The sequence below is a fragment of the Paenibacillus sp. GD4 genome (assembly GCF_030846225.1).
Lineage (GTDB): Bacteria > Bacillota > Bacilli > Paenibacillales > NBRC-103111 > Paenibacillus_G > Paenibacillus_G silviterrae.
Genome location: NZ_JAVCYK010000001.1, coordinates 4739976 through 4797439, shown reverse-complemented (window position 1 = coordinate 4797439; position 57464 = coordinate 4739976). Strand labels below are relative to the sequence as shown.

52 protein-coding genes are annotated in these 57464 nt (G+C 54.9%); 9 read left to right on the top strand and 43 right to left on the bottom strand.

All coding sequences use genetic code 11. The annotated features are described in order from the left end of the window. Positions 1 to 164 precede the first annotated feature (164 nt). The 4 genes from RAC89_RS22660 to RAC89_RS22645 all read right to left on the bottom strand — a co-directional run bounded on the left by RAC89_RS22660 (position 165) and on the right by RAC89_RS22645 (position 3434). Positions 165 to 1115 carry a hypothetical protein gene (locus RAC89_RS22660; RefSeq protein WP_306615882.1) on the bottom strand — a complete coding sequence of 317 codons (951 nt, stop codon included), beginning with the start codon at positions 1113 to 1115 and terminating at the stop codon, positions 165 to 167. Positions 1116 to 1303: 188 nt separating this feature from the next. Beyond that, positions 1304 to 1801: a YhjD family protein gene (locus RAC89_RS22655; protein ID WP_306615881.1), complete on the bottom strand. Its 498-nt coding sequence runs from the start codon at positions 1799 to 1801 to the stop codon at positions 1304 to 1306. Further along, the gene (locus RAC89_RS22650; protein ID WP_306615880.1) at positions 1798 to 3066 is read right to left on the bottom strand and encodes a DNA polymerase IV; all 1269 of its coding nucleotides are present in this window, start codon (positions 3064 to 3066) and stop codon (positions 1798 to 1800) included. Before RAC89_RS22650 ends, RAC89_RS22655 begins: the two co-directional genes overlap by 4 nt. After that, entirely contained in the window at positions 3063 to 3434 is a 372-nt protein-coding gene (locus RAC89_RS22645; protein WP_306615879.1) for a YhjD family protein, read from the bottom strand. Before RAC89_RS22645 ends, RAC89_RS22650 begins: the two co-directional genes overlap by 4 nt. Positions 3435 to 3733: 299 nt before the next feature. Here RAC89_RS22645 and RAC89_RS22640 point away from each other — a divergent pair, with 299 nt between their 5' ends. Next, on the top strand, positions 3734 to 5536 hold the full coding sequence (locus RAC89_RS22640; RefSeq protein ID WP_306615878.1) for an LTA synthase family protein: 1803 nt from the start codon (positions 3734 to 3736) through the stop codon (positions 5534 to 5536). 58 nt (positions 5537 to 5594) lie between these two features. Here the strand turns inward: RAC89_RS22640 and RAC89_RS22635 are convergent, their stop codons facing one another. Further along, on the bottom strand, positions 5595 to 6197 hold the full coding sequence (locus RAC89_RS22635; RefSeq protein WP_284638943.1) for a DedA family protein: 603 nt from the start codon (positions 6195 to 6197) through the stop codon (positions 5595 to 5597). Continuing rightward, positions 6194 to 6787 carry a class I SAM-dependent methyltransferase gene (locus RAC89_RS22630; protein ID WP_306615877.1) on the bottom strand — a complete coding sequence of 198 codons (594 nt, stop codon included), beginning with the start codon at positions 6785 to 6787 and terminating at the stop codon, positions 6194 to 6196. The genes RAC89_RS22635 and RAC89_RS22630 overlap by 4 nt, the downstream gene beginning before the upstream one ends. Before the next feature lie 207 nt (positions 6788 to 6994). On the opposite strand from RAC89_RS22630, the gene RAC89_RS22625 reads away from it, so the two are divergent. Further along, the gene (locus tag RAC89_RS22625) at positions 6995 to 7498 is read left to right on the top strand and encodes a Crp/Fnr family transcriptional regulator (protein WP_284638941.1); all 504 of its coding nucleotides are present in this window, start codon (positions 6995 to 6997) and stop codon (positions 7496 to 7498) included. Positions 7499 to 7553: 55 nt separating this feature from the next. Here the strand turns inward: RAC89_RS22625 and RAC89_RS22620 are convergent, their stop codons facing one another. The 5 genes from RAC89_RS22620 to RAC89_RS22600 all read right to left on the bottom strand — a co-directional run bounded on the left by RAC89_RS22620 (position 7554) and on the right by RAC89_RS22600 (position 13136). Further along, positions 7554 to 7841 carry a stage VI sporulation protein F gene (locus tag RAC89_RS22620; RefSeq protein WP_306615876.1) on the bottom strand — a complete coding sequence of 96 codons (288 nt, stop codon included), beginning with the start codon at positions 7839 to 7841 and terminating at the stop codon, positions 7554 to 7556. Between the two features lie 108 nt (positions 7842 to 7949). Continuing rightward, a complete protein-coding gene (gene recG / locus RAC89_RS22615) occupies positions 7950 to 9998 on the bottom strand; it encodes an ATP-dependent DNA helicase RecG (protein ID WP_373430036.1) in 2049 nt (682 codons plus the stop codon). An 8-nt stretch (positions 9999 to 10006) separates the two neighbouring features. Next, the gene (locus RAC89_RS22610) at positions 10007 to 10858 is read right to left on the bottom strand and encodes a DegV family protein (protein ID WP_306615874.1); all 852 of its coding nucleotides are present in this window, start codon (positions 10856 to 10858) and stop codon (positions 10007 to 10009) included. A gap of 34 nt (positions 10859 to 10892) precedes the next feature. Beyond that, positions 10893 to 12674 (bottom strand): DAK2 domain-containing protein, encoded by a 1782-nt coding sequence (locus tag RAC89_RS22605; RefSeq protein ID WP_306615873.1) that lies wholly within the window; start codon positions 12672 to 12674, stop codon positions 10893 to 10895. 99 nt (positions 12675 to 12773) lie between these two features. Then, on the bottom strand, positions 12774 to 13136 hold the full coding sequence (locus tag RAC89_RS22600; protein ID WP_306615872.1) for an Asp23/Gls24 family envelope stress response protein: 363 nt from the start codon (positions 13134 to 13136) through the stop codon (positions 12774 to 12776). A 231-nt stretch (positions 13137 to 13367) separates the two neighbouring features. Between RAC89_RS22600 and rpmB the strand changes: the two genes are divergently transcribed. Next, the gene (rpmB, locus tag RAC89_RS22595) at positions 13368 to 13556 is read left to right on the top strand and encodes a 50S ribosomal protein L28 (RefSeq protein ID WP_284638935.1); all 189 of its coding nucleotides are present in this window, start codon (positions 13368 to 13370) and stop codon (positions 13554 to 13556) included. Positions 13557 to 13660: 104 nt separating this feature from the next. On the opposite strand, the gene spoVM is transcribed toward rpmB, so the two are convergent. The 19 genes from spoVM to RAC89_RS22500 all read right to left on the bottom strand — a co-directional run bounded on the left by spoVM (position 13661) and on the right by RAC89_RS22500 (position 35392). Beyond that, positions 13661 to 13741, bottom strand: coding sequence for a stage V sporulation protein SpoVM (gene spoVM, locus RAC89_RS22590; protein ID WP_014652194.1), 81 nt, complete (start codon positions 13739 to 13741; stop codon positions 13661 to 13663). Positions 13742 to 14595: 854 nt separating this feature from the next. Next, entirely contained in the window at positions 14596 to 14847 is a 252-nt protein-coding gene (locus RAC89_RS22585) for a hypothetical protein (protein ID WP_306615871.1), read from the bottom strand. A 6-nt stretch (positions 14848 to 14853) separates the two neighbouring features. After that, the gene (rpe, locus tag RAC89_RS22580; protein WP_306615870.1) at positions 14854 to 15513 is read right to left on the bottom strand and encodes a ribulose-phosphate 3-epimerase; all 660 of its coding nucleotides are present in this window, start codon (positions 15511 to 15513) and stop codon (positions 14854 to 14856) included. 2 nt (positions 15514 to 15515) lie between these two features. Then, positions 15516 to 16460, bottom strand: coding sequence for a ribosome small subunit-dependent GTPase A (gene rsgA, locus RAC89_RS22575; RefSeq protein ID WP_306615869.1), 945 nt, complete (start codon positions 16458 to 16460; stop codon positions 15516 to 15518). After that, complete coding sequence (gene pknB, locus RAC89_RS22570) at positions 16460 to 18640, bottom strand: Stk1 family PASTA domain-containing Ser/Thr kinase (protein ID WP_306615868.1); 2181 nt, start codon at positions 18638 to 18640, stop codon at positions 16460 to 16462. Before pknB ends, rsgA begins: the two co-directional genes overlap by 1 nt. 6 nt (positions 18641 to 18646) lie before the next feature. Continuing rightward, on the bottom strand, positions 18647 to 19417 hold the full coding sequence (locus RAC89_RS22565; protein ID WP_306615867.1) for a Stp1/IreP family PP2C-type Ser/Thr phosphatase: 771 nt from the start codon (positions 19415 to 19417) through the stop codon (positions 18647 to 18649). Between the two features lie 9 nt (positions 19418 to 19426). After that, positions 19427 to 20533 (bottom strand): dual-specificity RNA methyltransferase RlmN, encoded by a 1107-nt coding sequence (gene rlmN, locus RAC89_RS22560; protein ID WP_483874685.1) that lies wholly within the window; start codon positions 20531 to 20533, stop codon positions 19427 to 19429. Between the two features lie 87 nt (positions 20534 to 20620). Then, positions 20621 to 21994: a 16S rRNA (cytosine(967)-C(5))-methyltransferase RsmB gene (rsmB, locus tag RAC89_RS22555; protein WP_306615866.1), complete on the bottom strand. Its 1374-nt coding sequence runs from the start codon at positions 21992 to 21994 to the stop codon at positions 20621 to 20623. A gap of 69 nt (positions 21995 to 22063) precedes the next feature. Beyond that, positions 22064 to 23005, bottom strand: a complete 942-nt coding sequence (gene fmt / locus RAC89_RS22550) for a methionyl-tRNA formyltransferase (RefSeq protein WP_306615865.1) — start codon at positions 23003 to 23005, stop codon at positions 22064 to 22066. Then, on the bottom strand, positions 23002 to 23487 hold the full coding sequence (def, locus tag RAC89_RS22545) for a peptide deformylase (protein WP_284638927.1): 486 nt from the start codon (positions 23485 to 23487) through the stop codon (positions 23002 to 23004). Before def ends, fmt begins: the two co-directional genes overlap by 4 nt. A 28-nt stretch (positions 23488 to 23515) precedes the next feature. Then, the gene (gene priA, locus RAC89_RS22540) at positions 23516 to 26056 is read right to left on the bottom strand and encodes a primosomal protein N' (protein WP_306616166.1); all 2541 of its coding nucleotides are present in this window, start codon (positions 26054 to 26056) and stop codon (positions 23516 to 23518) included. Between the two features lie 8 nt (positions 26057 to 26064). After that, positions 26065 to 27270, bottom strand: coding sequence for a bifunctional phosphopantothenoylcysteine decarboxylase/phosphopantothenate--cysteine ligase CoaBC (gene coaBC, locus RAC89_RS22535; RefSeq protein ID WP_306615864.1), 1206 nt, complete (start codon positions 27268 to 27270; stop codon positions 26065 to 26067). A gap of 113 nt (positions 27271 to 27383) precedes the next feature. Further along, positions 27384 to 27599 (bottom strand): DNA-directed RNA polymerase subunit omega, encoded by a 216-nt coding sequence (rpoZ, locus tag RAC89_RS22530; protein WP_306615863.1) that lies wholly within the window; start codon positions 27597 to 27599, stop codon positions 27384 to 27386. Positions 27600 to 27601: 2 nt separating this feature from the next. Then, positions 27602 to 28240 (bottom strand): guanylate kinase, encoded by a 639-nt coding sequence (gene gmk / locus RAC89_RS22525; RefSeq protein WP_284638924.1) that lies wholly within the window; start codon positions 28238 to 28240, stop codon positions 27602 to 27604. After that, positions 28230 to 28490, bottom strand: coding sequence for an extracellular matrix/biofilm regulator RemA (gene remA, locus RAC89_RS22520; protein ID WP_009672664.1), 261 nt, complete (start codon positions 28488 to 28490; stop codon positions 28230 to 28232). Before remA ends, gmk begins: the two co-directional genes overlap by 11 nt. A 277-nt stretch (positions 28491 to 28767) precedes the next feature. After that, positions 28768 to 29652: a YicC/YloC family endoribonuclease gene (locus tag RAC89_RS22515; protein ID WP_306615862.1), complete on the bottom strand. Its 885-nt coding sequence runs from the start codon at positions 29650 to 29652 to the stop codon at positions 28768 to 28770. 30 nt (positions 29653 to 29682) lie between these two features. Further along, a complete protein-coding gene (locus RAC89_RS22510) occupies positions 29683 to 31536 on the bottom strand; it encodes a bifunctional homocysteine S-methyltransferase/methylenetetrahydrofolate reductase (RefSeq protein WP_373430035.1) in 1854 nt (617 codons plus the stop codon). Positions 31537 to 31624: 88 nt separating this feature from the next. Further along, on the bottom strand, positions 31625 to 32461 hold the full coding sequence (dapF, locus tag RAC89_RS22505) for a diaminopimelate epimerase (protein WP_306615860.1): 837 nt from the start codon (positions 32459 to 32461) through the stop codon (positions 31625 to 31627). A gap of 144 nt (positions 32462 to 32605) precedes the next feature. Beyond that, complete coding sequence (locus tag RAC89_RS22500; RefSeq protein ID WP_306615859.1) at positions 32606 to 35392, bottom strand: calcium-translocating P-type ATPase, SERCA-type; 2787 nt, start codon at positions 35390 to 35392, stop codon at positions 32606 to 32608. A gap of 178 nt (positions 35393 to 35570) precedes the next feature. Here RAC89_RS22500 and RAC89_RS22495 point away from each other — a divergent pair, with 178 nt between their 5' ends. Both RAC89_RS22495 and RAC89_RS22490 read left to right on the top strand, forming a co-directional pair. Beyond that, a complete protein-coding gene (locus RAC89_RS22495) occupies positions 35571 to 36569 on the top strand; it encodes an MDR family oxidoreductase (RefSeq protein ID WP_306615858.1) in 999 nt (332 codons plus the stop codon). A gap of 66 nt (positions 36570 to 36635) precedes the next feature. Beyond that, positions 36636 to 38381, top strand: a complete 1746-nt coding sequence (locus RAC89_RS22490; RefSeq protein WP_306615857.1) for an Rqc2 family fibronectin-binding protein — start codon at positions 36636 to 36638, stop codon at positions 38379 to 38381. Between the two features lie 86 nt (positions 38382 to 38467). On the opposite strand, the gene RAC89_RS22485 is transcribed toward RAC89_RS22490, so the two are convergent. Continuing rightward, entirely contained in the window at positions 38468 to 39415 is a 948-nt protein-coding gene (locus RAC89_RS22485) for a MerR family transcriptional regulator (RefSeq protein WP_306615856.1), read from the bottom strand. 74 nt (positions 39416 to 39489) lie between these two features. Further along, a complete protein-coding gene (locus RAC89_RS22480) occupies positions 39490 to 43086 on the bottom strand; it encodes a CheR family methyltransferase (protein WP_306615855.1) in 3597 nt (1198 codons plus the stop codon). Between the two features lie 198 nt (positions 43087 to 43284). Here RAC89_RS22480 and RAC89_RS22475 point away from each other — a divergent pair, with 198 nt between their 5' ends. Next, on the top strand, positions 43285 to 43950 hold the full coding sequence (locus tag RAC89_RS22475) for a cobalamin B12-binding domain-containing protein (protein WP_306615854.1): 666 nt from the start codon (positions 43285 to 43287) through the stop codon (positions 43948 to 43950). Positions 43951 to 43958: 8 nt separating this feature from the next. Next, complete coding sequence (locus RAC89_RS22470; RefSeq protein WP_306615853.1) at positions 43959 to 44531, top strand: hypothetical protein; 573 nt, start codon at positions 43959 to 43961, stop codon at positions 44529 to 44531. 47 nt (positions 44532 to 44578) lie between these two features. Here RAC89_RS22470 and RAC89_RS22465 read toward each other — a convergent pair whose 3' ends face one another. The 6 genes from RAC89_RS22465 to RAC89_RS22440 form a co-directional block, all read right to left on the bottom strand. After that, entirely contained in the window at positions 44579 to 45889 is a 1311-nt protein-coding gene (locus RAC89_RS22465; RefSeq protein WP_306615852.1) for a UDP-glucose dehydrogenase family protein, read from the bottom strand. A 23-nt stretch (positions 45890 to 45912) separates the two neighbouring features. Continuing rightward, positions 45913 to 46791 carry a UTP--glucose-1-phosphate uridylyltransferase GalU gene (galU, locus tag RAC89_RS22460; protein WP_306615851.1) on the bottom strand — a complete coding sequence of 293 codons (879 nt, stop codon included), beginning with the start codon at positions 46789 to 46791 and terminating at the stop codon, positions 45913 to 45915. Further along, positions 46788 to 47636, bottom strand: a complete 849-nt coding sequence (locus RAC89_RS22455) for a PHP domain-containing protein (RefSeq protein ID WP_306615850.1) — start codon at positions 47634 to 47636, stop codon at positions 46788 to 46790. The genes galU and RAC89_RS22455 overlap by 4 nt, the downstream gene beginning before the upstream one ends. Before the next feature lie 79 nt (positions 47637 to 47715). Beyond that, entirely contained in the window at positions 47716 to 48627 is a 912-nt protein-coding gene (locus RAC89_RS22450; protein WP_306615849.1) for a selenium metabolism-associated LysR family transcriptional regulator, read from the bottom strand. Positions 48628 to 48731: 104 nt separating this feature from the next. Then, complete coding sequence (locus tag RAC89_RS22445) at positions 48732 to 49169, bottom strand: hypothetical protein (RefSeq protein WP_306615848.1); 438 nt, start codon at positions 49167 to 49169, stop codon at positions 48732 to 48734. 209 nt (positions 49170 to 49378) lie between these two features. Continuing rightward, positions 49379 to 49645, bottom strand: coding sequence for a YlbG family protein (locus RAC89_RS22440; protein WP_284638910.1), 267 nt, complete (start codon positions 49643 to 49645; stop codon positions 49379 to 49381). 49 nt (positions 49646 to 49694) lie between these two features. Between RAC89_RS22440 and RAC89_RS22435 the strand changes: the two genes are divergently transcribed. After that, a complete protein-coding gene (locus RAC89_RS22435) occupies positions 49695 to 50720 on the top strand; it encodes an asparaginase (protein ID WP_306615847.1) in 1026 nt (341 codons plus the stop codon). A gap of 4 nt (positions 50721 to 50724) precedes the next feature. Here the strand turns inward: RAC89_RS22435 and RAC89_RS22430 are convergent, their stop codons facing one another. The 3 genes from RAC89_RS22430 to RAC89_RS22420 all read right to left on the bottom strand — a co-directional run bounded on the left by RAC89_RS22430 (position 50725) and on the right by RAC89_RS22420 (position 54947). Next, on the bottom strand, positions 50725 to 51174 hold the full coding sequence (locus RAC89_RS22430) for a YlbF/YmcA family competence regulator (protein WP_306615846.1): 450 nt from the start codon (positions 51172 to 51174) through the stop codon (positions 50725 to 50727). Between the two features lie 78 nt (positions 51175 to 51252). Beyond that, a complete protein-coding gene (locus tag RAC89_RS22425; RefSeq protein WP_306615845.1) occupies positions 51253 to 53250 on the bottom strand; it encodes a helicase-associated domain-containing protein in 1998 nt (665 codons plus the stop codon). Next, positions 53247 to 54947 carry a DNA repair helicase XPB gene (locus RAC89_RS22420; protein ID WP_306615844.1) on the bottom strand — a complete coding sequence of 567 codons (1701 nt, stop codon included), beginning with the start codon at positions 54945 to 54947 and terminating at the stop codon, positions 53247 to 53249. Before RAC89_RS22420 ends, RAC89_RS22425 begins: the two co-directional genes overlap by 4 nt. Before the next feature lie 142 nt (positions 54948 to 55089). Here RAC89_RS22420 and RAC89_RS22415 point away from each other — a divergent pair, with 142 nt between their 5' ends. Then, positions 55090 to 55644 (top strand): thermonuclease family protein, encoded by a 555-nt coding sequence (locus RAC89_RS22415; RefSeq protein WP_306615843.1) that lies wholly within the window; start codon positions 55090 to 55092, stop codon positions 55642 to 55644. Positions 55645 to 55697: 53 nt separating this feature from the next. Here the strand turns inward: RAC89_RS22415 and RAC89_RS22410 are convergent, their stop codons facing one another. Further along, positions 55698 to 56864, bottom strand: coding sequence for a Gfo/Idh/MocA family protein (locus RAC89_RS22410; protein WP_306615842.1), 1167 nt, complete (start codon positions 56862 to 56864; stop codon positions 55698 to 55700). 146 nt (positions 56865 to 57010) lie between these two features. Then, positions 57011 to 57451 carry a CBS domain-containing protein gene (locus RAC89_RS22405; RefSeq protein ID WP_284638903.1) on the bottom strand — a complete coding sequence of 147 codons (441 nt, stop codon included), beginning with the start codon at positions 57449 to 57451 and terminating at the stop codon, positions 57011 to 57013. Between the last annotated feature and the right edge of the window lie 13 nt (positions 57452 to 57464).

Sequence of the window (57464 nt, the reverse complement as noted above, 5' to 3'; positions counted from 1 at the left end):
GCTCCTTCCTATGAATCTCATGATCAATGAACGTAAACATTAATACGCACTTTCTGGAAAAAGGATGCGCAGGACGAAGGTCCCATTTTCACGGGATACTTTAGCGCAAAAAAAAAAGGACAGTCCCGCGTACGGCGGAACCGTCTTCTTCAGCCAAGCCAAGCTCAAGCCCCTGCTTGATGCCCCATGGCAATGTAAATGGCCATCAGGCCGAACAGCAGCACACAGAAGTTCACAAGCACGAACAGCGAACGCAGCACCAGGGAACGGTGAAACCGGAACGGCGTAACGAACGTGCCTTCGCCTTCAATAAGAAACAAAATGAGCAGCGTATGCACGATGGTATGACCGACGATCTCCGTGAAGCCGAACACCGTCGTGGTAGTAATAAACACCAAGGTGACCAGGATCGAGATGAACCGGTTCAGGATGCCGACAATAAACGTCCACGCGAGACCCAGCTCGATGAAGGCGCTGATCAGTACGAAATCCTCCACGCTAAAGCCGAAGGTCGGAATGTGGAACTCGTGCATAATGTCATAGGCCAGCTGCGGCAGCGTCATCTTCTCCAGCCCGACCCAGGCGAGCGACAGCCCGGTAAACAGATACAGAACCGGTGTGGCTGTCGGTCTCCAGCGCGTCTCAGCCACCAGCAGGTAATAGACGATGCCGGCGAAGAACAAATAATCGAGCCCGTGGAATACGCCGTAACGGGCTAATGCATATACGTACAACACTCCGATAGCCAGCCCGCTGACCGCCAGCAAACGCCGATGGAGCAGCCCCATGAACGCAACAATTAAGACGACTTTGATCCAGGCCGCATCGGCCGCCAGCTCCGGCGCAAGGAAGGTGCCGGTGACGAGCTGCAGCAGCAAACCCGCTCCCAGGCCGATCCGCAGGATCAGCGTTTCATACGGCTTCAGCCGGTCTAGGAAATGATGCACCCGCTCGACCAGCTTGATGCGCTGCAGCGGCTCGTTAAAGATCGTGGAGACGAGCAGTCCGACCAGCGTCACGCCCAGCCAGAATAAGAAGCCCGGGGTAATGACCTCGGCCATGGGCAGCGGAATTTCCTTGCCCGCTCCGGTAAACCATTTGACATGGCTGTACATTCCTTGAAAAGTATTCAACATATGAATCCCTACCCTCTATTTCCCTATGGTTCGTTTAGCTTGCCTTTATTTTACTTTTTCCATCCCTCCCTGCCCTGTGATTTCCATCACAGCTACCAATAGAAATGTGTCAATTATGTGACAAAAAAACAAAACCCGCCCAATTGATCATTAGACGGGTTGTCGGATTAGGACGGCTTTCGATTGACCTCCTGCAGAGCGGATGCCAGATTTCTTACATAACGTTCGATCCTGACGCTGACCTCGCTGCGCATGTAGTCCTTGGTCATGACGAACCGGTTCTCGTAGCCTCGGCACACATAACGATAGACGATCTCCGAAGCGTCCTTTGAATCCTCGAAGACCCGAATCTGCTTCTCCACGAGCGCCTTCCTCGACTGCTGAACATCCTCTTGGATGCTCTTAACCAATACCTTCGCAGCGGCCGAGTACAAGATCTTCAGGGTGAGCGAGGACATCTCCGTCTCCCTTCGTTTCTTCTCCACAATACCGAGGGCGACCGGTAAGATGATGAAGTCCCGCATAAGCTCCAGCTCTTTTTGCGTCGGCGGCTCGGGAGCGGCTGCCGGCTGGGGATGGCTCAGCAGCATCGACTGCTCCTTATGCTGCGGCAGCATCATGCGGCTGGATTCCCACAGGCCGTTACCTTGGAGCTTCTTGCTCATTTATAATGACCTCCGATTTTTTGTGACCTCATCATGGCCTGACCTGCCGCTCGAAGCGAGGAGGCCCTGATGATCGCAGCGCTTCCGAAGCGTTCCTTGATGTGGTCCGTAGCCTTATCCAGGGCTCTCGTCTTGATCTGATCCTCGAACAGCGTCAATTGATAGCCGGAATCATCGATAAGACCGCTCAGCATAATCCCTACGCGGCGTACCGGCATACGATCCCAGTACCGGTAGAACAGCGCCTTCGCCGCTTCAAATACCGTATTGGTATGATTGGTGGGGTCCGGCATTTTCATCTGACGCGAGAACCCCGTGGGCTGCTCATACGGACTGCACATGCAGCTGACGGAGACAACCCATCCCATAAAGCCTTTGCTGCGGCAATCGCGGCAAACCTCCTCGGTCAGCTCCAGAAGCACCGTTTCCACCTCCGAGTTCTCCAGGTAGTCTCTCGGCAGCGTCATCATATGACCGACGGACTTGGGCGGCGTAAGGAAGGTGCCCGGCGTTACGGGAGAATCATCGAGCCCGTTCGCGGTTCGCCACATGACCTCGGCATGGATGTCGCTCTGCTTTCCGAAGCGCTTGCGGAACTTATCCTTGAGAAGCGGCAGCGGCGTGCGGGCAATATCCCCGATCGTATGCATGCCTAACCGGGTAAAGTGCCCTGTCATTCGTGAACCGACACCGAACATTTTATTCACCGGCTGCTTCCAGAGCTTCCCTTCCACATCCGACGGGTTGAGTGTAAAAATGCCCTCAGAGTTCTTCTTGGCCCAGATGTCCGTGGCCAGCTTCGCCAGCATCTTGTTCGTACCGATCCCTACCCTGACCTTCACTCCCGTCTGCTGCAGCACCTTCTGCTGAATCGATCGGGCGATCGTAACGGGATCCCCGAACAGCCGAAGGCTTCCGGTTACATCCAGAAACTGCTCGTCGATGGAGAAAATCTCCACAAGGTCCGTATATTCCTTATAAATTTGTGTAATCATCAGCGACACATCGATATAATGCTGCATGCGCGGACGCATGACCACCAGCTCGGGACACTTGTTCATCGCGGCTCCCAGGCGTTCGGCCGTCGTGACCCCGTATTCCTTGGCGATCGGGCAGGCAGCCAGAACAATGCCGGAGCGAAGAGCAGGGTCTCCCGCCACCACCACCGGCTTCTCCCTGCACCAGGGATGGTCGGCCTTCTCCACGCTGGCGTAGAAGCTTTGGCAGTCCGCCAAAAAAATCGTTCTTTCGCTTTTCCCGGTCATGTTAACCGCCTCCTTATGTCCATAAGCAAGGTCATGAGCTCCGCTTTCACCAGGCTCCTTAACATTTTAAAATGATGAATGTAGCCCCGGACCTTGTACTCCACCTCGATGCCCAGTGCATTCATTTCCGTCTTCAAAATTTGAATATTGTGCTTCCTCATCCTGCTCTTGATCGCCTGCAGCTCCGGAAAAATCGATCGTTCGACCTCTTGAAGGTAAGAGATCACATGGTGATAAACAACCTTGTCCTTATACAGCTTCAGCTCGTTCAGATCTCGTGCCAGCATATCCAGCAAAATAGGCAGCAGCGTGTATTCCTTGATGATTTGAATATCCTCTTCTGTCTCGACCCTTGGATTACCACTCATAATCACACCACCATATTGCGAACGTGTATTCGTATTCTTTATTATATACCGAACACAAGTTCGATATGCAAGCAAATTTTTTTGGAAACAAAAAGAAATGCCGCCCGGCAGCGTCGGAACGCAATCGAACGGCTCTCATTGAGCTTTCAGCAAACTTTCAGTCTATTTTCATGTTAATTTAATGTAAAGAAAATATAATGAAATTGTAAAAAAACGGTCAACGGAATAGCACCTGACGGAGGAGCCTGCCACCACAGAGGCTCTTTTGCTTTTTTCAACAAAGAAAGGAGAGGTTCTTTATGAAGCGGTTCAAAACCGGCTGGAGTCTGGGAATCTCCTTCGTGACGGCCAATCTTCTTGTCCTTGCGATGCAATATGCATCCTTTAAGCCGTTCGAGGACAGCTGGATTGACTGGATACGCGATAATATGCCCCTGTATGCTCTATCGACGGCGATTCTGTTCATCCTGATTCTCGGACTGGACGGCTTGTTCGATAATACGCTGTTCGCGGCAGGCATCGCAGCCGCGGCGGTCGGCGCCTTGACGTTCGGCAATTATCATAAACTGATGGTATTGGGGGAGCCGGTCTATCCCTGGGATTTAAACCAGCTAAGGCAGTTTTCGGAAATACTGAACATTGCCCGGGATATCGCCTCGCCGCGGATCGTGACCGCTGTGCTGGCCGGGAGCGTCGTGTTATTGACGGCAACGTTCTTTCTTCCGAGAGCCAGAAAGGGAATGGCTTACCGTTTCGGCTGTGTGTTCGCAGCGGCGCTCATGGTATTCTCCTGCTTTCACGTACAGAGCACGGTATTTGCCAAGCCGCTTTCCAAGCTGGGCGTTGTCGATCACAACTGGAACCAGCGGGAAAATTATTTGATGAATGGATTTGTGATCGCCTTTCTGCAAAATATAGGAGCGAAAATTCAAAGCCAGCGGGCAGGCTACAGCGAAGAAGAGATCAACCGGATCCTCCAAAAATATACGAACCCGGCCTCCGCTGCGGGGGCTTCCGAGGAGCAGCCGAATATCGTTCTGGTCATGAACGAATCCTTGTTCGATCCGACGCGGCTCTCCGGCGTCTCCTTCAGTGAAGATCCGCTCAGCAGACTGCACCGGAATGAACAGCGGTTTCCGTCGGGCAAGTCGCTGTCCCCTACGTACGGCGGCGGTACCTCCAATGTGGAATTCGAAGCACTCACAGGGCTTTCCATGTCGTTTATGAATCAAGGAGCAACGCCTTATCAGCAGCTTTTGGTCAAAACCGATCGCTTCCCGTCCATGGTCAGCCTGCTGAAGGACAAAGGCTACCAAACGACGGCGATTCATCCGTTCGACGGAACCTTCTACAACCGGAACCGCGTGTATCCGGTGCTCGGCTTCGATCAATTCATCACTCAGGATAACATCGCTTATACAGACACTCTAACGGATAACGGATTTATTTCCGATATGGCGGCCGCCCGGCAAGTGATGGATGTGCTGAACGCAGGAGAGGCGCCGCAATTCATCCATCTGGTCACGATGCAAAATCATTTGCCCATTCAAGGAGTGGCAGGCGCCGATCCTCTGACGGTCAAAGGACTGCAGGGCTCCGGTAAGAAGGAGCTCGAAAGCTATGCCCAGAGTATCCGGGAATCCGACCGGGCGATTCAATATTTGATCGATTCCATTCAGGAAGTGAAGCGGCCGACGATCGTGCTTGTCTTCGGGGACCATCTGCCTGCGCTGGAGGAGTCCACCTACATCCAAGGAACCGAAGGCCTGTCCGAAGTGGAACGGACGCAGTTCCAGCATGAAACTCCGCTTCTCCTTGCGGCCAATTACCCTATGAAGGCGCAAAGCCTAGGTACGGTATCGCCGTCCTTTTTCGGACCGATCCTATTCGAGCAGGCCGGCTTGCAGCAGCCTCCTTTTTATCAGCTGCTGCAAGCGGTGAAGCGGGAGCTGCCGGGATTGACGCGCAGCGTCTATGTAGATGCCGGCGGGCAGCCGCTGCTCGAACTTAGCGACGGACAGGAGGAGCTGCTCCGCGATTACGAGATGGTGCAATACGATTTGCTGTACGGCAACAAATATACACTGCCGATGATGAAGTAACCTGTCCAAGCCGATCCGTCCGGGAATCGCTTTTCCCCCGCAACGGATCGGCTTTTTCTTAGTTAGACACGTTTCGCTGCCGCAGGCTCCGAACCCCCCAAACCGCAAGAGCTACACACCCTGCTCCCGCCAGCACGAACCAGCCGTAGCGATAGACGGCTGCAGCGATCCTTTCGATATTTCCGCCGAAATAGTAGCCTACTGTAAAGAAGCCTGCCGTCCAGACCAGGCCGGTCGAATAAGAATAAAGCGCATACCATCCGAAGGGCATCCGATGAACCCCGACAAGATAAGGCACCACATGGCGAACCACCGGGAGAAAGTAACTGAAGATGAGCGTAGCGCGGCCATAGCGTTCCAGAAGACGCTGCGACCTCTCGAGGGGACGTCTCATATTTTTCCGTTTCATAAGCCGCTCCACAATCGGCGGGCCCATCATGCGGCCAAGCACATAGCCTAACGATAACCCCGAAACGACTCCAAGATAAGTAACTATAAAGGCCGGAAGGATCTGTAGAATATGAAGAGAGGCGACCATCCCGCCGGTCATGACGACCGCCTCATCCGGGATGGGCATGCCCACGATTCCAAGCCACAACGCGAAAAATAAAGCAAAATAACCGAACTGCTCTACATACTGCAGGAGTGCATCAACCGTCATCTGATCGCCTTCTTCTGACGGCATACGTAAACGAAGGCCGGGGGGATATTCCATGGAACGAAGCCGATGCTCACCTCGTCGAAGCACGAAGTCAGCAGCCGCTTCATCTGCAGCGAGTATTGAAAGGCGATGAAGACACCGTCTTCTGTCAGCGACTGCTTCACCTGTGATATGATCCGTTCCCTCATTTCGGCAGGAAAATTGGCGAAAGGCAGCCCCGAGACGACGCAATCGAGCCGATCCATCCCGTAGCGGGAAAGCCCTTGAAGCATCTTTTGCGCATCATGGTAAAAATATAGCCCGTCATACTTTTCCCGCAGCTGCGAGCGCATGCCTGCATCCTTTTCGCAGACCAGTACTTTGCACTCCGGATGCTTCCTTACGTGAATGGCGCGGGTGAATACGCCGGTTCCCGCCCCAAGCTCCGCCATCGCCCGTACATTCGCCCAGTCGACGGGCTCCAGCATTTTCTCCGTCAGCGCCGTAGAGCTTGGAATCAAGCTGCCGACGTCGCGGGGACTGCGCAGAAATTTTTGAAAAAACATCACCTTATCGGATAGCCTTGAGGTCAGCGTCGAATGTAATGACATAAATCGTTATCACTCCTTGTTTCCAATCCTAGCTCTTAGCTTATCCAAAAAATCATAAGATTGTAGCATGAAACTTCTGAAGATTTTCTTAACAATGGAAAAAGAGATCCGGATCCGCAAGGCCGTCGGATTGCAGCGTACCAAAAAAGACATGGGGTTTCCTGTCTTTGCCTTTCCATGATATGATGACCGGGAGGTGAGCTTACCATGCTTCTGCATAAGGGAGAAACATTATTCCGGCAGGGAGAAACCGGTCCTCTGTTTCGGATCCAAAGCGGCCTGCTCAAAATCGTCCGAGTGAACGAAGAGGGCCACCCGTTCTTATTTAATATTATTGTTCCCGGTGAGATGATTCCCCATCATTCGTTAATGACCCCCAAGGACTATCACGGAACGGCCATTGCTTTAATGACCACAGAGGTGGAGCGGGTTTCGCCGAAGGAGTGGTACGAGGAGCTGGAGCGGAATCCGGAAAAATACCGCGAGGTGGCGCTGCTGCTGCAAAGTAAGCTGCGCATGATGCAGCTGCGGATCGACCAGCTGACCCAGGTGACCCCTGCCGAGAAGCTGGGGCAGCTGCGCAGCTGGTTCGCCGAATACTTATCGCCGGACGTCTCTCTTACCGATGTGCTGACTCAAGAGGAGATCGGCCAGCTGATCGGCATTCGCCGCGAGACGGTAAACCGGCTGCTGCGGGCGGATCGGGCATAGCCCGGATACGCCAAAAAGGCCGGTACCCGGTACCGGCCTTTCCGCAGTTCACAGCTTAACGAAACATTCCCCACAGCTTGATGAGGTGAAACGTATTGTTCGGGTCGATCTTTTGGGAGATGACGAAGTTCACCAGATGATCCGTTTGCGCTTCGGTGAGCTTCTCCCCGAGCACCTTGGTCAGCATTCCTACGAAACGGCGCACCTTGACGCGATCCTGCAGATCGTATTTATTAACGCCCTTGAGGATCATCTTCACGCGTTCCTTGATCTCGGGATTCTTCATCTTCAGCTTGATCCGCTCTACCTGAGCAGGATCGAAGCCATGCTTTGCATAAGCCATGCCGCACACCTCCGTCTTCATCACTTTATGCCTGTTTCCCTCGTGCTAAAGTAATTCTATGACGGAGTGCTTGGACATGTGTCCCCATTTTCCATAAGAAGAATGAAATTAGTCCAATAAATCGTTAGAGAAAATTTGCTCCCGCTGCAAATATTGACGGAGCATGACGTAGGAAGCGGAGGTCCAGAAGTCGGACTGCCGCACCAGCCGGGCGGCATCGTCCCGCGCCTGCTCCATGACCTCGAAATCGGTCACCATATCCGCAATGCGGAACTCCGGCATCCCGCTCTGCTTCGTGCCGAAGAAGTCGCCCGGCCCGCGAAGCTCCAAATCGCGTCTTGCGATTTCGAAGCCGTCGTTCGTATCCGTCATCGCTTTCATGCGCTCCTTGCCTACCTCGTTCTTAGGGTCGGCAATCAGCACGCAATATGACTGATGCTCTCCTCGCCCTACCCTGCCCCGCAGCTGATGCAGCTGGGACAGCCCGAAACGGTCGGCGTCATACACGACCATGAGCGTCGAATTCGGCACATCGACACCCACCTCAATGACGGTGGTGGACACGAGCACCTGCACACGGCCTTCACTGAATTCCCGCATGACGGCATCCTTCTCGGCCGGAGCCATTCGCCCGTGCAGCAAGCCGACACGGAAGCCGGGGAATTCATGCTGCAGCTGAGCATGCACGTCGATGGCGTTCTGGACGTCGAGCTTCTCCGACTCTTCGATCAGAGGGCAAATGATGTACGCCTGCCGCCCTTGATCCACCTCGCGGCGGATAAAGCCAAGCACGCGCTCCAGCATGGCATGCGTGACCGCATACGTCTTGATCGGCTTGCGGCCCTTCGGCAGCTCCTTCAGCGTGGATACGTCCATATCCCCGAAAGCCGTGATGGCCAGCGTGCGGGGAATGGGTGTCGCCGTCATCGTCAGCACGTCGGGATTCATCCCCTTGCGGCGCAGTATGCTTCGCTGATTCACGCCGAAGCGATGCTGCTCGTCGGTGACGACCAACCCCAGCTTGCGGAAGAATACATCCTCCTGAATCAACGCATGGGTTCCGACCACAACGTCAATCATCCCCATCTGCAGCGCCCCCAGCACGTCACGGCGCTGCCGGTCCGTCAAGCTGCCGGTCAGCAGCGCCACCTGGATGCCGTAAGGCTCATAGAGCCGCTCCAGCGACCGCTTGTGCTGCTCCGCCAAAATTTCAGTCGGCACCATGAGCGCCCCTTGATAGCCCGCCTTAACGGCAGCGAACAAGGCCGCAGCGGCAACGACCGTTTTGCCCGCGCCGACGTCGCCTTGAAGCAGTCGATTCATACAGTAAGGCTGCTGAAGATCGTGCAAAATCTCAGCCAGCACCGTCTTCTGAGAATCGGTCAGCTTGAAGGGAAGTGCCCGGACGAAGGCCCGAACGGCCGGAAGATCCACCGGATGGGCTACCCCGTCGGAGCGGTCATGATTCAAGGCGCGGTAGGCCTGCATTTTCAGCTGAAACAGAAACAGCTCCTCATACACCATCCGCTTCCGCGCGCGCTGTCCCTCCTCCGTGCTTCCGGGCATGTGCAGCAGCGTTACCGCCTGTTTGCGCGGCAGCAAGCGGTAGCTCTGCAGCAGCTCCGCCGGCAGCACCTCCGGAATGAGGCCGGCGAACTGCGTCAGCGCCTGCTTCATCGTCTGCCGCATCCACTTCTGCGTAAGTGCAGCGGTCACGGAATAGACCGGCTGCAGGGTGCCGATCTGGGAAGCGCCTTGACCCGGGAACTCCGTTTCCGATACCGTAATATGCAGCCGCCTCTGGTCCCACTTGCCTGTGAGCACCACTTCACTGCCTGCCGCCAGCTTGTCCTTCAGAAAATGACGGTTAAACCAGACCGCCGTTACAAAGAGCGAATCGACCATGAGCTTGCAGGTCATTCTTGATTTGGTCCGGCCGTACATCTGCACCTGCGGCATGCCGGCGATCGTGCCCTGCACGGTAATCTTGTCTCCGTCCTTCACCTGGGTCAAGTCACGAAGCGTGTAATCCTCGTAGCGGAAAGGATAATAGTCAAGCAGCTGCCCAACACTGGAAATTCCCAGCATGAGCAGCTCCTCGGACTTCTTGCCTTTGACACCGGACACCTGCGTGACCGGAATTTCATATAGATCCATACTCATCATTACGCCTTCCAAACAAAAGCCGCCACGACTCCGGGACCCGTGTGGGTACCGATCACAGGGCCAATTTCGGTAAACCTCGAGCTGCGTACGTCAAAATGCTGATGCATCAGAGCGTTCAGCTCCTCCGCCGCCTCCGGCGCCTTTCCGTGAGCAACGGTCAGGTGCATCGGCACCCCCGCATAATCCTGTTGAAACAGCTCGATCATACGGGCCATAGCCTTCTTTTGCCCGCGTACCTTGTCTACCGAATACACCTGGCCGTCGCCGTTAATCGAGAGAATAGGTTTGATGTTGAGCAGCGATCCGACCAAAGCGGAGGCTTTGCCGATGCGGCCGCCCTTCTGCAAGTACTCCAGCGTATCGACAAGGAAGTAGAGGCGCCGGCTGCTCTTCAGCTCTTCAATGAGCTGAACGATCTCTTCCTTGCTCTTGCCCTGCTTGGCTGCCTCCGCTGCGGCGACAACCAGCATGCCGATGCCGTAGGAAGCCGACAAGGAATCGACTACCGTAACGTCCGCATCGCCATCCAGCATGGACTGGGCCAAATGCGCCGATTGATACGTCCCGCTTAGCGCAGAAGCGAGATGAATCGAAACGATGGACTGCGCTCCGCTGTCGAAAACCCGTTTATACGTTTCCATAAATTCAACCGGAGACGGCTGAGACGTGGTAGGAAGGCCGGCTGAAACGGCCAGCTTGGTGAAGAACGCTTCCGTTCCGATGTCTACCCCGTCCAAATAAGATTCCGAACCGAACAGCACCTTCAGCGGCACCATTTCGATTCCAAGCTCCTTGCGCACGTTCTCCGGAATATCTGCCGTGCTATCCGTTACAATCCGAACTTGACTCATAGGGTCACCCCCAACATATTGAACTTTATCTATTCTATTCGGCGGAGATGATGTAATAATACACCGGCTGTCCGCCGGCATGAACCTCCATCTCCACCTGCTTGTAAGAGGATGCGACGTAGGACTCGAGCTCCGCCGTCACCGCGTCTTCCGCCTCCGCACCGGTATAGATCGTCAGAATCTCCCGCCCGTCCTGAAGCAGGCTGTCGATCAGCTTGCGGCAGGAAGCCGTAATATCCGGCTCGGCCGAGACGATTTTGCTGTTATGAATCCCGATGTAATCGCCCTGCTTAATCTCAATGCCGTCCATGGACGTATCCCGAACCGCATAGGTTACCTGTCCGGACTGTACTTGCTGCAGCGCCTGCTGCATAGCATCCGCGTTAACCTCTGCCTCCGCATCCTCCTGGAACGCAATCACCGCTGCAATGCCTTGAGGAATGGACTTGCTCGGAATCACGACAAGCTGCTTTTCCTCTACCAGCTCCACCGCCTGCTGGGCAGCCAGAATGATATTCGAGTTGTTCGGAAGAATAAAGACCGTTTGGGCTTCCACCGCATTCACGGCATTTACGATATCCTCCGTGCTCGGATTCATCGTCTGGCCCCCGTGAAGCACCTGGTCTACGCCAAGGCTGGAGAAAATGCTTGTAATGCCTTCCCCGGCCGAGACGGCAACAAAGCCATAGCGCTTCAGCTCCTTCGTCTCTTCGGCCGGAGCCGTGGAGACCGTGCTGACAACTGCAGGCGTTTCCGGTACGTCATGTTCCAGAAGATGCGTGTGCTGATCCCGCATGTTTTCTATTTTAATTCGGCTCAGATCGCCGTAGTTCATGGCTAAATTCATGACCGAGCCCGGATATTCGGCGTGAATATGCACCTTGACGAGATCTTCGTCCGCCACGACCAGGAGGGAATCCCCATGAGCGGAGAGCTCATCCCTAAAGCGGGACTCATCGAAGGAACGGACCGCTGTCTTCTGCGCATTTAAGGTAACGATAAACTCCGTACAGTATCCGAATTCGATATCCTCCGTAGCGAGCATCGCTTGAGCCCGCTTCGGTTCATGCGCGTGGGCGTGCGCAGCCAGGCTCTCCAGCCGAACCGGTTCCAAGGTTGCCTCGGTTGTCTCTACCGCGCCGAGCGCCGCATAAGGCACATCGATTGGTCCGGACGGTACCGCCTCCTCATCCAGAGCAGCCATGAAGCCCTCGTAAATGTAGACCAGTCCCTGTCCGCCGGAATCGACAACCCCCACCTGCTTCAGAACAGGCAGCAAGTCCGGCGTCCGTTCCAGTGCTTCCTTCCCCTGTCTCAGCACCTCGTGCATCACTTCGTCAATGCCTGCATGCCTCTTGGCATACTGTACCCCATGTCTTGCCGCTTCCTTGGCTACCGTAAGAATGGTGCCCTCCACCGGCTTCACAACCGCTTTATATGCCATATCGACGCCGTTCTGAAGTGCCGCGGCGAATTGCTGGCTATTTGCTTCCTCTAGGTCGGCTACCGCCTTCGAGAAGCCGCGGAACAGCTGTGACAAGATCACGCCGGAATTGCCGCGCGCTCCCATCAGCAGCCCTTTTGCAAGCGCTTCAGCAGCTTTCCCCAAATGGGACGAAGGACGGCGGCGCAGCTCCTCCACGCCGGAGGTTAGCGTCAAATTCATATTTGTGCCCGTATCTCCATCCGGAACAGGGAACACGTTGAGCGCGTTTACACGCTCCGCGTTAGCCGTGAGCTGCTGTGCACCCGCCTCTACCATCCGAATGAAATCTTGTCCATTGATCATATTTAAGCGCTTACTCAAAAAAACCATTCCCCTTCCTGCTCTGATGCCATCCGGACCCCTAAGCAACTGCCGCACCGCAAGGCGAATGCGCCAGTTGCCATGAATCGCTGGAACCAATCATGCTGTCTACTGCGCAACCCGGACACCGGATACAAAAATGTTGACGTTCTCCACCTTAAGGCCGGCCACGTCGTTCAGTACATATTTCACCTTGGTTTGCACATTATGCGCCACCACGGAAATCTTCGTGCCGTAGCTGACGACGATATATAAATCGATCGCCATCAAGCCCTGTTCGTCTCTATGTACCTCTACCCCGCGACTCAAATTGTCCCGGCGCAATAATTCGGCGATCCCATCCTTGAGCTGATTGCGTGAAGCCATGCCGACCAAGCCGTAGCAATCCAATGCCGCCGAGCCTGCAAGCACTGCGATGACTTCATCCGTTACAAACACCTTGCCATACTCTGTCGCCAGTTCTATAGCCATCTCCAACAGCTCCTTTAAAATATACAATGATTAGGATGGACTATTTTTCATTGTACTATAGATATGAAAAGAAATAAATAAATTGATGAATATTGCATAAATCGGCGTGCTTCGCGTTGACGCCCGCTTATGTGCTGTGATATGATATTCAAGTGTGTTTTGAACGCAAAGAAAGTGGAGAGCAGCTATCGATCTTGAAACCGTCGGAGCTTTTTAAGGAGGTGTAATACAATGTCCCGCAAATGTTTCATCACTGGTAAAGGTCCGGGTACCGGAAACAACGTTTCCCATGCGAACAATAAGACAAGACGCACTTGGGGTGTCAACGTACAGAAGGTTCGCATTCTGGTGGACGGCAAGCCGAAGCGCGTTTGGGTTAGCACCCGAGCTCTGAAAGCTGGCAAGGTTACTCGCGTATAATAGCTATACAAGCAAAAAGCACCTGACTCAGGTGCTTTTTTTAGTTGGCGGAGACGGAGCACCCTTGCGGCTCGCTCCGCTTAAGTATGCACCAACGCGAATCGTCAGTTTTTGCTGAACGTGTTAAGTACGGCTTTCACGAATCCACCCAAAAACTTCGGAAGCTTGATAGTGTAAAATTTCATCTCGTACCCCTCCTCTGACGTGCTTTGCTGAAGCAAAGCCGCTTTCGTTCGATCTTCCTCGGAGCTTTGCTTCAGCAAAGCCGTGCGCTGCTCCCGGTGGCGTCCGGACCCACCTACCGAAGCACATACCTAGTATATTCCTTCGCGGCCAAAACGTGACTTCCCAAAGCCCGCCTGCGCAAAAAGAAAAAGGTTACAAAAGCGCGTACTTTTGATTTATTCATATTAAAGACCCACTGGATTTATGACAAGATGGAGCAAACGGGAGGGCTGACACTCTGAAAAAAAGCTATTTTCGCCGAAGGATCTGCTAGGGTTCCGTACGGGCATCAAACGAAAATAACCCGCACTGCTTAGCGGAAAATGTGCCACGGGAACGCACTTCTGCGAACCTGCTAAGCCAAAACGTATAAGGCAAGGGGGGCAAAGGTGCTAAAATGCAGAAATCCACAAGCTTAAGCGGGGTTCGGATCGAGATTTGTGACAATTGACAGCTTTAGGAACGCGCAATGGCGGAAAACGAGGCAAATGGTCTGGAATGTTGTATTTACGCAGAAATCTTCTTGCTTCTGATACAAATCGTGGGATAAAGTTGCGTATTTGCAGAATTCAAAGCTGAACAGGTCCCGACCGCAGATTGGGATGCGTTCTGATCAAATCAAAGGTATGGGTAGATCCGAGGGGAAATGCGTAGGTGTGGAAAGCTAGCGGACCGCCTTTGAAGTCGCATCCTTACCGTAAATCCATTCCAATGGACACGACTTCAAGAGAGGCTTAGCACGCAGAGATCATGAAAAGGACGCCGTTAGGCGTGGCCGTTTATCAAACCGCTATCCTCGAAAGGAGCACCGTAATCATGAAGGAGCAGGCATCTGCTGCATAGCGACATAGACGGCATAAATGAAAGCGAAGATGAAGTAAAATACGATCGTCAAAGCGACGAACCAAATCCGCAGGCTGCGCTCCTCATATCGTTTGAAAAACTGAATGCCTGCGAACAGAGCGCCTAGGGAAAATACATACTTCAATAAGTCCTGGATGTGGGAGAACAAGCTAAGAAAAATCGCGCAAAGCAGGCTGAAGCCAAGGACAGCTAAGGCACGCATGCTCCCTCACGCCCCCGTTCCGCGAATCCGGCGAATTGCTTCCGCCCGATCCTGTTGGTTAAAGATCGCGTTGCCTGCCACGAGCACGTTCGCGCCGGCTGCAATGACCTGCTTGGCCGTCTCCGGGTTAATCCCCCCGTCGACCTCGATATCGACATGATCCAAGCCTCGCTCGTTCAGCATTTGACGAAGACGTGTAATCTTCGGCAGCATCTCAGGAATGAACTGCTGTCCTCCGAAGCCCGGATTCACCGTCATGATCAGGATCAGATCTACGGCCCCGGTAAGCACATGCTCCAGGGACGACAAAGGTGTCGCCGGATTCAGAACAATGCCTGCCTTGACCCCCTGCTCTTTAATCAGATGCACCGTCCGGTGCAGATGGCGCGCCGCCTCCACGTGGACGGAGATCAGGTCCGCCCCGGCCTTGGCGAAGGCAGGAATGTATCGGTCAGGCTCCTCGATCATCAGATGTACGTCAAGCGGGAGCTTGGTGATCGGACGAATCGACTCCACGACAAGGGGGCCAATGGTAATGTTCGGAACGAAATGTCCGTCCATAACATCGACGTGGATCCAATCCGCTCCGCCGCGCTCAACGTCCGCAATGTCTTCCCCCAACCGGGAGAAGTCTGCAGATAAAATAGAAGGGGCGATTCGAAGCATGATCAATACCTCCTTTTTCTCTCTTTAATTTCAGTCAAAAATTGCAAATAGTGATTGTACCGAGATGAGGCGACTTGCCCTTCCGCCACAGCCTCTTGCACCTTACAGTCCGGCTCGTGCTGATGAAGGCAGCCGCGGAAGCGGCATTGCTCGGAAAGCGGCTGGAATTCCCGGAAGCAGGAGCTGAGCTCCTCCGCCTCTTCAATCTGCAGAAAATCAAGCGAGCTGAAGCCCGGCGTATCCGCCACAATGCCCCCGTTCGGCAGCCGAATCAGCTCGACATGGCGGGTCGTATGCTTCCCGCGGCCCAGCTTATTGCTGATCGCATTCGTTTCCAGATCAAGGCCGGGAATCATCGCATTAAGCAGCGAGGACTTCCCGACGCCGGATTGACCGGCGAATACGCCGATGCGGCCGACCAAACGCCGCTCCACCTCGGCTACGCCGATGCCTTCCTTGGCGCTTGTCATCAGTACCGGATAACCGATCGATTCGTATAATTGAACGGCGGAATCCAGCGAAGCCGCCTCCTCTTCCTCGCTCCCCGTCAGCTCGGAGGCGGTTTCCATCGAAGCAGAGCCGGGAACGAGATCCTGCTTCGTAAAGCAAATGACCGTATCCAGTCCTGCGCTTTCCGTGTGCACAAGAAACTTATCCAACAGCTGCAGGTTTAGCGTCGGCTCGGTCACAGAGAACACCAGTACGACAAGATCGACATTTGCAATAGGAGGTCTCACCAGCTCCGAATGACGGGGGAGAATTTCAGCGACCGTCCCCTCGCCGTTCTCCGTCAGCTCAAATTCCACTCGGTCTCCAACCAAGGGGGAGACTCCCCTTTTCTTGAAGATTCCTCTTGCCCGGCATTGCACCGGCTCCCGATCCTCCGAATCATCCGGAAGTACGTAGTAATATCCGCTTAGCGCCTTCACGATTAAACCTGCTGGCATTATTGAGTTCTGCCTCCTGTGCCTGTTGTAGTTGTTGGAGCTCCAGACGTATTGCCGCTTTGCGCTCCGCCCGTAGACGGTGTGGCTGCGCCTGTTCCGCCGCTTGCCGGCGCCGTGCCGGTTCCCGGTGCAGGCGTAGGAGTCGGCGCGGGGGCTGTTGTCCCCGGCGCAGGATTCGTACCTGACGGCGCGGACGGCTTGCCGTTCTTCTGAGCGAGATAATCCTGGTAGGTGACCGTCATAATATCGGCTGTCGCATTATCGACCTTCACCTGAATGGTCGCGTTCTTCTCGGGCGATACCACCAGCTTGACGCTGACGGCCTCCGTCTTGGTTATATTAAGCGTTTGATACTCGAAATTATCATACTGCGCGTCCGTCAGCAAAATTTTGACTGTAGAGCTCTTGCCTTCCCGCGCAGGCTTCACCGGAACGCTTACCGTCATCGGACCGGCTTCCTCCGGAAGACCCGAGCTAATGATCAGCTTGATCTCCGATCCGGCCGAAACCTCTTCGTTAGGCTGGAACGGGAACTGGGTAATGACCTTTCCCTTCGGCTGCTTGTAGCTGGTCTCTACATTGATGCCGTCCTTCGCAAGCTTCAGGTTGCTGACCGTAATCCGGTTACGCGCCTCCGCCTCCGTCAAGCCGACCAGGTTCGGCATTTTGAACGTTTCCCTGCCTTGACTGATCGTCAGGACGACCGTTGCCGTCGCCGGATCGACCTCCGTACCGGCAGCCGGGTTCTGCACCAGCACCGTATCGGGCGGCTCATCCATATATTTTTTCTCAACCTTGATCCTGCTGTCATCCTTAATGCCCAGCGCATTCAACGCCATCTTCGCCTCTACCAGCTTCTGTCCGACCAGGTTCGGCAGCTTCTCGAGCTCCGGCCCCTTGCTGACGGTCAGCTTCACCGTTGAGTTTTCCTTCACCTTGGTATTCGTGCTGCTTTGACGCAGAACGGTATCCTTCGCGATCTCCTTGTTCACCTCATACGATACGTCGGGCACGAGCTTGAGGGCGATGAGGGCCGCCTGCGCCTCCGTCAAAGGCTTGCCTACCACGTTCGGCACCTCGACCTCAGGTACCACCAGCATCCCCTTCACGTAACCGACAAGCGACCACATTCCTGCCAGAAGGGCCATCAAGACGATAAACCAGATCAAAGGCTTGACCCAGCGGCGCTTTTTCTTCCCCTGCTCGGCAGGAGCCTCCGACTCTTCCTCTTCCGAAGCCTCGGCAGCAGCCGCCCTCTCCTGAGGGGCATATTGACTCGGCCGAAGAGCGGGGATAACCCGTGTCTTCTCCTCATCCATCTCGTCCTCATCGAAGAAGTTCACCTTGGGCTCATTCCGGCGATGCGGCTGCAAGCATGCCTCCAGATCGCTCATCATGTCCTGCGCCGTCCGGTAACGCTCCGTCGTGCTTTTGCGCATCGCGCGTAGAATAATGTTCTCCACGCTTTGCGGAATAAGCGGATTTACCTTGCGCGGCTCCTCCACATCCTCCTGCAGATGCTTCAGCGCAACACTGATCGGGCTTTCCCCAAGGAAAGGCAGACGTCCTGTGAGCATTTGGTACATGACGATCCCCAAGGAATACAGGTCCGATTGTTCGCCGGTCGGCGTTCCTTTGGCATGCTCGGGAGAAAAATAATGCACGGAGCCTACAACGGAGCCGGTCTGCGTGATCGTGGAGGACGTGACCGCCCGCGCGATTCCGAAGTCCGTCACCTTGACCCGGCCGTTACGCCCGATAAGAATATTGTGCGGCTTAATATCGCGGTGGATGATTTGATTGTGATGGGCATGGTCCAGAGCATCGCAAATTTGCACCGCAATATGAATCGCCTCTTCCACCTGAAGCGGGGCCCGTTCTTTGATCAAGCTGTTTAGCGTATGCCCCTCCACGTATTCCATCACGATATAATGTACGTCTTCTTCCTGCCCTACATCGTAAATACTAACCACGTTGGGGTGGGATAATGATGCGGCTGCCTGTGCTTCCCGGCGAAAACGCTGAATAAACTCCTCGTCGTGCACATACTGCTGTCTTAGTATTTTAACGGCTACATGTCGATGTAATAAAATATCTAGTCCTTTGTAAACTATAGCCATCCCGCCGCCGCCGACTCGTTCCAGAATCTCGTAGCGACCTCCCAGCTGTCTACCGATCATTCATCCTCACCCCGTTTCTCCGTCGTTTGCTGAGTCGCTATCCCGCGCGCTCTCCATGAGCACAACCGTAACGTTGTCGTCTCCTCCGGCGTTCAAGGCTTCGGAAATCAAGCGAACTACCTTCTCCTCGAGCGAGCCCTCCCCGGTAATGTGTACGGTCAGCTTCTCCTGGTCCACCAGACTGCTGAGGCCGTCGCTGCAAAGCAGCAGCACATCGCCTTGCTCCCAAGCGATATCCCGCACGTCCACCTCAATGGTCGGCTCGGTTCCGAGAGCACGGGTCAGCACATTGCGCCTAGGATGGTGAAACGCTTCCTCCCGCGTAATTTGCCCGCTCTTTACAAGCTCATTGACCAAGGAATGGTCCTCCGTCAGCTGCTCCATCTGACCCTTATGTACGCGGTAAGCGCGGCTGTCGCCGATATGGGCGACAACCACATGCTGCTCGTCCGCCAAAACAACCACTACCGTGGTCCCCATGCCATGGTAGTTCTCCCGCCTGGAGGCGAATTCGAAGATTTTCTCATTGGCGATTTCGACCGCCGACTTCACCAGCTGCTTCCTCTCCTCAATCGACATCTCCCGATGAAGGGTTTGCAGCTGAAATTGGATCAATTCCACCGCCATTTGACTGGCAATGTCTCCGGCCTGATGGCCGCCCATACCGTCGGCCACGATGGCGAGCGACAGCCCGTTCAGCTCGTCTTGCACGACCGCCCGGTCCTCATTCACCATCCGTACACGGCCGATATCCGATTGGTACGCCAATTTCAGCATCGATTCATCTCACCTCGCACCCGTTTCCATATGCTTCGCCCTCAGCTGTCCGCAGGCGGCGGCAATATCGCTGCCCTGCTCCCGCCGGATCGTGGCGTTCACCTTGCTTCTTTCCAAAATGCGCTGGAACGTAAAGATGTCGTCACGCGTCGTACGGACGTAATCGCGCTCCGACACATAGTTGACCGGAATCAAATTTACATGCGCATGCGGGAAATCCTTCAGCACCTTCGCCAGCTCCTCCGCATGCACCGCCTGGTCGTTCACTCCGCCCATCAGGGCATACTCGAACGTAATACGGCGGCCGGTTTTGCCGACATAATATTTGCACGCCTCAATCAAATCCGCGAACGGAAAGCGCCGGTTTACCGGCATCAGCTTCGAACGCAGCTCGTCGTTCGGCGCATGGATCGAAATCGCCAGGTTGATCTGCGTATTCTCCTCGGCGAATTTGTAAATATTCGGCACGATACCGCTCGTCGACACCGTAATATGACGCTGCCCGATGTTGAGTCCCTTCGGATGAATCATAACCTTCAGGAACGTCATGACGGCGTCATAGTTCTCGAACGGCTCGCCAATGCCCATGATGACAATGCTGCTGACCCGCTCCTGCGTAGCATCCAGCAGCTGCTGCGCCTTGACCACCTGAGCGATGATTTCGCCGGGACTCAAGTTGCGCTTCAGCCCGCCCAGCGTGGACGCACAGAACGTACATCCGATCCGGCAGCCGACCTGTGTGGTCACACAGACGCTGTTGCCGTAGCTGTGCTTCATGATGACCGTTTCGATCGCATTTTTGTCGGTCAGCTCGAACAGAAACTTCACCGTACCGTCCTGGGACTGGTACTTGGCGACCTCCGTCAGCGTTACGAAATCGAACTGCGTCGTCAGCTTCTCCCGAAGCCCCTTCGGAAGATTGGTCATTTCCTCGAAGCTCGACACTCGCTTGACATACAGCCATTCAAAAATTTGTCCCGCACGAAAACCGGGCTCGCCGTTCGCCTTCACCCAATCCTGCCACTGCTCCAGCGTGAAGTCGTAGACGTAAGGCTTCTCGTTCACGGGTCCTTTGGGCGGCCGTTTTTCAGTCATTTGCTGCTCCGTATGCTCCATATCGTTTATCACAACCTGTTGTTTGTCAGAGTAGTGCCCTCAGCCTGCGCATGAAGGGCACAGTATATTTTACCACAATAGCACCGCTTATGCTCGTTTGCGAAGCCTCGCAATATAGAAGCCGTCGGAGCCGAAATCGAAAGGGAAAATCTGGATCTCCGCTTCCTTTGCTTGGGGAGGCGCCTCAAGCTCATATTCCGGATGCTTGTCCAAAAAGGAACGGATCATCTCTTCATTCTCCGCCTTCTCAATGGTACAGGTGCTATAGACGAATACGCCTCCCGGCTTCAGCAGCCCGTGAACCGCCTCCAGCAGCTCCCGCTGCACGGCGCAAATCTCGGCGAGCTCCCGCTCCTCCTTGCCCCACTTCATGTCCGGTTTACGGCGAATGACGCCGAGTCCGGAGCAGGGGGCGTCGAGCAGGATCCGGTCGAAGCTGCCGGGAGCATACTTGCGGTGCAGCTCCTTAGCGTCTGCCACAACCGTGCGAATGCTGCGCAGCCCCAGCCGTTCGGCCTGCTCGCGAACCAGCTTCTCCTTATGCTCATGGATGTCGCTGGCTACGATCTCGCCGCGGTCCTGCATCTTCTCGGCCAGATGCGCCGTCTTGCCGCCCGGGGCGGCGCAGCAATCGAGCACCCGCTCGCCCGGCTGCGGGTCGACCCATTCCGCGACGAGCATCGAGCTCTCGTCCTGCACCGAGAACAGGCCTGCCGCATACTCCGGCGTCAAGGCCATGTTCCCGCCGCCGCGCACAAGCACGCCGGCCGGCGCAACCGCTGAGGGCTCCGCATCGAGCCCTCCCTCGCGCAGCCGCTGCACCAGAGCGTCGCGGCTGCCCATGAGCGCGTTCGCCCGGATGCTCACGCGCGGAGGCGTGTTGTTCGCCTCGCAGATGCGCATTGCCGTCTGCTCGCCGAACTGGCGAACCCACCGCCGCACCATCCATTCGGGGTGCGACCCGGCAAGGGCAATGCGGCGCTCGGCCGGCAAATCATCCGGGATGACCAGCTCCGCCTTGCGCCGGATGATGCTGCGCAGCACGCCGTTCACCATGCCGGAGATGCCTTGATGACCCTTGCGCTTCGCTAGGTTCACCGCTTCGTTCACCACCGCGTGGTCCGGCACCCGCTCAAGATAATAGAGCTGGTAGAAGCTCAGCCGCAGCAAGCTGCGCACCCAAGGCTGAAGCTTGCCGAGTCCCTTCGTAACGAAGGGCTCCAGGAAATAATCGATCGTGTTCAGCCGCTGAATCGTGCCATAAACGATCTCTGTAGCAAGCCCTGCATCCGCCCGGTCCAGGCGATACTTCTGTAGCGTCTGGTTCAGCAGCAGGTTGCTGTAAGAGCGATCCTGCTCGATGCGTACGAGCACGTCCAACGCCGCTTCGCGGGCGCTTCCTTTTCTCGCGGCTGTCGGAGCCGGGCCTTTCGGGCCTGTTCGATCCTTGCTTCCGTTCATATCCTTCACCGTAAGCCTCGGCGCTGCTTCCCAATCGCATCGCCTTGAAGCATTTCCTTTCGATTGCTCTTAGCCTAATCTCGTCCCTGCGGCCAACTGGCCGCCCTTAACGAATTCCTCTACCGCCATCGCCTTCTTGCCTGCAGGCTGCAGCTCCGTAATACGGACGATTCCATCCGCTGCGGCAACCTCAATCCCCTGCGGAGACACTGCTACGACCGTGCCCGGCTCCGCTTTGACGATCGCTTGTCCTGCAGCCGGCTTCTCACATTTCCAAATCTTCAGCACCTCTCCGTTCCACAGCGTGAAAGCGCCAGGCCGCGGGTGCAGGGCACGAACAAGGTTCCAAATGCCCAGAGCAGGCAGACTCCAATCGATTCTCTCCTGCTCCCGCTGAATATTGGGCGAATACACGGCCTCGTCGTCGTTCTGGGGAACGGCATTCACCTCGCCGGCCAGCAGGGCAGGCAGCGTATCCGTCAGCAGCTCGGCTCCTGCCACACTTAGTTTCTCAAACATCGTGCCGGTTGTATCCTCGTCGGTAATCGGCACCTCGATCCGGCTGATCATATCTCCGGTATCCAGCCCTTCGGCCATATACATGATCGTGACGCCCGTTACCGCATCCCCGTTCATCACTGCATAATGAATCGGCGCGCCGCCGCGGTATTTGGGCAGCAACGAGGCATGGATGTTAATGCATCCGAGCTTCGGCATGTCCAATACCGACTTGGGCAAAATTTGCCCGTAAGCGGCTGTCACGATCAGATCCGGCGCATACTCGCGAAGCGCCTCCACAGCCTCCGCCCGGCGCAGTCGCTCCGGCTGCAGCACCGGCAGTCCGTGCTTCCCCGCTTCCACCTTCACGGGGGTAGGCGTCAGCACGCGCTTGCGTCCTACCGGTCGATCCGGCTGGGTCACTACCGCCACTACCTGCACCCGATCGTTTGCGAGCAACGCTTGAAGGGACGGCACGGCAAACTCCGGCGTCCCCATGAATACTACTCTCATCCTTCCTCACGCTCCGGGCGGTCTTCGCTGCGATACATCGCTTCCGCCAAATCCGTGTACAGCACCCCGTTCAAATGGTCCACCTCGTGCAAAATGCAGCGGGCCAGCAGATCCGTCCCTTCAATGACGATCTCCTCCCCGTCTCGGTTCAGTCCCTTCACCTTCACGCGCTGCGCCCGGCGCACATCCCCCGTCATACCGGGAATGCTGAGACAGCCCTCGGGTCCGAATTGCTCTCCCTCGCGCTCGATCACCTCAGGATTGATCAGCTCGATCAAGCCGTGGTCATCTCCCACATCCATCACGATGACACGCTTCAGGATGCCGATCTGAGGGGCAGCCAGCCCTACACCCTGTGCGTCATACATTGTATCGGCCATATCGTTCAAGAGCTTATGAATGTTCGGTGTAATTTTCGGAACCGGCTTCGCTACCTCGCGCAATACCGGATCGGGATCCTTAACTATCATCTTAATCGCCATAACTAACCACGCACCTCTTCATGATCTTCTACATTAATACTTGAGGGTCGACGTCGATGCTGATCGTCAGCTTCTGCTGCTTTACCGCATCGTCCAACACGGCTGCGGCTTGGCGGACCAGGTCCGCCGCGTCCGTCTCTCCCCGATATTTTACCATGCATTGGAATCGATATCTATCTTTGATCCGCGAGATCGGCGACGCCACCGGGCCCAGCACCTCGAGCTCCACCGGCTTGAATAGAGCTCCCGGCCTGCCCTGCGGAACGCTTCCCACCACTTCCACAGCCGTACATTCACGGGCCAGCTCCTTGAGCCTGGCGGCGAGCGCCTCCCCTGATCGTATCAGCAGCGGCACCTGCTCGTGCGACAGCGTAATCAGGATTAACCGGTGAAACGGCGGATAATTGTGCACCTTGCGGATGAGCAGCTCCTTGCGGATAAAGCTGTTATAATCGTGCTTGCTCGCTGTAAGTATGCTGTAATGCTCGGGAGTGTACGTCTGTACGAACACCTCGCCCGGCAGATGATGCCGTCCTGCGCGGCCGGCGACCTGTGTCAGCAGCTGAAACGAGCGCTCGGATGCGCGAAAATCGGGCAAATTCAGCACCGAATCCGCCGCCAAAGCGCCGACTAACGTTACATGAGGGAAATCAAGGCCCTTGGCTACCATCTGCGTTCCCAGCAGCACATCCGCCTGCCGGTTACGGAACATCGTCAGCCATTTTTCGTGGGAGCCCTTCTCAGTGGTCGTGTCGATATCCATCCGTATGACGCGAATTCCCGGGAACAGCTTGCTCAGCTCTTCCTCGACCCGCTGCGTGCCTGTGCCGAAATGGCGAATATGCTCGCTTTGGCACTCGGGACAAGCGGACAGCTCCTGCTGCGCGTAGCCGCAATAATGGCAGCGGATCACCTTAGCGTTCTGATGATAGGTAAGCGAAATGTCGCAATGCGGACACTCGGCGACATACCCGCAGGTGCGGCACATGACGAAGGTCGCGTAGCCGCGGCGGTTGAGCAGCAAAACCGTCTGTTCTTTCTTGTCTAACCGTTCTTGGATCGCTTTATACAGGGCGCGGCTGAACATAGAGCGATTTCCGCTCTTCAGCTCCTCCCTCATATCTACTATATGCACGGGCGGAAGAGGACGACCCTCTACGCGGGAGGCCATCGTAAGCAGCTCGTACGGCGGCCTCGCGGTGCCCGCTTCGATCGCGGCCTCCTGCGTGGTGCGGTACATGCTCTCCAGCGAGGGCGTAGCGGAGCCCAGCACCACGACGGCTCCAAGACGGGAGGCTCGCGCAGCCGCCACCTCACGGGCATGGTACTTGGGGCTCTCCTCCTGCTTGTACGACGATTCGTGCTCTTCATCAATAATAATGAGTCCAATATTCGTAAAAGGAGCAAAAATCGCCGAACGCGCGCCGATGACCACCTTCACCTGCTTGCGCATGATTTTACGCCATTCGTCGTACCGTTCACCATGAGACAGTCGGCTGTGCAGCACGGCGACAGCGTTGCCGAACCGCCCCTTAAACCGCTCCACCATCTGCGGCGTCAGTGAAATCTCCGGAACCAGCACGATCGCTTCCCGGCCTTGATCGAGGCAGGTCTGGATCGACTGCAGGTATACCTCCGTCTTCCCGCTGCCCGTTACCCCTTGCAGCAGAAAAACCCGATGCGACCGCTCCTCCAGCGTATCCCGGATGCGACCGTAAACCGCTTGCTGCTCAGGTGTCAGCGGCAGCGGCGAGGTCGGCTGAAAGGCGCGGTCCGCATACGGATCGCGAAGCACCTCGACCTCCTCGATGCGAAGCCACCCGCGTTCAGCAAGCGACTTCACCGTCCCTGCACTGATATTCAGCTTCGAGAGCAGGTCGGTCAGCCGGATGGGCCGGGAATCCTCTTGAAAATGCCGCAGCACTTCCTTCTGCTTCCCCGCCCGGGCGGGAAGCTCGTCCACCCAAGCTTCCAGCGGCTCTGTATTCTCCGGAGGGAATATCGTCAGTACCTTCTTGGACTGGAGCCTGTCCTTTATCAGCTGTACCTCTTCCAGAAAGCCTTCTTCCAGAAGCTGCCTTACCATCACCGCTTGCGAGGCATACTTTTCTAATAAAGCGCTGAGCTCTACCGACTGCTTGCTTCGGACATAGCTCAGAATCTCCTTCTGCTCCGGCAGCAGCAGCTGCGCCTGCCCGGACGAGCCGGCTTCGTCCAAAGCCCTCACATGCCGCTCATACTTCGCTTTAAGCGCCCCGGGGATCATCACCTGCAGCGCAGTGACCTCATGACAGACGTAGGTTTGGCTGATCCATCGCCCCAGCTCGACCAGCTCGGGCGTTAAGGGCGGGGACACGTCCAGTACCTGTGAGATCGGCTTCAGCTTGGCCGTATCCAGCTCCGTCGTGCGATGCAGCTCCGTAACGAAGCCTTGTACGACTCTAGGCCCGAAGGGAACTCCGACGCGGCTTCCCACCTCCACGAGACCTTGCATCCCTTCCGGTACGATATAGTCAAAAGCCCGGTTCGTTTGACGCGCCGGCACATCTACAATGACCTTGGCAAACAATCGTCCGCTCACTCTTCCTTTCTCAGCCTTTCCTTGACGAGAAGCAGCAATCTTCTTCCCACCTCACGCTTGGACAGAAGCGGCAGCGCCTCCACCAAGCCGTTTGCATCATAAATACGAACGACGTTCGTATCCGTTCCAAAGCCTGCTCCTGCCATAGTCACATCGTTAGCCACCAGCAGATCGGATTTCTTGCGCTTCAGCTTGTCAATCGCGTACGCCTCAACATTGTTCGTTTCCGCAGCAAAGCCGACAATGATTTGTCCCGGCTTTTTTCGCTCGCCGAGGGCCTGGAGGATATCCGGGTTTTTGACCAGCTTCAGCGACATTTCCTCTTCCTTCTTCTTGATCTTCTGCTCCGCCTGCTCGGCAGGCCGGTAATCGGCTACCGCAGCCGCCTTAATGACGACATCCTGCTCAGAGAGCCGCTCCAGCACTGCATCCAGCATCTGAAGCGCAGATTCCACAGGCACGACATGAACGCCGGACGGCGCGGGAACAGACGCCTTCCCCGTTACCAGCGTCACTTCCGCTCCCATACGAAGCGCTTCTTCGGCAATGGCGTAGCCCATTTTACCGGACGAGTCGTTGGTCAAATAGCGAACCGGATCGATTCTTTCCACAGTGCCTCCTGCCGTCACCAGCACCTTGGTGCCCAGCAGGGGCTTATCTTCTTGAAAGAACGCGACAATGGCCGCGAGAATCTCCTCCGGCTCCGCTAAGCGTCCTTTGCCTACATAGCCGCAGGCCAGCTGGCCGGTGCCCGGCTCTACGAAATAAACCCCGCGATCCGCCAGCGTCTTCAGGTTCTCCTGCACCGCCGGATGGGTGTACATATGAACATTCATGGCGGGGGCTACAAGAATCGGAGCCGTTGTCGCAAGTAATGTAGTACTGAGCATGTCGTCGGCCAAACCATGCGCCATTTTGCCAATGATATTCGCCGTTGCCGGTGCGATGACGACGAGATCGGCGCGGTCCGCCAGATCAATGTGCTGAACCACCGAGGGATCCTTCTCATCGAACGTATCGATTGCCACCGGCTGCCGCGATAATGTCTGAAACGTTAACGGCGTGACGAATTTGGATGCCGATTCCGTCAGGATGACTTGAACCTTCGCTCCCGCCTGCGCCAGCTTGCTGGTTAACGCCGCCGCCTTGAACACGGCAATCCCCCCGCTGACTCCCAGTACAATCGTTTTGCCGTTCAACATAGTGAATCTCCCCCCTATAGAACTGCTTTCTCAAAAAATCCTTTGTATCCCACGTTAACCTCGTCAAAGAAAAAAATAACAACCGCTCACAGAGGGTTGTTTTTTTCTTGAATCTATTTCAGTGTTTCTTTGCCTTGCAGCTTCTCGTAGGAAATGTGATCTTCATAAATCTCCTCTAGTGCGAGTCCTACGAACTTATGCGATTTCTTATTGCGTACTTCTGTTTTCGAACCGTCACGCAGCAATCGGGCGCGCTTGGAAGCGGCCACCACCAAAGAGTATTTGCTGTCCACCTTGCCGAGCAGCTTATCAATGGAAGGATACAACATAATTATCTCACCTCTGCCATCCAATGTTTGATTTTTGACAGCATTCTGTCCTTTCGGCAATGCTCTGCCGTAAGAATCGCTTGAATACGGTCACAGGCAGACTCTACCTGGTCGTTCACAATCGCGTAATCGTAATGCTCCATTAAGCGGATTTCTTCTACGGCCACCGACATCCGGCTGCGAATCGAATCCTCGGATTCCGTTCCCCGGCCTACGATGCGGCTCTCCAGCTCGACAAGCGAGGGTGGAAGCAGGAAAATAAACACGCCCTCCGGAAACTTTTGTTTTACCTTAAGCGCTCCCTGGACTTCGATCTCCAGAATGATATCCTTGCCGGAATTCAAGGTATCCTCTACAAATTTACGCGGCGTTCCGTATAAATTGCCTACATATTCGGCCCACTCCAGCATTTGATCCTGATCGATAAGCTGCTGGAATTCTTCCCTGGACTTGAAAAAATAATTCACGCCCTCCAGCTCGCCTTCCCGCGGTGTTCGCGTGGTTGCCGATACGGAATACGTAATCTCAGGCGCTTTGCCGCGCAAAGCTTTACATACGGTTCCTTTCCCCACTCCGGACGGACCGGACAAAACGATGAGAATCCCTCTCTCCGACGGGGGAACATTTCTATTATTCGTCATGATCATCGTCCTTATTGGAAAGTCGATGCGCAACCGTCTCCGGCTGAACCGCGGACAAAATGACATGGTCGCTGTCCGTGATGATGACGGCACGGGTACGCCGGCCATACGTGGCATCAATCAGCATATGGCGGTCGCGGGCTTCTTGAATGATCCGTTTGATCGGCGCCGATTCCGGGCTGACAATGGAAATGATCCGGTTGGCGGATACGATATTTCCAAAACCGATATTAATAAGTTTGATCGCCATTGATTTGGGTCCCCCTGGAATTTTTTTTGTTAGTAATAACATTGTCGATACGACTCAGCTCCAAGGTAAGCTATTCCCCTCCGGTCGCTGTTGAAATTGAATTCTTTTTATTAGACTCCTGCGGAGTGAATTCAATTTCAAAGGCGACACGTAAACTCTCCGGTGAACACTTACCTTTCCGCTTCGCTTATCGGCCAAAACAAACCAACAAAAAAAATGGATATTACGAAAGAGATTGGTCGTGCCTTGCCTGTAGCGGCACGACGTTGCTCTGCGGTTACTCTATGTTTTGAATTTGTTCGCGCATCTTCTCGAGCTCGGCCTTCATGTCGACGACCAATGCGGTTAACGTCGCATGGTTGGCCTTCGAGCCGATCGTATTGACCTCGCGGTTCATTTCCTGCACCAGGAAATCGAGCTTACGGCCCACGGCTTCGCTGGAGCGAAGCATATCGCTGCATTGCTGGAAATGGCTCTGAAGCCTGGTCAGCTCTTCGTCGATATTCGCCCGGTCGGCGAAGATGGCGACTTCCGTTGCCAATCTCGTCTCATCAATGACGATGTGGGATTGTACGAGCTCCTGAATTCTTGCCCGCAGCTTCTCCGCATGCTCCTGTACAACCTTTGGCGCCAGTTCGGCAGCCTGCTCGGCATAACCGCGCAAAGCAGCCAATCGCTGCTGCAGATCGTTCTGCAGATGCGTGCCTTCCCTCTCCCGCATCTCCGTCAGCCGCTCGGCCGCTTCCGATGCGCAAGCCTGCAGCTCGCGCTCCATGTCTTCGTCCGCCACGTCGATATCGTCCTGCATGACGATCAGCTCTGGCATCCGAAGCAAATCACGCAGAGTGAGTTCGTCGGTAAGCGACAGACGTTCCTTCAGCTGTAGGGCAGCCTGCCGGTAAGCCTCCACCATCACCCAGTCCACCTGAACGGATTGGACCGCGGACCGATCCCTCTCCACCGTAACAAACACATCCACACGGCCACGCTTAATGTATTGCTGTACTGCCCTCTTCAATACGTCCTCGAAACGCCCCCACTCCCTGGGCATACGAACGATCACTTCACTATAGCGATGGTTCACCGACTTCAGGTCGATCTGCACCTGATAGCCGGCCACCCTTCGAGCGGCTTGACCGAAGCCGGTCATACTGCGAAGCATTGGCAGTCACATCCATTACCCTATTTTAATTCATTTTCCTACAGGGGACAAGTGTAAATCGCGGCGGTTCGACTTCTCCCAAACATATTGGGTCAGCTTCACCGTCATCCCGTAAGATAAGAAAGGCGTCATCAGATAGATGCCGTTGAAGTGCTTCATCGCCTCATCCAGCAGCTCCTTTGCGATTTGAACCCCCATCGCGCGCCCTTCGGCGCCGCTGAGCCCCTTCATCCGCTGACGCACCTCATCCGAAAGCTGGATCCCCGGCACCTCATTGTGCAAATATTCGGCGTTATTGCCGCTGGCAAGCGGCATGATGCCGATAAAGATCGGAATGCTCAGATGCTTCGTGGCCTCGCGGATTTTGGCGAACTGCTCCAGTCCGTAGACCGGCTGGGTCATGATGTAATCGGCGCCTGCTTCCACCTTGCGCTCCAGACGCTGAACCGCCTTGTCCAAATATTTGACGTTAGGATTAAAGGCCGCGCCAACGATGAAATTCGCTTTTTCCTTTAGCTGCTTGCCGGAGAAAGCGATGCCCTCATTCAACTGCTTAATCATGCGTATGATCTCGAAGGAGGTCAGATCGTATACGGAGCTCGAGCCCGGCAAATCGCCGAATTTCGCCGGGTCGCCGGTAACGGCAAGCACATGGTCGATACCGAGGGCGTGCAGCCCCATCATATGCGATTGCGTACCGATCATGTTGCGGTCCCGGCAGGCAATGTGAATGAGCGGGCGAATGCCGACCCGTTCCCGGATCAGGCTGCCGAGCGCCAGATTGCTCATGCGGGTTACGGCCAGCGAATTATCGGCCATAGTCAGTGCATCGACATGAGCTTCCTTCAGCGCTTTGGCTCCCTCCATGAATCTGCCGATATCCAGATCCGTCGGAGGGTCAAGCTCTACGATCACCGTATGACGCTGCTTCACAAGCTCAACAAGGTTAGGCTCCTCCGCGAAAGTCTCCTCCTCGGTGGAAGGAATCGCCGTCGCAGAAGCTTTCACTTCACTCACGACCGGTACGGGAGCTTGCTCCCGGCGAAGGCGCTTAACGTCCTCCAGCGGCACGTTGTAGCTCTGCAGCTGTCCTGAAATCGCCGCAATGTGCTCGGGCGTTGTTCCGCAGCAGCCCCCGATGATGCGGGCGCCAAGCTGAGCGAACTTCAAGGCCGTTTCGGCAAAATACTCCGGCGTGGCGGCATAAGAGTACCGGCCATCCACATAATCAGGGATCCCCGCATTAGGGAATACCGAGAACGGCAGCGTGCCGTCCAAATCCGCCACCTTCTCCAGCGAACGCAGTAAGCCGTTAGGACCGCTGCGGCAGTTAAAACCGATGACATCCGCACCATGCTGCTTCAGCTTGTCAAACGCCTCGTCGAGCGGAATGCCGTCGTGCGTCATGCCCGTGCCTTCGGTTGCAAACTGACAGATGACCGGGATCGAGCTCACCTTGCGGATCAGCTTGAGCGCGAGCAGCAGCTCCTCCAAATCATAAAACGATTCCAGCAGCAGCCCGTCCACCTGCGTATCCAGCAGCACCTCGATTTGCTGGCGCAAATCCTCCTTCACCTTAGAGGTCCGCACATTTTTCCGTCGGCCGGCGCGGATGGAGCCGATCGCGCCTACCACATAGGCGTCGCTGCCGACGGCCTTCCGGGCCAGCTCAACGCCGGCGCGGTTGATCGCCTCCACCTCATTCTCGAGTCCGTACTTCGACAGCTTCTCCCGGTTCGCAGAGAAGGTATTCGTCTCGATCAGCCGCGCTCCCGCTTCATAATACCTGCGATGCACCTCGGCGATCTTCTCCGGCTGCAGCAAATTGAGCTCTTCATATGAAATCCCGACGGGAAAGCCCATCTGGTATAAATACGTCCCCATTGCCCCGTCTCCCACCAGCACCTGCCGGCGGAGCGCTTCTCTTAAGTCTGGCTTCGCCAAAGCGGCCACCTACCTCCCATGATGAACATTAAAGCGTGCCTTTAAACACCGTTTCAGCGGGTCCCGTCATATAAACGCGATTATTTTCCTCGTTCCATTCGATCAGAAGCTCTCCGCCCTTCAGCGAAACGGTGGAAATACGGTCCGAGTGCCCGGTCAGCACACCGGCCACCAAAGTGGCGCAAGCTCCCGTACCGCAAGCAAGCGTAGATCCGGCCCCGCGCTCCCACACCCGCATATCCGCGTAATTGCGGGATTTCACCGTAACGAATTCTACATTCGTCCGCTTAGGGAAGTACGGATGATGCTCCAGCTTCGGCCCCCACAGATGAAGATCCGTCCCCACGGCATCCTCGACAAAAATAACGCAGTGCGGGTTCCCCATGGATACGGCGGTAAAGCGGAACTCCTTCCCGTCGACAACGACAGGATGCTCCACGATTCTCTCTTGATCGATGGTCGTCGGAATGCTCGTTCCTTTCAGGATCGGCTCCCCCATATCGACGCGAACGGCGGTCACCGCCCCGTCCTCGATCGTCAGCTCCACCGGCTGCAGACCTGCACCGATCGTCTCGATCACCAGCGTTTCTCTTGAACGGTCTACCATGCCGTTGTCATAAATATATTTGGCGGCACAGCGGATGGCGTTGCCGCACTGTTCCGCCTCCGAGCCGTCGGAATTGATAATCCGCATCATGTAGTCGCCCTGGGCAGACGGCAAAATAAAGACAAGCCCGTCGGCGCCAATGCCAAAATGCCGGTCACACAGCCTGCGAGCCAGCGCAGCCGCATCGGCCGGCAGCTCCTCATGACCGGATAAGACGACAAAATCGTTGCCTAAGCCTTGCATTTTCGTGAAATTCATCGCCTTGTCTCCCATATCTATCATTTGACCCTAATCATATCGTAAAACGGTAGGAATGCATAGTTTTTCCGCAAAATTTTACACGAAACGGAGGCAAAAAGCAATAACCGGCGCCCGCAGCTGCGGACACCGGTTGTTTGACAGCTATGCGGCTTTCACCGGCTTGGAGCCGTTCCCGCGCTGAGGCAGCACACGGCGCTTGGAGGGCTTGCTCAGCAGGCTGCCGAGGCCCATCAGGAACGTCGGGATCCCGGCAAAGCCGAGCACCAGAATCCAGTCCTGCAGACCGAGCGGCACCGTCTTGAAGATCGGCTGCAGCTGCTCGACATACAGCACGGGGAGCATCAGCAGCAGAGACGACACGACGGCAAATACCAGCCACTTGTTCTGCAGCGGATTGCGGTGAAAAATGGAACGCGAGCTTCGGCAGTCGAAGACATGAATCAGCTGTGCCATAACGAGCGTGACGAAGGCAACCGTCTGCGCCTTGACCAGTGTCCCCGCTTCGTCGCCGCCCTGCTGCAGTGTGATCCAGAAGGCTGCGAGCGTACATAAGCCGATCAGAATCCCACGGCTGACGATCTTCCAGCCGAGGCGGCGGGCGAAGATGTTCTCCTTAGCCGAGCGCGGCTTCTGCTGCATCAAATCCTTCTCCGCCTGGTCTACGCCGAGTGCCATGGCAGGCAGACCGTCGGTGACGAGGTTGACCCACAAAATCTGTATCGGCACGAGGGGCAGCGGCAGTCCGGCCATCATCGCAAGGAACATCGTCATGATTTCGCCCACGTTCGAAGCAAGCAGGTACCGGATGAATTTGCGGATGTTCTCGTAAATCCCGCGGCCCTCTTCAATCGCTGCAACGATCGTCGCAAAATTGTCGTCGCTTAATACAAGCGCGGAAGCTTCCTTGGACACGTCGGTACCGCTGATGCCCATCGCGATTCCGATATCCGATGCCTTGATTGCCGGCGCATCGTTAACGCCATCGCCGGTCATGGCGACAACATGGCCCTTGCGCTGCAGCGACTTGACGATACGAAGCTTGTGCTCCGGCGAAACCCGGGCATACACGTAAATATCGTCAACCCGTTTATCCAGCGCATCGTCGTCCATCGCCGCCAGCTGCTGACCGTTCAGCGCCAAGCCGCCCTGCGGCAAAATCCCGAGCTGCCGGGCGATTGCCTCTGCCGTAGTCTGATGATCTCCGGTAATCATTACCGTTTTGATGCCGGCGCGCTTACACTTGACAATCGCATCGCGGACTTCCTTCCGTGGAGGGTCGATCATGCCGGTAAGCCCGACAAAGATCAGCTGATGCTCCGCATCGCCTTCATCCTCGCAGCGGTCGTTCGGCTTCAGCTCGCGGTAGGCGAGGCCGAGCACGCGCAGCGCATTTTTCGCCATGCCTTCGTTGGCGGCCAGCACCTTCTGCTTTAAGGTAGGCGTGAACGGAATGATTTTCTCATCCCACAGCACATAGGAGCACTGCTCCAGCAGGACATCCGGAGCCCCCTTGGTGCACACCATGCGTCCTCCCTGATGCTCCACGACTACCGACATCCGCTTCCGCTCGGAATCGAAAGGAAGCTCCAGCACGCGGCGGTACAACCCGTCCAGAGAGCTATGAGTCATACCGGCCTTAGCTCCGAGCACCACAAGCGCGCCTTCCGTCGGATCGCCCTTGATTTGCCAAATACGGACCGGCTGCTCTGCGTTCTTCTTACGCTTGCCTTCCACCTGCTCCTCTACAAGCCTTGCGTTGTTGCAAAGAACCGATACCTGCAGCAGCCGGCGAAGCATCTGATTATTGCGCAAATCGACGGGAGCGCCTTGGTTCGTAATGGCCCCATGAGGATCATAGCCGTCCCCGGAAACCTCGAGCACATGCCCACCCAGCCACAGATGCGTTACCGTCATTTTGTTTTGCGTCAGTGTGCCTGTTTTGTCCGAGCAGATCACCGAGGCGCAGCCCAGCGTTTCAACGGAAGGCAGCTTCCGCACGATGGCTTTTCGCTGAATCATCCGCTGTACCCCAAGCGCCAAGGCAATCGTCACAATCGCCGGAAGTCCTTCCGGGATCGCGGCTACCGCCAGGCTGACGCCGGCAAGGAACATGCCGTAGGGCTCCTGACCGTGCAGAATGCCCGCAACGACAACCATCACCGTAAGCACCAGCGCGACGATAATGAGTATTTTTCCGAGCTGCTCCAGACGATGCTGCAGCGGCGTTTCCATCGCGTCGGTATTTTGGATCAAATCCGCGATTTTGCCCATCTCGGTTTCCATACCGGTCCGAATCACGATTCCCTTCGCCGTACCGCGCGTCAGCATCGTTCCCATAAAGCCGAGATTCCGCTGGTCGCCAAGAGGAATTTCTTCCTCCGTAAGAGCTTCGACATGCTTGGCAACAGGCACGGACTCCCCTGTTAACGCCGATTCCTCGACATAAACGCCATGCGTCTCGACAAAACGCAGATCCGCCGGGATCCGGTCGCCGCTCTCGATCAGGACGACGTCGCCGGGCACCAGGTCCCTCGCCGGAATCTGAAGCAGCGCTCCGTCGCGGATCACCTTCGCATTCGGGGCCGAGAGCTCCTTCAGGGCACGCAGCGACCTCTCCGCACGAAACTCCTGGAGGAACCCGAGCACTCCGTTCATAATAATGATAGCGATGATCGTAATCGCGTCGAGGTATTCGCCGAGAAGTCCGGAAATCAAGGTAGCACCGAACAGCACCAGCACCATGAAATCTTTGAATTGGTTCAAAAATAACGTGAGCGGCGAGACACTCTGGCCGTCCGTCAGCTCGTTGCGTCCGTGCTTCGTCAGCCGATCCGCCGCTTGCTCTGAAGTCAGCCCTTTGGCAGGCTCCGTGCCCGTCAGCTGCAGGGTCTCCTCTCCCGTCAATTGATACCACTTTTTCTGACTCATTTGCTTCTTCCCCTCCCAAAAGGTTGTCTAGGCTAAATGTATTCAGACAAGCAGCAAAATAGCACCACGTCCTAAAGACAAGGGCCCGGTACCCGCCTATTTTACTTACGCCGCTCATTGCGTTATACTTGCTTGTTAACTAAGGCGTATGAGCCGGACACGGAAGGAGACGATCCGTATGCAGCATGAGGCGTTTCAAGCGTTCGTCGTAGACTCAACCCCAGAGGGACCGTCGGCAGCGTATCGCGAGCTTACTCTCGCCGATCTGCCTGAGGGAGATATTCTGGTGAAGATTCAATATTCCAGCTTGAATTACAAGGATGGCCTTGCCGTCACGGGGCAAGGCAAAATCATCCGCAGCTACCCGATGGTACCGGGGATCGATTGGGCCGGAACGGTGGTGAGCTCAAGCTCCCCGCGCTTTCAGCCCGGGGACGAGGTCGTCATGACCGGCTGGGGCGCCGGAGAGCGCTTCTGGGGAGGGTACGCGCAATATGCCCGGACGAAAGCCGAATGGCTTCTGCCCCTTCCCCGCGGACTCAGTGCGCTGCAAGCCATGGGCATCGGTACCGCCGGGTTAACGGCGATGCTGTGTGTCCTGGCGCTGGAGAAGCAAGGGCTTGCCGCAGACCGCCGCGAGGTGATCGTCACGGGGGCCAGCGGCGGCGTAGGCAGCGTAGCGGTGCTGCTGCTTTCCCTGCTCGGGCACCAAGTGACAGCCTCAACGGGGCGCCCCGAGGCTTCCGCCGACTTCCTGCGCAGCCTGGGCGCCCGGCACTTTCTACCGCGCGAGGAGCTGGCTCGACCTAGCAAGCCGCTGGAGTCGGAGCGCTGGGGCGCGGCGGTCGACACCGTCGGCGGCGACACCCTAGCGTCGCTTCTCAGCAGAATGGCTTACGGCAGCAGCATTGCCGCCTGCGGGTTGGTGGGCGGTTCCTCCCTGCAGACAACCGTATTTCCTTTTATATTGCGGGGCGTGAACTTGCTGGGGATCGACTCCGTTATGGCACCTCTTGAGCTTCGGGAGGCCGCCTGGTCTCGCCTTGCCGAGCTGCTCCCGAAGGAGCGGCTGGAGAGCCTCATGACGGTTCTTCCTTTCCGCGAGCTGCCTCAAGCAGCCGAGGACATCGTTCAGGGGCGCACCACCGGGAGAATCGTCATTGATGTAAACCGCTAAGCTATGGCATCATTAGAAGAAGAGCACGACTTAAGTCTTTTTGTATAGAAACGGAGTTGTCCAGTTATGTCGTTAGACGGTCTGGTCGTACACAGCCTGGTGCAGGAGCTGCAAGGCTGTGTCGGCAGCAGAATCAATAAAATTCATATGCCTACAGGCAATGATATCGTATTGCAAACAAGGGCAAAGCAGGGCAATGTCAAGCTGCTGCTGTCCGCCAATCCAACGTATCCGCGGGTTCATTATACGGAGATGAGCTATATGAACCCGATGGAAGCGCCGATGTTCTGTATGCTGCTAAGAAAGCACTGTGAAGGCGGCATCATCGAAGCGATCACCCAGCCGGGCTTGGAACGGGTGATCCACATGCAGGTGCGTCAGCGCGATGAGCTGGGGGATGTCAGCGTCAAAACGCTGGTCATCGAGATTATGGGCAGGCACAGCAATCTGATCCTGCTCGACCCTGCCACCGGGATGATCCTGGACGGGATCCACCATGTAACCCCGGCAATCAGCAGCTATCGGGTCGTTATGCCCGGAAGCACCTACACAGCGCCGCCGGAGCAGCATAAAGTAAATCCCTTCGAGGTAACGAAGGAGCAATTCCTCCAAGCGTTGACCTCCGATATCGAAGATTTGGCGCTTAGCCTGGAGCAGAGGCTGGTCGGCCGCTTCAGCGGGCTCAGTCCCTTGGTCGCTAAGGAGATCGTATATCGGGCTGGGATGACAGAGCATACAGGAGAGCTCGAGCTTCTCTGGAAGCCCTTTACGGAAATGATGGAGCGACTGCGGAGTCAGGGACCGATCCCTGCGATCTACGAGGGAGCGAAAAGCGGCAAGCTGGTATTCTCCGTCGTGGAGCTGACGCATATGGGCGAGCCCGTCGCCGCGTTCGATTCGGTGAGCCGCTGCCTCGAAGCCTACTACGGAGACAAGGCGGAGCGGGATACCGTGAAGCAGCGGGTCTCGGATCTGCTGAAGCTGCTTACGAACGAACGGAGCAAAAATGTAAAAAAACTCGAAAAGCTGGAGGAAACGCTGGAGGAAGCGAAGCATGCCGATAAGTTCCGCGTCCTCGGCGAGCTGTTGACGGCGTCCATGCATTTGATCGGGAAAGGCATGAAGGACATCGAGGTCGTCAATTATTATGATGAAGAGCAGCGCCCGATTCGGATCGAGCTGGACCCTCTGCTCTCTCCCTCCGAAAATGCCCAGCGTTATTTTAAGAAATATACCAAGAGCAAGAACAGCCTGATTGCCGTAAAAGAGCAAATGGAGCAGGCCCATGAGGAAATACGCTATCTGGACAATGTGCTGCAGCAGCTGAGCAGCGCCGCGCTGAGCGACGTAGAGGAAATCCGCGAGGAGCTGGTCGAACAGGGCTACTTAAGAAACAGGGACAAGAAGGGCCGCAAGAAAAAGCCGAATGCGAAGCCCCAGCTGTCCTGCTTCACTTCCAGCGAGGGGATTCCGATCTATGTAGGAAAAAACAATACACAGAACGAATATCTGACGAACCGTCTCGCCCATCCGTCGGACACGTGGCTCCATACAAAGGATATTCCGGGCTCCCACGTGGTCATTCGAAGCGCTCAGTACGGTGAAGCTACCCTTAGCGAAGCCGCTCAGCTCGCCGCTTACTACAGCCAAGCCAAGGAATCGAGCCAGGTTCCCGTCGACTTCACCTTGATCAAGCACGTTCGCAAGCCGAGCGGAGCCAAGCCCGGTTTTGTCATCTACGATCATCAGAAGACACTCTATATTACCCCGAGTGCCGAGCAAATCAAGCAGCTGCCGGTCGCGGTGAAATAAAGAGCCGGACCGTTACAAAAAAGATCGCTCCCCGTGGCCGGAGAAGGCAAATCTTCCCGGATCCGCGAGGAGCGATCTTTTTTATGCTAAACAATCAGCTTCTTGATTTTCTGTACGGTTTCTTGGGCATCCCCGGCTACCAAATGAATAGCCTCGGTACCGGTCAGCAGTTCATCCCGATCGATCGCCCTGCCGCCGATGAATACCTTCGTAGCGAGCTCCAGCTGTTGTATGCGCCGGTCAAGCTCCATGTAAAAGGGGATGGCCTCCTTCAATAGCTCGGATGAGGAGGAGCCGAAGGCGAAGGCGGCCGGCTTGAGCTGTTCCAAACAATCGAAGATGCCCTTCTCCGAAGGAGCCGCCCCCAAATACACAATCTGAAAGCCCTGCTGAAGCGCAAAATAGCCGAAGAATAAAACGCCCAGCTCATGGCGCTCCTTAGGTGAGCAGGCGGTCACAACGAGCGGCGTATCCGTTGCACGATGGTATAGGTTCCTTAGGGCAAGCAGCCTCTCCCTTACGAAATGACTGCCGAAATGCTCCTGATATTCGGATATTTCCCCCCGTTCCCATCGCTCCCCGATTTCGACCAGCGCAGGAGCCAGCACCTGCAGCAGCACAAAGTCCATATGGTGAAGCGCCAGCAGCTGATCAAAGAACCGCTGCGAGCCGGACTGATCCAACCGGAGAAACAGCGAGATCAGCTTCTCCCGGTAGTCTTTCGCCTCACCGGGCGATCCTTCTACGTGGAAGGAGGCGGTACCCTCCTCCTCAGGAGTCGTCGATCCTGTTTGCTCCCCTTCCTCCAGCTGCTGCTTCCGTTCCTGCACAGCCAAACCGATGGGCACGCCCTCGTCGACCTTACTCTTCAGCCAGAGCAGCGTCTCCATATCCTGCTTCGTATACCCGCGATAGCCGTTAGGAAAACGGGAGGGCGTTACGGCATCGTAACGCTCCTCCCATTTACGGATCAGCTGAGTAGACAGGCCCGTGCGCAGAGCGGCCTCTTTAATTGTAAATAGTCTTTGTGTCATCCGGATGTACCCCCGAAACGGCAAGCTGACCTCATTATAAACTATTTACAAACCTTATACAAGAAGAGGGCCGATTAGATGACCGCCGGCAGGAAAATATCCACGTTCGTACCGACGCCCTCTTGGCTCGAAATATAGATCGTCCCTTGGTGATTTTCGATAATCTTATAGCTTACCATCAGCCCGAGACCCGTCCCCCGATTCTTGGTTGTGTAAAACGGTTCTCCAAGCTTGGCGATCTTTCGCTCCGGTATGCCGCAGCCTTCATCAATCACGCTGACTTTAATGCGGCGGTCCTCCGTCCGCTTCGCCCTCACGATGATCTTGCCTCCGTTAGGCATGGACTCGACCGCATTTTTCAAAATATTAATAAATACCTGCTTCAGCTGATTCTCCACGCAGCTGACCAGCGGAAGCTTTCCATCCAGCTCGGTAACAATCTCGACTTTATTTATGATCGCTTGCGTTTCCAGAAGCATGACCACGTCATGCAAAAGTCCGGAAATGTCCTTCGGCAAATAATCGACCGCTTGCGGCTTCGCCAGCACAAGCAGCTCGCTGACGATTTCCTCAATGCGCTCCAGCTCGCTGGACATAATCGAAATATAGCTCTCGTTATGAACCCCGGAGCCCAGCAGCTTCGTAAAGCCTTTCAGCGCCGTCAGCGGATTGCGAATCTCGTGGGCGATCCCCGCGGCAAGCTGCCCTACCGCAGAGAGCATTTCCGACTTGCGAAGCAGCTCCTCCGTCGTTTTCCGTTCCGTGATATCCTCCGCTATCTTCAGATAGTGGATGACCTGGCCGTGCTTATCCTTGATCGGCAGCAGCTTTACCGCCTCCCAATAAGGCTGCCCGTTCTTTCGCCGGCTCTCAAGCTCACCCTTCCACTCTCGGCCTGACGTAACGATTTCCCATATATCATGGAACCTGACTGATGAGTTGTCCCAGTAATTCAGCTCCATCACATGCCGGCCGACGGTCTCCGTAGAGGACAGCTCCGTAATCTCCGAATACATCGGGTTGACATATTCGACCTTACCGTTCACATCGGCGATCACAATGATCGACGGGCTTTGCTCGATGGCGTACGACAGCTTCAGAAGCTCTTGATTCGCGCCCTTCAGCTCCGTAATATCCACAAAGGTAACGACGATCCCCTTGATGAAATTATCGCTGGTCCGGTAGGGCAGCACCCGCATACTGTACCAATTTCCGCTGTGGCTTTGGATTTCGCGCTCCAGCGGCACCAGTGTCTTCAGCACCTTCTTCGCGTCATTAACAATGCCGTCGTAATGAAAGTTATGCGAGATATGTGCGATCGGCCGTCCATAGTCCACATCAAGAAGATTGATTTCCCTCGTGATGGCGGGCGTGAATCTGCGAATGCACATGTCCTTATCCAAGAAGATCGTCCCGATTTTCGTGCTGACGAGAAAGTTGTCCATATCATTATTGAGGTCCGTCAGCTCTTGAATCTTGAACTGGTATTCGGTGTTCACCGTCACGAGCTCTTCATTGACGGACTGCAGCTCCTCGTTCGTGCTCATAAGCTCCTCGTTGGCCGCTACAAGCTCTTCATTGGTCGCTTGAAGCTCCTCATTCGAGGTCTCCAGCTCCTCTATCGTAGCTTGCAAGGATTCCTCCGCTCTTTGCAGCTCCTGCTCCAGCTCGACAATACGCTGATTTACGTTATTTTCGATATCGAACGAATCGACGATCTTCACCGGCAGCTCTGAAATCGGCCTGTCCGCCTCCTCAAACTGCACCAATACGAGCTTGTCGAACTTTTTGTTGCGCAAGGTAAACGGCTTGACAACCAGGTTCAAATACGATGATTGCTCCCCCTGATTAGCCTTGATGTCCTTATAGTGGATTACCTTCTTTTCCTTGCGCACCCGCTGGATCGCCGTTACGATAGCAACCGCCAAGTGGGCCTCCACCATCTTATAAATGTTCCAGCTCGGCTTGCCGCGCGCAAGCACCAAATAAGGATTCACGTTGCCGCTTAAATGAATCACATCATTATTTTCATCAATTACCATGCAAGGCGGCATATGCTCGTCTACAAAGGCCGCATATAAATCATCCGATTTTTTGAGGTTTTGTGTTTCTTTCAATTGAGAATACCCTCTCCTGGCAAGATGGTTCATACGAGTCACGTTCAAGTTGTCGTTCATGTCCAAGTCCGCACTGGCGATGTTCATCTGAAAATTTTTCTGTTGAAAAATGTTCCATTTGCGGTCAAACGGCGCAAACATATTCGTAAGCCGCCCGATTGTCTCACTCGGCCCCAGGAACATAAAGCCGTTCGGGTTAAGTGCAAAATGGAACAGCGAGAGCACCTTGCGCTGCATCTCCGGCTGCAAATATATGAGCATGTTTCGGCATGTAATCAAGTCCAGGTTGCTGAACGGAGGATCCTTCGTAATGTTATGGGGGGCGAAGACAACCATCTTGCGGATTTCCTTGCTCACCTGGTACATGTCGCCGTTTTTCACAAAATAATCCCTCAGAAGACGTGACGAAATTGTCCTTACACTTTGCTCCGGATATATTCCTTGTCCGGCAAAATCGATCGAATCCTTGTCCAGGTCTGTTGCAAATATTTTCACCTGGTAAGGAGTTTCCAGCTTCTCCATGTACTGCTGAAACAAGATAGCCAAGGAATAGGCTTCTTCGCCGGTAGAACAGCCCGCCACCCACACACGAATCTGCTTCTCCTGCCGCTTGCTTTCAAATATGACAGGGAGCACGCTCTTGGCAACGATGTCGAACGCTTGAGTATCGCGAAAAAACTCCGTTACTCCGATCAGCAAGTCTTTCCCCAGAGCGGACAGCTCCTGCGGATCGCCCGAAAGCAATTGGTAGTAATCTTGAATGGAAGAAATACTTAATAGACCCATTCTGCGGTCAATTCTTCTTACGATGCTATTTTGTTTATAATAGGTAAAATCAATGCCGCTGGATTGTCTCAGCAGACCGAAAATGCTTTGTACGATTTCCTCATCGCTATCATTGAGCAGCGTCCCGCTATCCGGATCCTCTTCAACGTGCATTTCATGAAACTCGACAATGTAATCCAGCAAAATTTTGGCCATTTCGGAAGGCTCTGCGACATGATCCACAATGCCGGTATGTCTTGCGCTATTGGGCATCCCGTCGAACTTAGCCGAAATCTCATCTTGGACTATGACCAGACCGTTATGCCCCTTGATCGCTTCTACACCGCGGGTGCCGTCACTGCCTGTTCCGGACAAAATGACGCCGACGGCCAATTTACCGACATCAGAGGCGAGCGAGGCCAGAAACATATCAATCGGCAGCTTCAAGCCGGTGGAAGGCATATGGTCGGTTACCTGAAGCACGCGGTCTTTTATCCGCATGTCTTTCTTCGGCGGAATCAAATAAACCGAATTCGGTTTGACTTCCATATTGTGCTCGGCTACAAAAATTTCCATCGATGTATGCTTGGCCAGAAGCTCGGCCATGAAGCTTTTATAATTAGGGGATAAATGCTGGACGATGACAAAAGACAGGCCGCTGTCCGCTGGCATATGATCAAAGAAGAGCTGCAGCGCTTCCAGTCCGCCGGCCGATGCTCCAATCCCTACGATAAACCCTTCGGAATGAGGCAGTTTCGGCCTCGCTATTGCGCTTACTTGCTCGTTCATAGGTTTGTCCTCACTTTAGGGGCAATATCGCCCTATTGTAGATAATTCTATTAATTATAGCAAAGAGTAGAGCGATATCAAAAGAAAGGAATGCAGGAAGATATGGTATTGCTTAGTCGCCACTATGAATCCGTTGCCGTTTGCTATAGAATGAGAAAAGCTGACTTGACCCGTTCCAAAGCAGAAAGGTGGAGACAGATGAATTTTGAAACGGAGCAACTGGCAGAAACGATGCTTTCAGGTGATTATTCGAAATCCTGGGAAATCATACAAAAGCAGTTCACGGCGAAAAGGAACAGCCTCTATATATATGACAAATTATTGACTGACGCCATGCGATATATCGGTCAGCTATGGGAGCATAACGCCATCTCCGTGGCGGACGAGCATTTGGCCTCGGCGGTCTGCGACCGGCTCATCACCCAATATTCGGAGCTGCAGCCTGCAGACACTTCCTCGCGCAAGAAAGCGATGTTTCTCTGCATGGAGGGGGAGCAGCATTATCTGGGCTTGAAGATGGTATCGTCCTTCTTTCAGGAGTGCGGCTGGAGCACCCGCTTCTACGGCCCGAATCTGCCGCTGGAATACGCGCTCATCAGCGCTCTCTCTTGGAAGCCCGATGTCGTTGGCTTATCCGTAAGCATGGTATACCCTTTGCCCAAATTAGCGGACTACATTCGCGCCTTCGAGCAGCTTCATCATAAGCCCACGGTTCTAGTAGGCGGACGGCTTGTCGGCAAATATGATTTGCCGTCCCATGGCTCCAAGCGAACCGTCTTTATTACGGACCTGCTTGAGCTTCAGCAATGGATGCGAGAGCAGCAAGGCAAGTTGCACGTCAATTCCAAGCAGTCACTGGGGTGATTCATACCATGTCCATTGCAGCAGCTTCCTGTTTACCGGTACCTTACTTTCAGATCGACGGCAGCCTTCGAATTTTGAACCGTTCTGCGATAGCGGATTCCCAGTTTCCCGCCGCCGTGTACTTGCATGATATAGTGGATGAAGAATCGCTTACCAAGCTAACGCAGCTCGTCAAGCCGCTGCAGGACACGCGGGTTGAAATCAATCTTCTATCTACCGACAACCTCCCTGCTCTGTATGAATTATATCAGTGTTGGGAAGACAAGGAAACCGGACACGTGGTGGCAATCCGGCAACAAAGCCGAATTCACGCTCTTCAGCAGTCGATGGAGCAACTGCGTGAAGGTCTTCAAAAGGAAGCTCCTTCCCCTAATAAAGTAACGCAGCTCTCTCCGGAAGCCGGCAGGAAACAGGCCAAGCTTCATATCGATGCTGCCAGTGCGCTGGAGACGATCGATGATCTGATGATCATTCTTCGGGCGGATTTTATCGAGCTTGGCAGAACCCCCTACTCCGATATCATTACCGAGAAGGTCAATGAGCTGCGCGATCTGCTTCGACAGCTTAAGGAAATGAAATAAAGCCCGAACGGGCTTCCTGAAAGGGGAAGCTCTTCCGGGCTTTATTACTAAATGGAGGGACGGCCGATCGAGATGTATTCGAAGCCGAGCTGCGCCATGGCTGCAGGAGAGAAGCAATTGCGTCCGTCCAGCAGGATAGGCCGATTCATGAGCATGTGCAGCCGCTGGAGATCCAGCCGCTTTATTTGCTGCCATTCTGTCATGACGGCTGCCGCATCGGCTCCCGCCACCGCCTCATAAGGGTCTGTAAAGTAGCTTATGCCCTGATGACCGAGCCGAGAGGCCGCCGGAACCAAAGCAACGGGATCGTAGGCATGCACATGGACTCCCTGCTCTACTAGAATCCGTATAATGTCCAAAGCCGGTGCATCCCTCACATCATCGGTATTCGGTTTGAAGGACAAACCGAGTATCGCTAAGGTGCTTCCTTTCGGTGTATCTAAAGCTTCGATGATTCTTTTGGCGAAAAGCTCTCTCTGCAGTCGGTTCACCTCGATGACCGACCGCAATATTTTAAAATCGTAATCGACGTTCTCAGCTATGCGAAGCTGGGCTTGTGTATCCTTCGGGAAGCAGGAACCGCCGTAGCCTATGCCTGCTTGGAGAAAATGCGGGCCGATCCGGTGATCCATCCCCATCCCCTCCGCAACGGATTCCACATTGGCCCCGACCTTGTCACACAGATTCGCCATTTCGTTGATAAAGGAGATCTTGGCTGCCAGGAAAGCATTCGATGCATATTTGATCAGCTCTGCACTTTCCCTGTCGGTGATCAGCACCGGCGCTGCAAATGGCTCGTGAAGCTTGGCGATTCGGTCCGCCGCCTTTTGCCTTGCCGAGCCTATCACGACTCGGTCCATATGGAACGTATCCCTGACGGCCGAGCCCTCCCGCAAAAATTCAGGATTCGATACGACCTCAAAGCTCGCATGCTGCGGAGCATGCTGCCTTAGAAGCGACTCCAGCATGCGCGCCGTGCCGACCGGAACCGTGCTTTTGATGACGATGAGTTTATCTCGACCGAGCAGCGGCGCGATGCGCAGGGCGGCTGCTTTCACCTGCCCCATATCCACACCCCCGTCAGGCAGGGAAGGCGTGCCGACCGCGATAAAGACCAGCTCCGCCTGCTCTACGGCCCCCTCAAGGTCCGTTGTGAACCGAAGGCGTCCCTCGCCCAGATTGCGCCGGACCAGTTCCTCTAATCCAGGCTCGTAAATCGGGATCTCCGCTTGCTGTAATCGCTTAATTTTGTACTCATCGATATCGACGCATGTGACCTGATTCCCAACCTCAGCAAAACAGGTGCCGGATACTAAACCTACATAACCGGTGCCGATCACTGCCAATGTCTCCCGCATGGCCCCTCCAACCGTACTGATGTTTATGAGTCCATCCTTGCCACAAGCTCCTGCAAATAACTCTTGAGATCATCCCCAAGGCCGGGCCGCTGTAAAGCGAATTCAATGCTTGCCTGCATGTAACCGAGCTTATCCCCTGTGTCGTAACGTTTCCCCTGAAGCGAATAAATCGCCATTCTCCGGGCTCTGTTAAGGATACGCAGCGCGTCGGTTAACTGAATTTCTCCGCCTCGGCCGGGTGTGCAGCTCTCCAAAATGCCGAAGATGTCAGGTTCAATGATGTATCTTCCGATTACCGCCAGGTTTGAGGGAGCCTCTTCCCTCGCAGGCTTCTCTACTAAATCCTCCACGAAGCTGCAGCCGTTGGCCGACGGGAAGCACGGAGAGACGATCCCGTATTTATCCACGTCTTCCCACTCGATTTCCTGTACGGCAATGACAGAGGTTTGCGTTTTGTCGTAGAGGTCCATCATCTGCTGCAGGCAGGGCGGATCCGATTGAATAATATCGTCCCCCAGCAGAACGGCAAACGGCTCATTCCCGATAAATTTCCGTGCGCACAGGACCGCATGTCCAAGACCCAGCGGCTGCTTCTGTCGTATGTAATGCACGTCAGCCAAACTGGAGACGCTGCGGACGATGTCCAGCAGCTCCTTTTGGCCCTTCTCCTCCAGCATCATCTCGAGCTCGACCGACTTGTCAAAATGGTCCTCGATAGCACGCTTATTCCGTCCGGTGACAATCATGATGTCTTCGATGCCGGAGGCGATGGCCTCCTCTATGATGTACTGAATCGCCGGTTTGTCGACGATCGGAAGCATTTCCTTGGGCTGCGCCTTGGTCGCCGGCAGGAAACGCGTTCCGAGACCTGCGGCCGGAATAATCGCCTTACGTATTCTCATTCCTGTACTCCCCTGCACTCATATAATTGCTGCACGACCCGTACATCGACCGTTCTCGCCCCGATCGGAGCATGGAAAACCACGCCGTTTCGGCTCCCGTGATAGTCCGAGCCCGCAGTGACGAGCAAGCCGTGACGGGCGGCAAGCTGCTCATAATGCCGCTCCTGTTCCGGGGAATGATCGGAATGGAAAGCCTCCACACCGACAAGTCCAACAGCCGCAAGCTCTCCGATCAGCTCATCCTGCCCGTACAAGCCCGGATGCGCAAGTACCGGCACGCCTCCCGCCTCCAGTATCCAAGCTATTCCCGTAGCGGGATCGATCCGGGGCGGATTCACATAAGCCGCCGCACCGCTAGCCAAATACCGGTCAAACGCTTCCTGCATGGAGCTGACATAGCCTTTTCGGACAAGAGCTTCCGCAATGTGCGGTCTCCCGATCGTTTCATCCTGCTTTTTCACGGTCTTCAGCGAATCGAGCACGTCCTGCATCGTAACAGAAATTCCAAGCTCGGCCAGCCTTTGCAGGATCATGTCATTGCGGCGGTCCCGCACTTCCCGCAGCTCAGCCAGCCGCTGAAGCAGCTGGGGGTCCTGATGCCGTAGCCAGTAGCCAAGGACGTGAATGTCCTTACCATGACGGACCGTGCTGATCTCCACTCCAGGCACCACCTGGACGCCATACCGCTGACCGGCCTCCAGCGCTTCCTCAATGCCGCCGACGGTATCGTGATCCGTGATGGCCACAGCCTTCAGCCCGGCCTCGGCGGCTAATCTGACATTCTCCTCGGGTGTCCCCGTACCGTCTGATGCGGTAGTATGCGTATGCAGGTCTGCTCTCGACACTTCCTCAGCACAACCTTTCCTTAAATATAAACGGCTTATATTAACGCAGAATGAACGCTTCCTGCAGATTAAGTAAAAATTACAGCCATTGACTCAAATCCCTTTCCCTCAAAAAGGTCATGAAGGTTACGGCGGAAATCGGCAATATCGTCGAATTCAAATAGATGGCGTGAAAGCTTCTTTTGAAACGCACCTGCTCCAGCTGCTTCACCTGCAGTACCCCTAATGCCGATTCATGCTTCACCGAAGACTGGGACAGGATCGAGATGCCAAGTCCCGCTTCCACCGCAGACTTCACAGCCCCTGTGCTCCCCAGCTCCATCACGATCTTCAACGCCCCGGCGTCGCAGCCGACCCGAGACAGCTCCTCCTCCATCACCCGGCGCGTGCCGGAGCCTTGCTCCCGCAGAACGAATGGATATTTGAGCATTTCTTCAACCGGCACTTCCTCCCACTCGGCCAGCGGGTGCCCGGCCGGAACGATCAGCTTCAGCTCATCGCTCAGCAGCGCTTCCGTATGGACATCGGGATGATGCACTTCGGCCTCCACCAGTCCGAAGGTGAGCTGATGATTCAGCATTTCCTCCAAAATCTGCTTCGTATTGATGACCTTCATGCTAACTGAAATATTCGGATATTCCTGACTAAACGGCCCGAGCAAGCGGGGTAAAATATATTCGCCTACCGTCAAGCTGGCGCCCAAATGAAGTCGTCCTTCCAGCATATGCGTGAACTTGGACATGCTGACGTCCGTTTCCTTCATCAGGTCAATGCTGCGCTTGGCAAAAGGCAGCAGCGTACGTCCGGCCTCCGTAAGCTCGATCTTCTTCGTCGAGCGCAGGAACAGCTTCGTCCCGAAATATTCCTCCAGCGACTGCACCTGCATCGTAACCGCAGGCTGGGTCATATGGAGCGCCTGTGCGGCATGAGAAAAGCTCCCTTTCTCCGCTACCGTATAAAAAATATGAAGTTGATGAAAATTTAGCGCCATGAAGCGGCCTCCGTCCGTCTAACTTTTGCGGGTCACTCCTAAGTATATCAAAAAAAAGAAAAGCTTGCCGGGGTCAGCAAGCTTTTTCGCACGTATTTCCCCTTTTATTTTCGTTTGCGTCCATTCTTCAGAAGGGTCATGCGGCGGGAGTGCCGAAGCCATGAATAATAAGAACGCAAATCCCGAAGCTCCATCGTCTCCGACATGCGGCCAAGAAACGTCACGACGATCATCCGATAGGAAGGCTTCCCGTTATGTACAGCTGCCCCTTCCACCGCAGTGAACTCGGCCACCATTACCAAATCCTCATCGATCAGGTAGACGTCCTCCTCATTACGGTAGTAGGAACGAACGGCTCCCGATTTCAGCTTGTCCCATACAAAGCCTGCAATATCCGGCCGGGATGCCTCATTCTTCTCAATCCGGTCGCACCAGCGAATCCGGGCATGATGGGTAATAACTAATTCGATGATCTTCTTGCCGCCAAAAATCAGGTCTTCCGATTCGCTGTCATTCGTGCAACCGATCACCTTATCGTTCACCGTGATTACCCCTTTATAACCAGAAAAATGATTCTTGTTGCCTATATACAACCACATCTTCATTCTCATTTTACTGCTTATGCAGGAAGAATCAACTTAAAAAAACTTTATAATGCAAAACCGGGAAGAAAGCAAAAAAAAGCCTCCGCGAACGGAAGCCTTTTATCAAGCATAACCTAGTTATTGAGCCTCTGCGGCTCATGCTAGATTCACAATGTGTAGAATCTTGTTTTATCTGGCATATTACTGTTATACTCGGTTTTGATTTCATTGCGGTAGGAGCGCTCCACCTTCTTCACAAAAGGAAGCTTCTGCAGCTGCTTGAAGGTCTCCTCCAGGCGGCTTGCGTGGACATACATGGCTGCATACTGCATTCGCTTGGAAATAAAGTGCACGTTCCCGTATTTTTCAAGCTGCTTGGCCGCGGCCTTCACATCGCTAACCCATACGATAATCCCGCTTCGTTCCGTAAACATAAAGCATGACACCTTCTTTCGTAACCCCCTAGGAGAGGATCGATTCTATATGCAAGAGCTGCAATCCGATATTGTTGTTACCGTCACCCGGGGCCCGCTGACGGAAAGTCTGCACAGAGGTCACATTGCCGTTGTCGATATCCACGGGGAGCTTCAGGCCTTTACAGGCAATCCTGACTATTACGGGTTCATCCGCTCCACGGCGAAGCCCCTGCAAGCCATTCCCTTGGTTGAATCCGATGCTTGGCATCGGCTCGGACTGAGTGCAGAGCAAACCGCGCTGTTATGCGCTTCCCATAACGGGGAAGATGAGCATACCGCCGCGGCGTTATCCATACTTCAGCAGCTCTCTCTCGATGTAAGCGCTCTACAATGCGGCATCCACGAGCCTTTCTACAAGCCGGCTGCCGATGCATTGAAAAGGCAAGCCAGTGAGCCGACGCCGCTGCACAATAACTGCTCCGGCAAGCACGCCGGTATGCTCGCTCTTTCCACGGCAATAGGCGCTTCTATACAACAGTATACATCACTTGATCATCCTGTCCAGCAAAAGATGCTGCAAACCGTATCCGAAATGAGCGGAATGGCTGTGCAGGACATTCAGATCGGGACGGATGGCTGCGGTGTTCCCGTATTTGCCATGCCCCTATCCGCATTGGCTTATGCCTATGCCCGTCTCGGCGACCCGCAGCATCTCTCGCCCGAACGTGCGTCTGCTTGCCGGACTCTTCTGACCGCTATGCAGACGGCGCCATTCTATGTAGCAGGCAGCGAACGGTACGACACCTTGCTGGCCAAGGCAACTCACGGGCGGATTATCGGAAAGATGGGGGCGGAGGCGGTCTACGCCGCCACAGTCCCTGAGCGCGGCTTGGGAATTGCCGTAAAAATCGAGGACGGTCATCCTCGCGCACTATATCCCGCCATTACAGAGGCGCTTGCCCAGCTGGGCCTGCTTACCGGCGAAGAGCTCTCGGAGCTGGCCGAATTCCATCGTCCGGCCGTGCGCAACCACCGGGGAGAAGAGGTTGGGCGCATAGAACCGGTTTTCCGGCTCCATACGCCCAAGGAGTAAAAGCTTATCCGCACTTTCCGCTGCAGGATCCGCCTGTGGAGCAGCCTCCTCCGGATGCGTGCAGCGGATCGTTGCTTGGCACCTTGATGGTGTCCGATACGGAGCGGGCGATCGTTTCCGATACCTCGTACAGGAGACTGTCAAGTCGCTCTTCCGCGGCTTTGAAATTACGGTAAGCCTCCACCTGTTCCAGCTGTGCCTCAATGGACCTCACTTGATCCAACGCCTCATGGTAGTTCGGGTGAAAGTGTCCGAAGCGCTCGCATTCCTCAAACAGCTGGCGCTTCTTATTAAACTCGATCGTCAGCCGCTGTACCTCCGGATCCTTCTCCTTGCGTTCCTTCCAATATAAGTAATCCGACGTATCCGCGGAATATTTAATCATATCTGCAAGCTCGTAGGCCGACAAAAGTATCGTCGACATATCCAGCGTTTGCGTAGTTGCTTCCATCATGGCCAAATGCGGCACCTGCCTTCTATCAATCTAGTCAGACAAGTATATCATATCACATATAGGCCACCTCATGCTCGATCAAAATTTATCATTGATCCCGGGTAAAATCAGCTTCATTTCCTGCCAATCCTCCGCAAGCCACTGTACTTCCTCCAAGGGAAACTCCTCAGCCTGCTGTTGGCCGACCGGGCGTTCACGCCCCGTCATGCACCACGTTCCTCTGGTTTCCTGAAGCTTGCGTGGCGCTACCCGGTAATCGGTCCCATTCCTGCGCAGCTGAAGCATCGTCTTCCACTCGATGGCCTTTTCCACCATTTCCTTCCGTGTTGACGGGTGATAGCTTCTGTAATCCTTCAGCCACATCGGAGGAATGCTGTTCAAATCGGGATACAGCTCGTACAGCTCGGGCAAGCGACGCTCCATCTCGAAATACTGGGTGGAATGCCGAGAGTAAATCAAGCCTTTGTCCCCAGCAATCCATGGAAGAGTCAGCTTCCCTTTGTCGTCTGCCGCCGCTAACCGCGGATAATTCCGTCCCTCAGGCTCGGTCCCCGGCAAGCCCGATACCTTGCCGGGCATCCATCCGGCCTTCTCCAGCGCCTCCGTCAAAGCTCGAACCGATTCCGGCCGAATGAGAAAATCCTTCTCCCCGATCCGCTCTTCCAGCTTGCCGGATACCGAAGCTAAGCGCTGCAGCGATTCCGCTGTCTCCGGATCGGCACAGCGAAGCAGGATGACCTGCTCGTAGCGCACCTTACCATAGGGCTTCGTCCATTGGATTAACGTCAGACGTACATTCTCGGGCACTCCGTACATGGCGTTCCGCTCAAGGAAGTCGAGCATTTCGTCGCACGTTCTGCCGCATTCAAGACCGCGGCGCAGGCTTTCCTTGCTCAGCTTAAATACGCTAAGCTGATCACGCACAACGCTGTCGGCAAAGCTGCACAGCTCCCATACGACGGATTGCGGCACATCCGGGGGAACAAGCAGGTCAAAATCCGGCTGGACGATCAGCGCCGGCCCTTCCTCCTCCGCGGGTGTATCGCTCTTCCCCGCAGGATTGCGAAGCCATCGGTAATAGCATTCTCCCGCTGCGTCCACTCCTTGCTCCAGCCAGCCGAAAGCAATTAATGGTAGCGCCCAGGACCGCTCCCATGTTTCCCGCAGCTGCTCACGGGCAATACCGCAGCGGGCAAGCCAATGTTCCATGGATTTCCAGGAAATCCATGCTTGGGCCGGCTGTCGCTCCATTAAGATGACGCCATGCTGCAGCGCTGCCTCCGACGGGCCGGTCAGCGACTTCCAGCAGGCATAAAGAATCGCGTCCTGCTCCTCTGGCGATAAGTGCAGCCAGCGGCTGCACGCGGCCTCGTCAAGCACGATTTCGTCCTGTCTCTGCTCTGCCAGCTGAAGTCGAAGGAGCAGATCCAGCCCGATGGCGAGCGGCAGCGGGTACATGTCCGAGAACGCATATTTCAAGGAAGCCCCGGATAACCACGCTTCTTGCAAGCGAAGCATGTCCGCCAGCTTCTGAAGCTGCTTTTTGTGCAGCGTTCCGCCTTTGGTCAGCCTAAGGCCTTGCTGCGCCGACTGTACGAGTAAATAGAACAGCTCTTGCGCTAAGCTCGTGCCTGCGGAAAGGGTAACTTGGATGCAGGGATCGTCCGTAGGCTGGTCCTCCAGAGGCGGGAACAGCATTTGCTGCCAAAGGCGCAGCCCGTCGTCCGGCATCACATACACATGCTCGCCCCAGCTTTTGCGAAAGGCGAAAACAATCCCCTTTTGCAAAAGGCTGGTAAGACCTGCCTTCGCTTCCGCCCCTGCGAGCAAACCTGCCGCCGCCCGTTCCAGACCGATCGCGTCGAACGGCTCACAGCCGAAATGCTTGACGATCAGCTGCAGCACTCCCTTCTCAGCTGGGAACAATCGATTCCATACCGTTTCCATCACAGCTGAATCGGTCAGTAGAGTTTCCAAATCGCCGCCGCGCTGCAGCCAAGGGGCATAGATCGTTTCGCGCTCCATACGGCAGCGGACTTCATCCGGAAGTCTGGACAATAAGTACGCGTAATTCATGACAATACCACCTCCTTGGACGTGCCTCCTTCGACCTCTTCAATCCGGTATGCATACCCCTGCTCAATAAGAAATAGCTGCCGGTTCACGGCAAAATCCTGCTCCTTCGAATCGGCCGTGACAATGGTATAGAAGTATGCCTTGTTTCTTTTACTCTTCGGCCGCAGAATGCGTCCAAGCCGCTGGGCTTCCTCCTGCCTTGAGCCATAGCTGCCCGAAACCTGAATGGCAACCGCGGCATCCGGCAGATCCACTGCGAAATTGGCCACTTTAGATACAATCAGCGCCTGAAGCTCGCCGCTGCGAAATTGCTGATACAGCATTTCCCTCCGGTCGTTCGGCATGTCCCCGCTGATCATCGGAAGTCCTGTCCGTTCCGAGATGCTTTGCAGCTGCTCCAGATATTGACCGATGATCAGCGTCTGCTCCCCTTGATGCTGGACCAGCAGCTTCTCAACTACACCGATTTTGGCGGGATTCTCGCTGGCTATGCGCATCTTCTGCCTTGCACCGGCCTCCAGGTACGATTCCTGCTCTCCTTCCGCGAGCGGCACCCGAAGCTCGATGCATTCGACGGAGGCGATCCAGCCTTGTCCCTCCAGCTGCTTCCATGGCATCTCGTACCGCTTGGGCCCTACGAGCGAGAACACGTCCTCTTCGCGCCCATCCTCCCGGACCAACGTTGCCGTCAAGCCAAGTCTCCGGGTTGCCTGAATATCGGCCGTCACCCGAAAGACCGGAGCCGGCAGCAAATGCACCTCATCATAAACGATGAGGCCCCAATCTCTTTTATTAAACAAATCCATATGTTTGAACGGTTCGTCCTTGGACTTGCGGTAGGTTAAGATTTGGTAGGTAGCGATCGTGATGGGCCGGACATCCTTCTGCTCGCCGGTATATTCCCCCACCATCTCCTCCGGCACCTCGGTTTTTTCCAGAATTTCACGCTTCCACTGCCGAACGGAAGTCGTGTTGCTGGTCAAAATCAAAGTGGCGCAGTTCAGCTTGCCCATGGCAGCGATCCCGATGACCGTTTTGCCGGCACCGCAGGGCAGTACCAATAAGCCGCTCCCCCCTTGCAAGCTTCCCTCTTTATAGAAGGAATCCACGGCAGAGCGCTGATAATCCCGCAGCCGGAATTCCTTGCCTTGCTCCGTCGTTTCCTTAAGCCGTATGGGCAGCGCTTCCCCTGAGCTGTATCCAGCCACATCCTCCACCGGGTATCCAAGCTTAATGAGCTCCTGCTTCAGAAGTCCGCGATATTGGGCGGAGAACCGAAGCGTGCGGTGATCGATTTGGACTAAGCCGTACGACCGCAAGGAGCGAAAGGAGCACATCTCTTTAATCGCATCCAGGTTATCGGATATAAGCAGAAGATCGTCACCGAGCCGCTCCATGCGGACCATGCCGTACCGGTCGACGAAGCGCTTGATATCCTGCTTAACCGTTAAAGGGACGCCGAATTTCGCATGCCGCTCTAAAAATGCCGTAATCTCCTCCGCATCCATACCCGATGCCGCGGCATTCCAAAGCGACAACGACGACATTCGGTACGTATGAATATGCTCCGGCGACTTGATCAGATCCGAGAAACGGGACAGCCCGCTGCGTACGGAATCGAACTCAGGATGCCTAGTTTCCAGCAGGACGGTAAAATCACTCTGCACTACCAGCGCCCGTTCTTTATGTATTTGCATCGCTCTTTCCTCCCTGGCCCTTCTATTACTTCTAGTATGAGGGGAAAGCCTATGAAATAAACATAACGTTTACAATACGCCTGACTCACACTACAATGAATACCATTGGGTCGTCATAACATGCTGAAGGAGAAGGAACGGAATGGGGAAACCGGTCATACGGTGGGGAATGCTGCTCGTCATTATTGGATTGGTTATGTTATCTGCCTGTGCAGCCAAAGGCGCTTCTACAGGCAAAGAGGATGAGTTTGAGGCGTCGATTTATCAATCGTATCCCGACTTGAAGAAACGTCTGGTTGCCATAACGGAGGTCAAGCGGGTCGTGGACGGCGATACCTTCGAAACGAAGAACGGGGACAAGGTGAGGCTCATTGGTGTGAATACGCCCGAAACCGTGAAGCCCGGCAGTCCTGTGGAGAAATTCGGGAAGCAAGCCAGCGACTATACCAAAAAACGGTTAACCGGACAAACGGTCTATCTATACAAGGATACGGGCGAAAAGGATAAGTATGGCCGCCTGCTCTGCTATGTATTCCTAAAGGGCGAGCCGGTGATGTATAACGAAACGCTGGTTCGCGAGGGTTATGCCAACGTCATGAGCGTTCCGCCCAATGTCATGTATCAGGATAAATTCGTCAAGCTGGAACGAGAAGCAAGGCAGCAAAAACGCGGCTTATGGGCCGATGAAAAAAAATAAAACATCCCGTATCCGCAGGAAAAGCGGATACGGGATGTTTTCGTCAGCAGGAATTAATGCGTTCCCTGAACATCCATGTTTTTTAATTCTTTCGTTTCCTTCTTGTAGGTCGAATTCTGGATTCTCTCCTGCAGCTTCTCGTAATACAGATTCTCATCGATCGGCAGGTCAACCCAGTTATCGATCCATGTGGACAGATGCATCGCATTGGACAGTGTCAAGCCCTTGATGCCCTCTTCTCCCGGTGCCAGCAGCGGTGTTCCCTTCAGCAAATGATCCACGAAGTTTTGCGTAATCCCCTTGTGCTGCGAGCCCTCTGAGGAGCCGACCGGAATTTCACACTTCCAGCTCTCCGGGGAGCCGAAGCCGCCCTTATACTCCGCATTGAATTGCGATTCCGGTGTACGCAGACGCCAGAAAGTCAGCTTGCCGTCCTCGATGACAATCTTGCCGCGGTCGCCGGACACCTCGAAGCGGTTGGTTCCCGGTGCTTCGCCCGTAGTCGTGACGAATAGACCCGTAGCGCCATTGGCGTACTCGACGTAAGCAGTCACGTCGTCCTCCACCTCAATGTTGCGCCATTTGCCGAAGTGACAGAATGCACGCACGCGCGTCGGCATCATGTCCAGCGTCCACTGCCACAAGTCCAGCTGGTGAGGATCCTGATTAATCAGCACCCCGCCGCCTTCTCCGGCCCAGGTTGCGCGCCAGCCGCCGGAATCATAATAGCTTTGGGAGCGGTACCAATTCGTAATGATCCAAATCGTGCGGCGAACTTCGCCAAGCTCTCCGGAAGTAATGAGATCGCGGAGCTTTTGATACAGCGGGTTCGTACGTTGGTTGTACATGATGCCAAAGGCCTTGCCCGATTTCGCCGCGGCTTCGTTCATGAGTCGAACCTGCTTCGTGTAAACGCCGGCCGGCTTCTCCACCAATACATGATAACCATGCTCGAAGGCTTGAATGGCAACTGCCGGATGATCATAGTGAGGCGTACAAATTAACACCGCATCAAACGACTTGGAAGCAAAGAAGGCTTCCAGATTGTCGAACAGCTGGAACTGATCGCCATAGTTTTCACGAACCCAGTCCAATCGGGCCGGATCCGTATCCACGATCGCTGTCAGCTGCCCGCCCTTCACTTCATTTTTCACTAAATATTGGGTGTGGCCTTTCCCCATGTTCCCCATACCGACAATACCAATACGCACTTTGTCCATAGATCTAACCTGCCTCTCCAAACTAGGATTTAAGCGTTTTAACAGTCCTGAACTTTCCAATCCAATTATACAATGCACACGTGAACAATACAATATATAATTCAAATAAAAAAGTTCCCCCATGCTTTCCGGGGGAACTTCATCCATTAATGTACAGTAACCTGATCCTGCTCCGAAATTTTGCTCAGCGCCTGTCCGGCTTCATCCTCGAACTTATCACGAACGGCGAGGTCACCGATAGAGACGATCCCTACCAGCTTCTCGTTTTCCGTAATCGGCAGACGGCGGATCTGATGCTGGGCCATCAGCTTTGCAGCCTCATCCACTGTCGTCTCCGGTGAAGCACATACCAGATTATCACTCATCACCTGCTCTACCTTGGCGGAGCCTTCCCGTTTCTCGGCGATGCCTCGAAGCACAATGTCACGGTCGGTTATACAGCCGATCAGCTTCTTGTTCTCATCAACTACGGGAATAAAGCCTGTATCTTCCTTTTTCATTTTTACCGCAACTTCATATACATTGTCCTTTAGTGTTACGGTAGAGCAATCCGTTGTCATAATGTCGCGCAGTTTTTTAGTATTCATAATAAGATCCCTC

Coding starts and splice junctions, on each gene's coding strand:
- RAC89_RS22660 (WP_306615882.1), bottom strand. CDS start 1,115: ATGTACAGCCATGTCAAATGGTTTACCGGAGCGGGCAAGGAAATTCCG.
- RAC89_RS22655 (WP_306615881.1), bottom strand. CDS start 1,801: ATGAGCAAGAAGCTCCAAGGTAACGGCCTGTGGGAATCCAGCCGCATG.
- RAC89_RS22650 (WP_306615880.1), bottom strand. CDS start 3,066: ATGACCGGGAAAAGCGAAAGAACGATTTTTTTGGCGGACTGCCAAAGC.
- RAC89_RS22645 (WP_306615879.1), bottom strand. CDS start 3,434: ATGAGTGGTAATCCAAGGGTCGAGACAGAAGAGGATATTCAAATCATC.
- RAC89_RS22640 (WP_306615878.1), top strand. CDS start 3,734: ATGAAGCGGTTCAAAACCGGCTGGAGTCTGGGAATCTCCTTCGTGACG.
- RAC89_RS22635 (WP_284638943.1), bottom strand. CDS start 6,197: ATGACGGTTGATGCACTCCTGCAGTATGTAGAGCAGTTCGGTTATTTT.
- RAC89_RS22630 (WP_306615877.1), bottom strand. CDS start 6,787: ATGTCATTACATTCGACGCTGACCTCAAGGCTATCCGATAAGGTGATG.
- RAC89_RS22625 (WP_284638941.1), top strand. CDS start 6,995: ATGCTTCTGCATAAGGGAGAAACATTATTCCGGCAGGGAGAAACCGGT.
- RAC89_RS22620 (WP_306615876.1), bottom strand. CDS start 7,841: ATGGCTTATGCAAAGCATGGCTTCGATCCTGCTCAGGTAGAGCGGATC.
- recG (WP_373430036.1), bottom strand. CDS start 9,998: ATGGATCTATATGAAATTCCGGTCACGCAGGTGTCCGGTGTCAAAGGC.
- RAC89_RS22610 (WP_306615874.1), bottom strand. CDS start 10,858: ATGAGTCAAGTTCGGATTGTAACGGATAGCACGGCAGATATTCCGGAG.
- RAC89_RS22605 (WP_306615873.1), bottom strand. CDS start 12,674: ATGGTTTTTTTGAGTAAGCGCTTAAATATGATCAATGGACAAGATTTC.
- RAC89_RS22600 (WP_306615872.1), bottom strand. CDS start 13,136: ATGGCTATAGAACTGGCGACAGAGTATGGCAAGGTGTTTGTAACGGAT.
- rpmB (WP_284638935.1), top strand. CDS start 13,368: ATGTCCCGCAAATGTTTCATCACTGGTAAAGGTCCGGGTACCGGAAAC.
- spoVM (WP_014652194.1), bottom strand. CDS start 13,741: ATGAAATTTTACACTATCAAGCTTCCGAAGTTTTTGGGTGGATTCGTG.
- RAC89_RS22585 (WP_306615871.1), bottom strand. CDS start 14,847: ATGCGTGCCTTAGCTGTCCTTGGCTTCAGCCTGCTTTGCGCGATTTTT.
- rpe (WP_306615870.1), bottom strand. CDS start 15,513: ATGCTTCGAATCGCCCCTTCTATTTTATCTGCAGACTTCTCCCGGTTG.
- rsgA (WP_306615869.1), bottom strand. CDS start 16,460: ATGCCAGCAGGTTTAATCGTGAAGGCGCTAAGCGGATATTACTACGTA.
- pknB (WP_306615868.1), bottom strand. CDS start 18,640: ATGATCGGTAGACAGCTGGGAGGTCGCTACGAGATTCTGGAACGAGTC.
- RAC89_RS22565 (WP_306615867.1), bottom strand. CDS start 19,417: ATGCTGAAATTGGCGTACCAATCGGATATCGGCCGTGTACGGATGGTG.
- rlmN (WP_483874685.1), bottom strand. CDS start 20,533: ATGGAGCATACGGAGCAGCAAATGACTGAAAAACGGCCGCCCAAAGGA.
- rsmB (WP_306615866.1), bottom strand. CDS start 21,994: ATGAACGGAAGCAAGGATCGAACAGGCCCGAAAGGCCCGGCTCCGACA.
- fmt (WP_306615865.1), bottom strand. CDS start 23,005: ATGAGAGTAGTATTCATGGGGACGCCGGAGTTTGCCGTGCCGTCCCTT.
- def (WP_284638927.1), bottom strand. CDS start 23,487: ATGGCGATTAAGATGATAGTTAAGGATCCCGATCCGGTATTGCGCGAG.
- coaBC (WP_306615864.1), bottom strand. CDS start 27,270: ATGTTGAACGGCAAAACGATTGTACTGGGAGTCAGCGGGGGGATTGCC.
- rpoZ (WP_306615863.1), bottom strand. CDS start 27,599: ATGTTGTATCCTTCCATTGATAAGCTGCTCGGCAAGGTGGACAGCAAA.
- gmk (WP_284638924.1), bottom strand. CDS start 28,240: ATGACGAATAATAGAAATGTTCCCCCGTCGGAGAGAGGGATTCTCATC.
- remA (WP_009672664.1), bottom strand. CDS start 28,490: ATGGCGATCAAACTTATTAATATCGGTTTTGGAAATATCGTATCCGCC.
- RAC89_RS22515 (WP_306615862.1), bottom strand. CDS start 29,652: ATGCTTCGCAGTATGACCGGCTTCGGTCAAGCCGCTCGAAGGGTGGCC.
- RAC89_RS22510 (WP_373430035.1), bottom strand. CDS start 31,536: ATGGGGACGTATTTATACCAGATGGGCTTTCCCGTCGGGATTTCATAT.
- dapF (WP_306615860.1), bottom strand. CDS start 32,461: ATGAATTTCACGAAAATGCAAGGCTTAGGCAACGATTTTGTCGTCTTA.
- RAC89_RS22500 (WP_306615859.1), bottom strand. CDS start 35,392: ATGAGTCAGAAAAAGTGGTATCAATTGACGGGAGAGGAGACCCTGCAG.
- RAC89_RS22495 (WP_306615858.1), top strand. CDS start 35,571: ATGCAGCATGAGGCGTTTCAAGCGTTCGTCGTAGACTCAACCCCAGAG.
- RAC89_RS22490 (WP_306615857.1), top strand. CDS start 36,636: ATGTCGTTAGACGGTCTGGTCGTACACAGCCTGGTGCAGGAGCTGCAA.
- RAC89_RS22485 (WP_306615856.1), bottom strand. CDS start 39,415: ATGACACAAAGACTATTTACAATTAAAGAGGCCGCTCTGCGCACGGGC.
- RAC89_RS22480 (WP_306615855.1), bottom strand. CDS start 43,086: ATGAACGAGCAAGTAAGCGCAATAGCGAGGCCGAAACTGCCTCATTCC.
- RAC89_RS22475 (WP_306615854.1), top strand. CDS start 43,285: ATGAATTTTGAAACGGAGCAACTGGCAGAAACGATGCTTTCAGGTGAT.
- RAC89_RS22470 (WP_306615853.1), top strand. CDS start 43,959: ATGTCCATTGCAGCAGCTTCCTGTTTACCGGTACCTTACTTTCAGATC.
- RAC89_RS22465 (WP_306615852.1), bottom strand. CDS start 45,889: ATGCGGGAGACATTGGCAGTGATCGGCACCGGTTATGTAGGTTTAGTA.
- galU (WP_306615851.1), bottom strand. CDS start 46,791: ATGAGAATACGTAAGGCGATTATTCCGGCCGCAGGTCTCGGAACGCGT.
- RAC89_RS22450 (WP_306615849.1), bottom strand. CDS start 48,627: ATGGCGCTAAATTTTCATCAACTTCATATTTTTTATACGGTAGCGGAG.
- RAC89_RS22440 (WP_284638910.1), bottom strand. CDS start 49,645: ATGTTTACGGAACGAAGCGGGATTATCGTATGGGTTAGCGATGTGAAG.
- RAC89_RS22435 (WP_306615847.1), top strand. CDS start 49,695: ATGCAAGAGCTGCAATCCGATATTGTTGTTACCGTCACCCGGGGCCCG.
- RAC89_RS22430 (WP_306615846.1), bottom strand. CDS start 51,174: ATGATGGAAGCAACTACGCAAACGCTGGATATGTCGACGATACTTTTG.
- RAC89_RS22425 (WP_306615845.1), bottom strand. CDS start 53,250: ATGAATTACGCGTACTTATTGTCCAGACTTCCGGATGAAGTCCGCTGC.
- RAC89_RS22420 (WP_306615844.1), bottom strand. CDS start 54,947: ATGCAAATACATAAAGAACGGGCGCTGGTAGTGCAGAGTGATTTTACC.
- RAC89_RS22415 (WP_306615843.1), top strand. CDS start 55,090: ATGGGGAAACCGGTCATACGGTGGGGAATGCTGCTCGTCATTATTGGA.
- RAC89_RS22410 (WP_306615842.1), bottom strand. CDS start 56,864: ATGGACAAAGTGCGTATTGGTATTGTCGGTATGGGGAACATGGGGAAA.
- RAC89_RS22405 (WP_284638903.1), bottom strand. CDS start 57,451: ATGAATACTAAAAAACTGCGCGACATTATGACAACGGATTGCTCTACC.